This is a genomic window from Alcaligenes sp. SJTW-7, assembly GCF_047716895.1.
In the GTDB taxonomy this organism is placed as follows: Bacteria; Pseudomonadota; Gammaproteobacteria; order Burkholderiales; family Burkholderiaceae_B; genus Alcaligenes; species Alcaligenes ammonioxydans.
In genome coordinates, this window is sequence record NZ_CP136682.1 from 1,599,577 (window position 1) to 1,657,247 (window position 57,671).

Annotated in this window: 51 protein-coding genes and 7 pseudogenes (2 of these 58 only partly in view); 36 read left to right on the plus strand and 22 right to left on the minus strand. The window is 57.2% G+C overall.

The window, feature by feature from the left end; genetic code table 11:
• The 7 genes from RSQ48_RS07120 to guaB all read left to right on the plus strand — a co-directional run.
• Positions 1–572: the 3' portion of a TatD family hydrolase gene (locus tag RSQ48_RS07120; protein WP_240208789.1), read on the plus strand. Its footprint begins 262 nt before the window's first position; 572 of the gene's 834 nt are visible here — the last part of the coding sequence; its start codon lies off the left edge, out of view; the stop codon is at positions 570–572.
• 224 nt (positions 573–796) lie between these two features.
• Complete coding sequence (locus RSQ48_RS07125; protein WP_240208788.1) at positions 797–3,262, plus strand: DNA internalization-related competence protein ComEC/Rec2; 2,466 nt, start codon at positions 797–799, stop codon at positions 3,260–3,262.
• A 120-nt stretch (positions 3,263–3,382) separates the two neighbouring features.
• Positions 3,383–4,279, plus strand: coding sequence for an alpha/beta fold hydrolase (locus tag RSQ48_RS07130; protein ID WP_003801346.1), 897 nt, complete (start codon positions 3,383–3,385; stop codon positions 4,277–4,279).
• Between the two features lie 6 nt (positions 4,280–4,285).
• The gene (locus RSQ48_RS07135) at positions 4,286–5,134 is read left to right on the plus strand and encodes a PHP domain-containing protein (protein ID WP_240208787.1); all 849 of its coding nucleotides are present in this window, start codon (positions 4,286–4,288) and stop codon (positions 5,132–5,134) included.
• 17 nt (positions 5,135–5,151) lie between these two features.
• Positions 5,152–5,745 carry a transcription elongation factor GreB gene (gene greB / locus RSQ48_RS07140; RefSeq protein ID WP_003801341.1) on the plus strand — a complete coding sequence of 198 codons (594 nt, stop codon included), beginning with the start codon at positions 5,152–5,154 and terminating at the stop codon, positions 5,743–5,745.
• Positions 5,746–5,975: 230 nt separating this feature from the next.
• On the plus strand, positions 5,976–10,037 hold the full coding sequence (gene purL / locus RSQ48_RS07145) for a phosphoribosylformylglycinamidine synthase (RefSeq protein WP_240208786.1): 4,062 nt from the start codon (positions 5,976–5,978) through the stop codon (positions 10,035–10,037).
• 42 nt (positions 10,038–10,079) lie between these two features.
• Positions 10,080–11,540: an IMP dehydrogenase gene (guaB, locus tag RSQ48_RS07150; protein WP_131071577.1), complete on the plus strand. Its 1,461-nt coding sequence runs from the start codon at positions 10,080–10,082 to the stop codon at positions 11,538–11,540.
• A gap of 229 nt (positions 11,541–11,769) precedes the next feature.
• Here the strand turns inward: guaB and RSQ48_RS07155 are convergent, their stop codons facing one another.
• Positions 11,770–12,660: an alpha/beta fold hydrolase gene (locus RSQ48_RS07155; RefSeq protein WP_240208785.1), complete on the minus strand. Its 891-nt coding sequence runs from the start codon at positions 12,658–12,660 to the stop codon at positions 11,770–11,772.
• Between the two features lie 161 nt (positions 12,661–12,821).
• On the opposite strand from RSQ48_RS07155, the gene guaA reads away from it, so the two are divergent.
• From guaA to RSQ48_RS07210, 11 genes are all read left to right on the plus strand, one after another.
• Positions 12,822–14,408: a glutamine-hydrolyzing GMP synthase gene (gene guaA, locus RSQ48_RS07160; RefSeq protein ID WP_003801334.1), complete on the plus strand. Its 1,587-nt coding sequence runs from the start codon at positions 12,822–12,824 to the stop codon at positions 14,406–14,408.
• Between the two features lie 304 nt (positions 14,409–14,712).
• Positions 14,713–15,915 (plus strand): tyrosine-type recombinase/integrase, encoded by a 1,203-nt coding sequence (locus RSQ48_RS07165; RefSeq protein WP_000954590.1) that lies wholly within the window; start codon positions 14,713–14,715, stop codon positions 15,913–15,915.
• Positions 15,916–16,062: 147 nt separating this feature from the next.
• Positions 16,063–16,284 carry a helix-turn-helix transcriptional regulator gene (locus RSQ48_RS07170; RefSeq protein WP_001179606.1) on the plus strand — a complete coding sequence of 74 codons (222 nt, stop codon included), beginning with the start codon at positions 16,063–16,065 and terminating at the stop codon, positions 16,282–16,284.
• A gap of 4 nt (positions 16,285–16,288) precedes the next feature.
• Positions 16,289–17,116, plus strand: a complete 828-nt coding sequence (locus RSQ48_RS07175) for a helicase RepA family protein (protein ID WP_001162384.1) — start codon at positions 16,289–16,291, stop codon at positions 17,114–17,116.
• A complete protein-coding gene (gene repC / locus RSQ48_RS07180) occupies positions 17,103–17,984 on the plus strand; it encodes a replication protein C, IncQ-type (protein ID WP_000743064.1) in 882 nt (293 codons plus the stop codon). Before RSQ48_RS07175 ends, repC begins: the two co-directional genes overlap by 14 nt.
• A gap of 1,032 nt (positions 17,985–19,016) precedes the next feature.
• Entirely contained in the window at positions 19,017–19,205 is a 189-nt protein-coding gene (locus RSQ48_RS07185) for a FitA-like ribbon-helix-helix domain-containing protein (protein ID WP_000024442.1), read from the plus strand.
• A gap of 140 nt (positions 19,206–19,345) precedes the next feature.
• Entirely contained in the window at positions 19,346–20,125 is a 780-nt protein-coding gene (gene trbJ / locus RSQ48_RS07190; protein ID WP_000836966.1) for a P-type conjugative transfer protein TrbJ, read from the plus strand.
• A gap of 12 nt (positions 20,126–20,137) precedes the next feature.
• Positions 20,138–20,374, plus strand: a complete 237-nt coding sequence (gene trbK / locus RSQ48_RS07195) for an entry exclusion lipoprotein TrbK (protein ID WP_000718002.1) — start codon at positions 20,138–20,140, stop codon at positions 20,372–20,374.
• A gap of 10 nt (positions 20,375–20,384) precedes the next feature.
• Complete coding sequence (gene trbL, locus RSQ48_RS07200; RefSeq protein WP_001405816.1) at positions 20,385–21,812, plus strand: P-type conjugative transfer protein TrbL; 1,428 nt, start codon at positions 20,385–20,387, stop codon at positions 21,810–21,812.
• A gap of 4 nt (positions 21,813–21,816) precedes the next feature.
• A complete protein-coding gene (locus RSQ48_RS07205; RefSeq protein WP_000213809.1) occupies positions 21,817–22,065 on the plus strand; it encodes a hypothetical protein in 249 nt (82 codons plus the stop codon).
• Positions 22,066–22,128: 63 nt separating this feature from the next.
• A complete protein-coding gene (locus RSQ48_RS07210) occupies positions 22,129–22,353 on the plus strand; it encodes a type I toxin-antitoxin system ptaRNA1 family toxin (protein ID WP_000211355.1) in 225 nt (74 codons plus the stop codon).
• A gap of 36 nt (positions 22,354–22,389) precedes the next feature.
• Here the strand turns inward: RSQ48_RS07210 and RSQ48_RS07215 are convergent, their stop codons facing one another.
• From RSQ48_RS07215 to dfrA17, 12 genes and pseudogenes are all read right to left on the minus strand, one after another.
• Positions 22,390–22,593 carry a hypothetical protein gene (locus RSQ48_RS07215; RefSeq protein ID WP_000131871.1) on the minus strand — a complete coding sequence of 68 codons (204 nt, stop codon included), beginning with the start codon at positions 22,591–22,593 and terminating at the stop codon, positions 22,390–22,392.
• A 114-nt stretch (positions 22,594–22,707) separates the two neighbouring features.
• On the minus strand, positions 22,708–23,775 hold the full coding sequence (gene arsB, locus RSQ48_RS07220) for an ACR3 family arsenite efflux transporter (protein ID WP_001272375.1): 1,068 nt from the start codon (positions 23,773–23,775) through the stop codon (positions 22,708–22,710).
• Positions 23,772–24,278 carry an arsenate reductase ArsC gene (locus RSQ48_RS07225; RefSeq protein ID WP_000140066.1) on the minus strand — a complete coding sequence of 169 codons (507 nt, stop codon included), beginning with the start codon at positions 24,276–24,278 and terminating at the stop codon, positions 23,772–23,774. The genes arsB and RSQ48_RS07225 overlap by 4 nt, the downstream gene beginning before the upstream one ends.
• Positions 24,275–25,042: an arsenical resistance protein ArsH gene (arsH, locus tag RSQ48_RS07230; protein ID WP_001239389.1), complete on the minus strand. Its 768-nt coding sequence runs from the start codon at positions 25,040–25,042 to the stop codon at positions 24,275–24,277. Before arsH ends, RSQ48_RS07225 begins: the two co-directional genes overlap by 4 nt.
• On the minus strand, positions 25,039–25,371 hold the full coding sequence (locus tag RSQ48_RS07235) for an ArsR/SmtB family transcription factor (RefSeq protein ID WP_000447876.1): 333 nt from the start codon (positions 25,369–25,371) through the stop codon (positions 25,039–25,041). The genes arsH and RSQ48_RS07235 overlap by 4 nt, the downstream gene beginning before the upstream one ends.
• Positions 25,372–25,666: 295 nt before the next feature.
• Positions 25,667–25,933, minus strand: a pseudogene (locus tag RSQ48_RS07240) (DDE-type integrase/transposase/recombinase); the annotation flags it as partial.
• A gap of 54 nt (positions 25,934–25,987) precedes the next feature.
• The gene (locus RSQ48_RS07245) at positions 25,988–26,752 is read right to left on the minus strand and encodes an IS6-like element IS6100 family transposase (protein ID WP_001389365.1); all 765 of its coding nucleotides are present in this window, start codon (positions 26,750–26,752) and stop codon (positions 25,988–25,990) included.
• A gap of 506 nt (positions 26,753–27,258) precedes the next feature.
• Positions 27,259–27,759, minus strand: a complete 501-nt coding sequence (locus RSQ48_RS07250; protein ID WP_000376623.1) for a GNAT family N-acetyltransferase — start codon at positions 27,757–27,759, stop codon at positions 27,259–27,261.
• Between the two features lie 127 nt (positions 27,760–27,886).
• Positions 27,887–28,726 carry a sulfonamide-resistant dihydropteroate synthase Sul1 gene (gene sul1 / locus RSQ48_RS07255; RefSeq protein ID WP_000259031.1) on the minus strand — a complete coding sequence of 280 codons (840 nt, stop codon included), beginning with the start codon at positions 28,724–28,726 and terminating at the stop codon, positions 27,887–27,889.
• Positions 28,720–29,067 carry a quaternary ammonium compound efflux SMR transporter QacE delta 1 gene (locus RSQ48_RS07260; RefSeq protein WP_000679427.1) on the minus strand — a complete coding sequence of 116 codons (348 nt, stop codon included), beginning with the start codon at positions 29,065–29,067 and terminating at the stop codon, positions 28,720–28,722. The genes sul1 and RSQ48_RS07260 overlap by 7 nt, the downstream gene beginning before the upstream one ends.
• Before the next feature lie 205 nt (positions 29,068–29,272).
• On the minus strand, positions 29,273–30,061 hold the full coding sequence (locus tag RSQ48_RS07265) for an ANT(3'')-Ia family aminoglycoside nucleotidyltransferase AadA5 (RefSeq protein ID WP_000503573.1): 789 nt from the start codon (positions 30,059–30,061) through the stop codon (positions 29,273–29,275).
• Between the two features lie 130 nt (positions 30,062–30,191).
• Positions 30,192–30,665 carry a trimethoprim-resistant dihydrofolate reductase DfrA17 gene (dfrA17, locus tag RSQ48_RS07270; protein WP_001389366.1) on the minus strand — a complete coding sequence of 158 codons (474 nt, stop codon included), beginning with the start codon at positions 30,663–30,665 and terminating at the stop codon, positions 30,192–30,194.
• Positions 30,666–30,822: 157 nt separating this feature from the next.
• Between dfrA17 and intI1 (RSQ48_RS07275) the strand changes: the two are divergent.
• The 3 genes and pseudogenes from intI1 (RSQ48_RS07275) to RSQ48_RS07285 form a co-directional block, all read left to right on the plus strand.
• Positions 30,823–31,122: pseudogene (gene intI1, locus RSQ48_RS07275) on the plus strand (class 1 integron integrase IntI1); the annotation flags it as partial.
• Between the two features lie 3 nt (positions 31,123–31,125).
• Positions 31,126–31,476, plus strand: a pseudogene (locus RSQ48_RS07280) (TCP-1/cpn60 chaperonin family protein); the annotation flags it as partial.
• 274 nt (positions 31,477–31,750) lie between these two features.
• Positions 31,751–33,235: an IS91 family transposase gene (locus RSQ48_RS07285; RefSeq protein ID WP_022742855.1), complete on the plus strand. Its 1,485-nt coding sequence runs from the start codon at positions 31,751–31,753 to the stop codon at positions 33,233–33,235.
• Positions 33,236–33,326: 91 nt separating this feature from the next.
• Here RSQ48_RS07285 and RSQ48_RS07290 read toward each other — a convergent pair whose 3' ends face one another.
• Positions 33,327–34,049 (minus strand): LysR family transcriptional regulator, encoded by a 723-nt coding sequence (locus tag RSQ48_RS07290; protein ID WP_223151157.1) that lies wholly within the window; start codon positions 34,047–34,049, stop codon positions 33,327–33,329.
• Between the two features lie 89 nt (positions 34,050–34,138).
• A complete protein-coding gene (gene tet(G), locus RSQ48_RS07295) occupies positions 34,139–35,314 on the minus strand; it encodes a tetracycline efflux MFS transporter Tet(G) (protein ID WP_001257840.1) in 1,176 nt (391 codons plus the stop codon).
• A 103-nt stretch (positions 35,315–35,417) separates the two neighbouring features.
• On the opposite strand from tet(G), the gene tetR(G) reads away from it, so the two are divergent.
• Positions 35,418–36,044 carry a tetracycline resistance transcriptional repressor TetR(G) gene (gene tetR(G), locus RSQ48_RS07300; RefSeq protein WP_000163574.1) on the plus strand — a complete coding sequence of 209 codons (627 nt, stop codon included), beginning with the start codon at positions 35,418–35,420 and terminating at the stop codon, positions 36,042–36,044.
• Here tetR(G) and RSQ48_RS07305 read toward each other — a convergent pair.
• From RSQ48_RS07305 to aac(6')-Ib, 4 genes and pseudogenes are all read right to left on the minus strand, one after another.
• Positions 36,041–36,157 (minus strand): annotated as a pseudogene (locus tag RSQ48_RS07305) (DUF3363 domain-containing protein); the annotation flags it as partial. The gene tetR(G) and the pseudogene RSQ48_RS07305 sit on opposite strands and share 4 nt — an antisense overlap.
• 93 nt (positions 36,158–36,250) lie before the next feature.
• Positions 36,251–37,465: a chloramphenicol/florfenicol efflux MFS transporter FloR2 gene (locus RSQ48_RS07310; protein WP_000214125.1), complete on the minus strand. Its 1,215-nt coding sequence runs from the start codon at positions 37,463–37,465 to the stop codon at positions 36,251–36,253.
• Between the two features lie 221 nt (positions 37,466–37,686).
• Positions 37,687–38,525 (minus strand): annotated as a pseudogene (locus RSQ48_RS07315) (AadA family aminoglycoside 3''-O-nucleotidyltransferase).
• 69 nt (positions 38,526–38,594) lie between these two features.
• Complete coding sequence (gene aac(6')-Ib / locus RSQ48_RS07320) at positions 38,595–39,149, minus strand: AAC(6')-Ib family aminoglycoside 6'-N-acetyltransferase (protein WP_012695458.1); 555 nt, start codon at positions 39,147–39,149, stop codon at positions 38,595–38,597.
• Positions 39,150–39,309: 160 nt separating this feature from the next.
• On the opposite strand from aac(6')-Ib, the gene intI1 (RSQ48_RS07325) reads away from it, so the two are divergent.
• The 10 genes and pseudogenes from intI1 (RSQ48_RS07325) to RSQ48_RS07370 form a co-directional block, all read left to right on the plus strand.
• Positions 39,310–40,323 carry a class 1 integron integrase IntI1 gene (intI1, locus tag RSQ48_RS07325; protein ID WP_000845054.1) on the plus strand — a complete coding sequence of 338 codons (1,014 nt, stop codon included), beginning with the start codon at positions 39,310–39,312 and terminating at the stop codon, positions 40,321–40,323.
• Positions 40,324–40,588: 265 nt separating this feature from the next.
• Positions 40,589–41,326, plus strand: coding sequence for a recombinase family protein (locus RSQ48_RS07330; RefSeq protein ID WP_001366550.1), 738 nt, complete (start codon positions 40,589–40,591; stop codon positions 41,324–41,326).
• Complete coding sequence (locus RSQ48_RS07335) at positions 41,323–41,547, plus strand: hypothetical protein (protein WP_000743213.1); 225 nt, start codon at positions 41,323–41,325, stop codon at positions 41,545–41,547. The genes RSQ48_RS07330 and RSQ48_RS07335 overlap by 4 nt, the downstream gene beginning before the upstream one ends.
• A 210-nt stretch (positions 41,548–41,757) precedes the next feature.
• Entirely contained in the window at positions 41,758–43,251 is a 1,494-nt protein-coding gene (locus RSQ48_RS07340) for an IS91-like element ISVsa3 family transposase (RefSeq protein WP_001120888.1), read from the plus strand.
• Between the two features lie 30 nt (positions 43,252–43,281).
• Positions 43,282–44,166, plus strand: coding sequence for a DUF3363 domain-containing protein (locus tag RSQ48_RS07345; protein ID WP_001447541.1), 885 nt, complete (start codon positions 43,282–43,284; stop codon positions 44,164–44,166).
• Positions 44,167–44,382: 216 nt separating this feature from the next.
• On the plus strand, positions 44,383–45,597 hold the full coding sequence (gene floR / locus RSQ48_RS07350) for a chloramphenicol/florfenicol efflux MFS transporter FloR (protein ID WP_000214122.1): 1,215 nt from the start codon (positions 44,383–44,385) through the stop codon (positions 45,595–45,597).
• Positions 45,598–45,624: 27 nt separating this feature from the next.
• The gene (locus tag RSQ48_RS07355) at positions 45,625–45,930 is read left to right on the plus strand and encodes a LysR family transcriptional regulator (RefSeq protein WP_001255015.1); all 306 of its coding nucleotides are present in this window, start codon (positions 45,625–45,627) and stop codon (positions 45,928–45,930) included.
• A 111-nt stretch (positions 45,931–46,041) separates the two neighbouring features.
• On the plus strand, positions 46,042–47,535 hold the full coding sequence (locus tag RSQ48_RS07360; RefSeq protein WP_001120888.1) for an IS91-like element ISVsa3 family transposase: 1,494 nt from the start codon (positions 46,042–46,044) through the stop codon (positions 47,533–47,535).
• 419 nt (positions 47,536–47,954) lie between these two features.
• The gene (gene erm(42) / locus RSQ48_RS07365; RefSeq protein ID WP_014325825.1) at positions 47,955–48,860 is read left to right on the plus strand and encodes a 23S rRNA (adenine(2058)-N(6))-methyltransferase Erm(42); all 906 of its coding nucleotides are present in this window, start codon (positions 47,955–47,957) and stop codon (positions 48,858–48,860) included.
• A 26-nt stretch (positions 48,861–48,886) separates the two neighbouring features.
• Positions 48,887–48,991, plus strand: a pseudogene (locus RSQ48_RS07370) (hypothetical protein); the annotation flags it as partial.
• Between the two features lie 39 nt (positions 48,992–49,030).
• Here RSQ48_RS07370 and glmM read toward each other — a convergent pair.
• From glmM to RSQ48_RS07385, 3 genes and pseudogenes are all read right to left on the minus strand, one after another.
• A pseudogene (glmM, locus tag RSQ48_RS07375) lies at positions 49,031–49,273 on the minus strand (phosphoglucosamine mutase); the annotation flags it as partial.
• 86 nt (positions 49,274–49,359) lie between these two features.
• Positions 49,360–50,175: a sulfonamide-resistant dihydropteroate synthase Sul2 gene (sul2, locus tag RSQ48_RS07380; protein ID WP_001043260.1), complete on the minus strand. Its 816-nt coding sequence runs from the start codon at positions 50,173–50,175 to the stop codon at positions 49,360–49,362.
• Between the two features lie 725 nt (positions 50,176–50,900).
• Positions 50,901–51,812, minus strand: coding sequence for a LysR family transcriptional regulator (locus RSQ48_RS07385; RefSeq protein ID WP_003801333.1), 912 nt, complete (start codon positions 51,810–51,812; stop codon positions 50,901–50,903).
• A gap of 111 nt (positions 51,813–51,923) precedes the next feature.
• Here RSQ48_RS07385 and metE point away from each other — a divergent pair, with 111 nt between their 5' ends.
• The 4 genes from metE to RSQ48_RS07405 form a co-directional block, all read left to right on the plus strand.
• Positions 51,924–54,215 (plus strand): 5-methyltetrahydropteroyltriglutamate--homocysteine S-methyltransferase, encoded by a 2,292-nt coding sequence (metE, locus tag RSQ48_RS07390; RefSeq protein ID WP_415302281.1) that lies wholly within the window; start codon positions 51,924–51,926, stop codon positions 54,213–54,215.
• Positions 54,216–54,467: 252 nt separating this feature from the next.
• A complete protein-coding gene (locus tag RSQ48_RS07395; protein ID WP_415302282.1) occupies positions 54,468–55,445 on the plus strand; it encodes a DUF1852 domain-containing protein in 978 nt (325 codons plus the stop codon).
• A 29-nt stretch (positions 55,446–55,474) separates the two neighbouring features.
• Entirely contained in the window at positions 55,475–56,503 is a 1,029-nt protein-coding gene (locus tag RSQ48_RS07400) for a methionine synthase (RefSeq protein WP_415302283.1), read from the plus strand.
• 532 nt (positions 56,504–57,035) lie between these two features.
• Positions 57,036–57,671, plus strand: the 5' portion of a protein-coding gene (locus RSQ48_RS07405; RefSeq protein WP_059317735.1) for a TetR/AcrR family transcriptional regulator. 12 nt of this gene lie beyond the right edge of the window; the window shows 636 of its 648 coding nt (coding positions 1–636); the start codon lies at positions 57,036–57,038; its stop codon lies beyond the right edge, outside the window.

Genomic DNA, 57,671 nt, shown 5'->3' on the forward strand with positions numbered 1-57,671 from the left:
ATCCTCGTCTAGTCGCTTTGGGCGAGATCGGTCTGGATTACTTTGTACCCGAATTGAAAACCGACGAGGCCAGCCGTCATCAGGAATTTCTGTTTGACGCCCAGTTGGGCCTGGCGCAACGCTATGGTTTGCCTGTCCTTCTACATGTTCGCCGCTCCCAGGATCGCGTGCTGAAATATCTGCGCCAATATCCCGCAGTCGGCGGGATTGCCCATGCTTTTAATGGTAGCGAACAGCAAGCGCAGATGTTTGTGCGCCAGGGCTATGCCTTGGGTTTCGGTGGGGCCATGACATTTGGCCGCGCCAAACAGATTCGCCGTTTGGCGCAGGCGTTGAGTCTGGCTGATATGGTGCTGGAGACCGATGCTCCAGATCTGGCCCCGTCCTGGCTGGTGGAGCCCGGGACTGCCTTGGCGTCGGTTCGTAACGAACCGGCACAGGTGTATGGGGTGGCCGAAAGTCTGGCGCAGTTGCGGGGGCTTAATGTGGCAGATGTGATTGCGCAGACTGGAGCCACGGCCCGCCGAGTTTTGCCTCGCCTGGATGCATTTCTGTCGAGCCAGGGACAGTGAATGCGCTTGAGCGATCAGGGTGCGACTGTCTTTTCCCATAACGGTTTTCGCCCTGTCATGTCGCGCCTCTTCTTGACTCGGTTTTGACGGGTTGATGGACGGTTGCGGGAAAGATTCGTAGGTACAAGCCGAGGTGAGCAAAGTTGTTTGCCGTAACGGTCTGATGGTGCCCGGACTCCTAAGCTACAGATTTGGCTTGGGGGCGATATGGCAGGACAGAACGCATGATAGGGCGGGCATGTCTGGCTGCCTTTGTGGCTGCTGCAACATTTACCCATTTTCTGGCACCGTCTTATTTAGGGTATTCAGTCTGGTGCTGGCTGGGTGCAGCGCTGCTGTGCCTGGTGCTAGTCCCACGGTTTCCCGTGAGCTATGTCCTGGTGTTTGCCTTCTTGGGGGCCGGCTACAGCGTTTGGCACATACAGGATCGACTCAGCCAGTCTGTCCTTGCGGAAGATACCAATAAAGTCAGTCGTGTCGAGTTGGAAATCCTTTCTTTAGTGCAGGCAGGACCCAGCCACAGGCAGTTTCAAGCACGGGTTTTGCGCTCCCAGCCGCCGGGTTTGCCAGAGCATATCCTGGTGCGCTGGAATGCAGCCCAACGGTACTCTTTGTATCGAGAGCCCCCTGACCATCACTTCCCGGAACTGATGCCTGGCCAGCGTTGGCGGATGTCTCTCTTAGTTCGACCCCCGCAAGGAGCACGTAACCCCCACGGTTTCGATGCAGAGCGTCATGCCATCACTCAAGGCTGGCGGGCTGTTGGCAGTGTGCGGGGTCAGCCGCAACCCCTGGCTTTTGATCCGGCTGATTCCTGGCATACGTGGACTGAGCGCGTGCGTCATCATCTTCGCAAGCTCATGCTGCCTTATGTGCAGGAGCGGCGCTGGGGCGGGGTGATGTTGGCGTTGTCCTTGGGGGATCAAGCCAGCATCGCTGCGCCGGACTGGCTGATTTTCAATCGCAGCGGGCTGACTCATTTAGTGTCCATCAGTGGCACGCACGTTACCTTTCTGGCTGTGCTTCTAGCCGGTCTGGTGTCCTGGTGCTGGCGACGTGTCCGCTGGGGACGCTGGGTACTGGCTGAGCAGATTCCGGCTCAGCTCGCTGCTACCTGGGTAGGGATTGCGGGGGCGGGGGTGTATTGCCTTATAGCAGGCTGGGGGGTGCCAGCCCAACGTACGTTCTTGATGTTGCTGGTGGTGGGCCTGTGTCGTGTCCGGGGTTTGCATTTGGGCGCGGGCCGAACCTTGCTGCTTGCGGCATGGGTCGTGGTGTTGCACGACCCCTGGGCGGGGCTGACGACCGGGTTTTATTTGTCCTTTGGGGCTGTATCGGTTCTGTTCGCTTTTGCTCAGCTCATGGGACGGGTGCCGCCAACTGGGGCGTGGTGGCAGCGTTGGGGACGCAGAATGGGGTTTGCCGCCTGGCTGCAGATTCTGATTACCCTGGCCTTGTTGCCCGCCGTGGCTCCCTTGTTCCACGAGGTATCTCTGGCTTCCTTGCCCGCCAATGCGTACGCCATCACCTTGATCGGTTCGATTGTCACGCCCTTGGTGCTGCTGTTATTGATCCTGGTCGCACTCCAGGCACCGTCGGCCTGGTGTGAGTCCCTCGCTTATCTCGCTCATGCCGCGCTGGACTTCACGATGCAGCCCACGGTATGGCTGGCTGAGCGCCACCTGGCGAGCGTTCCGGTGCCTGCGCAACACTGGGCCTGGACTGTGCTGGCTTTGCTGGGGGTCTTGCTTCTGCTCTTGCCCCGAGGGTTTGTGTCCCGCTTGAGCGGCTTGTCGCTGTTGATCCCCGCTCTGGCGATTCGCCCCTCTTTACTTCAGGAAGGGGACTGGGATTTATTTGCGCTGGATGTCGGCCAGGGCAGTGCCGTAGTCTTGCGTACCCGCAGTCAGGTATTGGTATTTGACGTGGGAAACCGTTATGGCCCTGATTCGGACGAGGGCAAACGCAGCATCGCCCCTTGGCTCAAAGCAGCAGGGATAGGGCAGATAGATACCTTGGTGCTGTCCCATGCCGATATGGATCATGTGGGCGGGACGCGCAGCGTCTTGCAGGCCGCCCCGGTCAGTCGGTCATACAGTAGCTTTGATCTGGACCTGCATGTGAGTCGGGAGGAGCGCCTGTTGGGCGTTGCGACGGGCTCCACTCCGCGCCCAGAGCAGATCCTGCGCTGCGAACAGGATGTCAGTTGGGAAGTGGATGGCGTGCGTTTTCGCTTCTGGTGGCCGCCGGCTGAGCAGAGCAGTGACAAGGCAGTTTCCGGTCGCGAGGAGGACAAGAATGCCGTCAGCTGCGTGCTGGAGGTTCAAGGTGCCCGACACAGCGCCTTGCTGTTAGGCGATGCCGGTGTCGCGCAGGAGCAAGCCATTGTGGCGGCTGGCGTGGGGCCCATTGATGTGGTTGTGGTCGGCCACCATGGGTCCCGGACCTCCTCGGGGGCTCATTTTGTCAAACAGATGCAGGCGGGGCTGGCGATTGCCCAACTGGGGTGGTGGAATCGTTTCGGCCACCCCCATGCCCTGGTGCAGGCTCGTTGGGAGCGATCAGGAGCTTTGTTTCTGCGTACCGATCAATGGGGGGCTTTGACGGTGGAGTCACGTCCGTCAGCCTTGTATTACTTTGGCGAGCGTGACCGCTACGCCCGCTACTGGCAATCGTCCCCACCGCCCTGAGCGGGGACATAAACGGCAGGGTAAAGCCGTCAGCCTGGGCTACAATAGCCCTTTATCTGTCAAATTCTTGTCCGAGCGTTCATGACAACTGATCTACAGGAGCCGCGCCTCAATTGGGTTATGTGTGCCAGTGCCGCAGGCACGCATCGCATGGCGTACTGGGAGTGGGGCGATCCCGATAACGATCAGGTCCTGATGTGCGTACACGGGTTGACGCGTACAGGCCGGGATTTTGACCTGCTGGCTCAGCGGCTGTCCAGCCGCTATCGCGTCATTGCTCCTGACGTGGTGGGACGAGGTCGCTCGGACTGGCTGATTGACCCCGCCGCCTATGCCATCCCGCAATACGTGGCTGACATGCTCGTGTTGATCGCCCGCGTGAAGCCGGCACGGCTGGATTGGGTCGGTACCTCCATGGGGGGCTTGATTGCGCTGGGCTTGCAAGGCGCGCAAGCCATGTCGGCCTTGCTGCGACCCACACGCCCCGGCCCAGGCTTGGCATCAGCGCCTTTGCAACTGCCTTTAGGGCGGGTGGTGCTCAACGATGTAGGGCCGGCGCTGAATCTGACAGGTCTGCAACGCATCAGCGAATACGTGGGCCAAGCCGTTCAGTTTGAGACTTTCGAGCAGGCGGTGGACTATGTGCGGTCTGTCTCGGCCTCGTTTGGGGAACACTCCGCCGAAGAATGGGCACAGATGTCCCGTTACGTGTTTGTGGAGCATGAAGGAAAGTGGCGTCGTCATTATGACTTGCGCTTGTCACAAGCCTTTGCCCAGCAGGCGGATGTGGACTTGGAAGCAGCGCAGGCTTTGCTCTGGGGGGCTTATGAGGGTTTGCCAGACAAGGTTCTGATTATGCGCGGCCAGGAGTCTGATCTGCTGAAACCAGAGGTGGCGCAGGAAATGTTGCAGCGCAATCCGAATTCCCAACTGGTGACCATCCCCAAGGTGGGGCATGCGCCCATGCTGCGCAATGCTGAGCAGATCAACCACATCGATTACTTTCTTGCTGGATAGCCCCTTATGAGTGTTCAGGCCTGCCTGCCCGTTGATCTGCATTGCCATTCCATTTATTCAGATGGGGTGCTCAGCCCCGCAGAACTTGCTGAGCGTGCGCATGCTAACGGTGTGAAGCTGTGGGCCCTGACAGATCATGACGAAATCGGTGGCCTCAAGCAGGCCCGGCACCATGCCGAGCGGTTGGGAATGGGGTTTGTTGACGGGGTGGAAATCTCCGTTACCTGGGCGAACAAAACCATCCATATTGTGGGTTTGGGTGTGAACCCGGACCACGAGCCGCTGCACCAGGCCTTGCAGGACGTGCGTGCTGGTCGTGGACAGCGCGCCCGGCAAATGGGCGAGCGTCTGGCGCAGCTGGGGTTTCCTGACGCGTACGAAGGCGCAGTGCCCTTTGCAGCCAACCCGGAGTTGATCAGCCGAACGCACTTTGCGCGCTTTTTGGTGCAGCAAGGATATTGTGCCGATATGAACGAAGCCTTTCGTCGTTACCTGGCTGATGGTAAACCTGCTGCGGTTGAAACCGTGTGGGCCAGTCTGGAGGAAGCGGTAGGCTGGATACGCGAGTCGGGTGGTAAAGCCATTATTGCTCACCCGGGACGTTATGAGCTGGACGACACCCGCAGTCATGCTTTGTATAGCCAGTTTCTGGAATTGGGGGGCGTCGGGATTGAAGTGTTGACGGGCAGTCACTCTGCTCAGGAATACAGTGTGTATACCCAGGTGGCGCGCAGTTATGGTTTTGAAGTGTCTTGCGGGTCGGATTTTCATGGCCCCCGTGAAGGGCGGATTGATTTGGGCGGTTTGCCGCCTTTGCCTTCGGGGTTGAAGCCTGTCTGGCATGAGTGGCTGTAGCAGGAGCAATCAAAACGATGAATAAAGCCTTTGTAAAAGAGTCCGATCAGGACGATGACGACGATCTGGACACGCCGGCTAGCGCGCTGCCTAGCGGCACCAAAAACTATATGACGGTTCTGGGCTATCGCCGTTTGCGCAGCGAATTGAGCCATCTAATGAACAAAGAACGCCCCGAAGTCGTACAGATCGTCTCCTGGGCCGCCTCCAATGGCGATCGTTCAGAAAACGGCGATTACCTGTACGGTAAGAAACGCCTGCGTGAAATTGACCGTCGCATCCGTTTTTTGACTAAACGTCTGGAAATTGCGGAAGTGGTCGACCCCGGCTTGCAGCCGAACCCGGATCAGGTGTTTTTTGGTGCAACTGTGGTGTACAGCGACAGCCAAGGTGAAGAGTTCACCATCACGATTGTGGGAGTGGACGAGGCCGAGCCTTTGCAAGGGCGTATCAGCTGGATTTCACCGGTTGCCCGTGCTCTGATTAAAGCGCGTGAAGGCGATACGGTTGTGTTGCGTACCCCGGCCGGCAAGGAAGAGCTGGATATTCTGAGCGTGTCCTACCCTGAACCTGCCCCCGCCCCGGATCTGGATGGAGACAGCCCGATTTGAATCCCGTGCCTGGCCCGTACTGGAGATTGCGGGGCGCCAATCGCTCCGGTCCCTCAAGACGTCCTGTCGCGCTTGCCGGGGTGATCGTGTCTGCAACCCTGGTCGCGAGCCCGTTGTTGGATCTGAATTTTCCTTTTTGTGCACGCCATTTAGTGATGTGACCTCTTGTGTCGCTTCCGGTTAAAATGGCGTGTTTTCTATTTCTCCCACTTTTTTGCCCCTCCCGTATCGTGAGCCAAATCCTGTACTTTCCCGGTTCGTCCGTGCTCTCCGCATTTCGTCGTGAGCGTTTGCTAGAGCGTATCGAGCAGCGTCAACTGCCAGTTGCCGACATTCTTGCCTTGCATGAATACTACGTCTGGACTGAAGAGTCCGGTCTGGATGCCAGTGCCCGTCAGCACCTGAGCGATCTGCTGGACGATGGTCTGCCTGCGCTGGACCCGCAGCCGCCCAAGGGCGCTTTGGTGCTGCGCGTTGTGCCTCGACTGGGCACCGTGTCGCCCTGGGCCAGTAAAGCGACTGATATCGCCCACAACTGTGGTTTGCAGGCCGTCCGTCGTATTGAACGCGGTGTGCGCTACATCATTACTCCCAAGCGTGGATTGTTAGGCGCTAAAGAGCTGGATCAGGCGCAGCTGGAGCAACTGGCTGACTTGCTGCATGATCGCATGACCGAGACGGTAGTGGGTCTGGATTTTGACGGACAGGCCTTGTTTACCCAACTGGAGGGCAAGCCGATCCAGACCGTGGATATTCTGGGCGGTGGCGTGGCAACCTTGAAACAGGCCAACGAGCAAATGGGCCTGGCGCTGTCCGAAGATGAAATTGAATACCTGATGGAGGCCTTTACACGTCTGGGTCGTAACCCGCACGATGTGGAGCTGATGATGTTCGCCCAAGCCAATAGCGAACACTGCCGTCACAAGATTTTTAACGCACAGTGGGTAATTGACGGTCAAAGCCAGGGTAAGACCTTGTTTGGCATGATTCGTGAAACCCATGCTGCTCAGCCTGAAAACACCGTGGTGGCTTATGCCGATAATGCCGCCATCATGACGGGCGGTCCAGCCACTCTGTTTCACGCTGGTATCAACGATCAGGCCAACGAGCCCGTGTATCAGCGTCACGAAGCGCTGGTTCACACGTTGATGAAGGTGGAAACGCACAACCATCCCACCGCGATTGCTCCATTTCCTGGCGCATCGACGGGTGCCGGTGGCGAGATTCGTGACGAAGGCGCAACCGGCCGTGGCTCCAAGCCCAAAGCGGGTTTGACCGGCTTTACCGTGTCCAATCTGTGCTTTCCTGAACAAATGGAACCTTGGGAAAAAGACTCCCACGGTATTCCTGACCGTATCGCCAGCCCGCTGGACATCATGATTGAAGGCCCGATTGGTGGTGCTGCCTTCAATAACGAATTTGGTCGTCCCAATCTGCTGGGTTACTTCCGTACCTTTGAACAAACGGCTGGCGATCAGCGCTGGGGCTATCACAAGCCCATCATGATTGCCGGTGGTCTGGGCTCGATTGACGATCGCCTGACTCACAAAGATCCTCTGCCAGTGGGCGCCTTGCTGATTCAGCTGGGTGGTCCCGGCATGCGTATTGGTATGGGTGGTGGCGCTGCGTCCAGTATGGGCGTGGGCGCCAACCGTGCTGAGCTGGATTTTGACTCCGTGCAGCGTGGCAACCCGGAAATGGAGCGTCGTGCCCAGGAAGTGATTGACCGCTGCTGGCAACAGGGCGAGAACAATCCCATTATTGCTATCCACGACGTGGGGGCGGGTGGTTTGTCCAATGCCTTCCCAGAGCTGGTCAACGATGCCGAGCGTGGCGCCATTTTTGAACTGACGCGCGTTCCTTTGGAAGAATCGGGTCTGTCGCCCGCCGAAATCTGGTCCAACGAATCGCAGGAGCGGTACGTCCTGGCTATTTTGCCCAAGGACTTGCCGCGTTTCGAGCGCATCGCTCAGCGCGAGCGTTGCCCCTTTGCCGTCGTGGGTGTGGCTACCGAAGAGCGCCAGTTGCGTGTGACGTTCGGTGAGGGTCTGCCTGGTGTGGACGACGTGCATACCCCCAAGAGCATCGAGGAGCGTCCTGTAGACGTGCCTATGGACGTGATTCTGGGCAAGGCGCCACGTATGGAGCGTGACGTCAAACGTCTGCAAGGGGTGGCTGAGCCGCTGGACCTGACGGAAATCCCCTTGGTCGATGCCATGCATCGGGTGCTGCGTCATCCCACCGTGGCCAACAAGACTTTCCTGATCAGCATTGGTGACCGTAGCGTGGGTGGCTTGTGCAGTCGCGATCAGATGGTTGGCCCATGGCAAGTGCCCGTGGCTGACTGCGCCGTAACCTTGGCTGACTTTGAAGGTGTGCGTGGCGAAGCCATGTCCATGGGCGAGCGTAGCCCTAGCGCCATGATCGACGCTGCTGCCTCCGGCCGTATGGCCGTGGCTGAAGCCCTGACCAACCTGGTCGCCAGCGATGTGCGTGACCTGAAAGACGTCAAGCTGTCTGCCAACTGGATGGCGGCGTGCGGTGTAGACGGCCAGGATGCTGCCTTGTTTGACACGGTTCAGGCCGTCAGCCAGTGGTGCCAAAGCCTGGGTCTGTCCATCCCGGTGGGCAAGGACTCGCTGTCCATGCGCACCAGCTGGGAGCAGGACGGCGAATCCCGTCAGGTGATTTCTCCGGTTTCTCTGGTTGTGACTGCGTTTGCCCAAGTGGCCGATGTGCGTCGCACGCTCACCCCTCAATTGCAAACCAAAGCGGGTGATACTGCCTTGATCCTGATTGACCTGGGGCAGGGCAAGCAGCGCATGGGCGCCTCCGTTCTGGCTCATGCCTTCAATCAGGTCGGACAGTCCGTCCCCGATATGCAGGATGCCCAGGCCATGCTGTCGTTTGTGAAGGTGATCCGTCAGTTGGCCGATCAGGATCTGATCCTGGCCTACCACGATCGATCCGATGGCGGTCTGGCTGCCACCGTGGCTGAAATGGCGTTTGCCGGGCATACCGGCGTGTCCGTGAATCTGGACATGTTGACTATTGACCCACACGCCGCGGACTGGGGGGATTACAAGATCCGCGCCGAGCAAGTTGCCGTACAGCGGGATGAACTTACCTTGCGCGCTCTGTTCAATGAAGAGGCCGGTGCTGTGATTCAAGTACCGCTGACCCAGCGCGACCGGGTTATGCAAACTCTGCGTGAGGCAGGCTTGTCGGCTCACTCCCACGTCATTGGGGGTCTGAATAAAAACGATCAGATCGAGTTCTACCGTGATGGCGCCTGCATTTATCAGGCACCTCTGGTTGAGCTGGCCCAACAGTGGAGCGAAGTCAGCCGCCGTATCATGGAGCGGCGTGACAATCCCGCTTGCGCCCAGGCTGAATTCGAACGCTGGCAGGATGTGGAAGATCCCGGTATCAGCCCGCGTGTTCTGTTCAATCCGCAGGAAGACATTGCCGCTCCTTTCATCGCTACCGGTAAGCGCCCCCGCGTTGCCATCTTGCGCGAACAGGGTTGCAACAGCCAGGTCGAAATGGCCTGGGCCTTTGACACAGCCGGTTTCGAGGCCGTGGACGTACACATGACCGACTTGCTGTCGGGCCGCGCATCGCTCGAAGGCATGCAGGGCATGGTGGCTGTAGGTGGCTTCAGTTATGGGGACGTGCTGGGCGCCGGTGAAGGCTGGGCCAAAACCATTCGTTTCAACAGTCAGTTGTCCGATCAGTTCGCGGCGTTCTTTGGACGTAGCGATACCTTTGGTTTGGGTATTTGTAATGGTTGTCAGATGATGGCCGCCTTGGCTCCCATGATCCCAGGCGCAGAATTCTGGCCGCGCTTTACCCGTAACCAGTCGGAAAAATACGAAGCGCGTTTCTCCAGTGTGGAAATTGCTGCGTCGCCGTCCCTGTTTTTCAAGGGCATGGAAGGCACCCGCTTGCCGGTTGCCGTGGCTCATGGTGAAGGCTTTGCCAACTTCCAGCGTCAGGGCGATGCGTCCAAGGTCGCCGCTGCGGTTCACTTCGTGGATCATCGTGGTCAGCGTACCGAGCAGTACCCGCTGAATCCCAACGGCAGCCCCGACGGCTTGACGGGTGTGACCACGGCAGATGGCCGCTTTACCATCATGATGCCGCACCCGGAACGCGTGACCCGCAACGTCATGATGTCCTGGACGCCAGCGCAGTGGGGCGCAGCTGATCAGGGGGCTGATCAAATGGCAAATGGTGGATTTACTCCCTGGATGCGGATGTTTCGCAACGCTCGGGTCTGGATTGCGTAATTGCTTACGCGTATAATCGATTTTTGGACGGAGTTATAAAGCATGCGTCTCATCAAGAAAGCACTGACCTTCGACGATGTGTTGTTGGTTCCCGCTTACTCCGAGGTTCTGCCTCGCGATACATCCTTGCTCACCCGCTTTACGCGGGACATCACCCTGAATATTCCGCTGGTTTCGGCTGCCATGGACACGGTTACCGAAGCGCGTCTGGCTATTGCCATGGCACAGGAAGGCGGTATCGGGATCATCCACAAAAACCTGACAGCCGATGCCCAGGCGCGTGAAGTCGCACGTGTGAAGCGTCACGAGTTCGGTATTGTGATTGACCCGGTCACGGTCACGCCCACCATGAAGGTGCGCGATGCCATCAATCTGCAGCGCCAGCACGGTATTTCCGGTCTGCCTGTGGTGGAAGCCGGTAAATTGGTGGGTATTGTCACCAACCGCGATCTGCGCTTTGAAGACCGCCTGGATCTGCCTTTGCGCGATGTCATGACGCCCCAGGAGCGTCTGATCACCATGCACGAAGGTGCCACGCTGGATGAGGCCCAGGCCTTGATGCACCGTCACCGCCTGGAGCGCGTGCTGATTGTGAACGATCAGTTCCAGTTGCGTGGTCTTGCCACTGTCAAAGATATTGTCAAGAACACCGAGCATCCACTGGCCAGCAAAGACAGCCACGGTCAGTTGCGTGTCGGCGCTGCGGTCGGTGTGGGTGATGGTACGGAAGAACGAGTCGAAAAACTGGCCGCAGCCGGTGTGGACGTAGTGGTGGTGGATACGGCCCATGGTCACTCTCGTGGCGTTATCGAGCGTGTTCGCTGGGTCAAGAAGAATTTCCCGCGCATTCAGGTCATTGGCGGCAATATTGCCACGGCGGAAGCGGCCCGTGCGCTGGTCGAAGCGGGTGCAGATTGCGTCAAGGTCGGGATCGGCCCAGGCTCTATTTGCACGACGCGTATCGTGGCCGGTGTGGGTGTGCCGCAAATCACCGCGATTGCGGATGTCGCCAAGGCCTTGGAAGGTACGGGCGTGCCGCTGATTGCTGACGGTGGTATCCGCTTCTCGGGCGATGTGTCCAAGGCCCTGGCTGCGGGTGCGTCTGCCTGCATGATGGGTGGCATGTTTGCCGGTACCGAGGAGTCTCCTGGTGAAGTAGTGCTGTTCCAGGGCCGTTCGTACAAGTCCTACCGTGGTATGGGTAGCTTGGGCGCCATGGTTGATGGTTCAGCGGACCGCTATTTCCAGGACCCTTCCAATAACGCAGACAAGCTGGTCCCAGAAGGTATTGAAGGCCGTGTGCCCTACAAGGGCAGTGTCATCGCCATTATTTACCAATTGGTGGGCGGCATTCGTGCTTCCATGGGCTACTGCGGTTGCAAATCCATCGAGGAATTGCATGCCAAGGCCGAGTTCGTGGAAATTACGGCTGCGGGTGTACGTGAGTCTCATGTGCACGATGTGCAGATCACCAAAGAGGCGCCAAACTACCGCGCCGACTGATCGTAGTCAGTCTCTTGCATGCCAAAAAACGCCAACCTGTGGGTTGGCGTTTTTTTTTGCCATGCCGCTTTCCTGTCTGACCGTAGTGGGCGGCCGCCTGTATGGATCAGGATGGGAACGTGGCGGGCGAGGTTTTTCGCTGCATGGAGGCCTTCCTCTGCGGATGGCACGGGCAAATGCGTCTTTGCGAACTTTATCGACCTGATGTCCCGGCGTTCCCGCAGGCTGACTAGTCGGCGATTTCCACGAGCAAGCGACTTAGCAAATCGGGATGGGTGATAGCCGCACTATGCCCGGTTTCCAACTCCCTAAATTCCCAGTCCTTTTGCTGGCGGGCCCACTCGCGCGAGGTGTCTACTGCTCGAAACACCGGCTGCGTGCAGGAAATATAAGTGCAGGGGCGGGAGTTACCGATGACCGGGTTTTGCAATACTAAAGCTGATCTGTAAACGCTCAGGGGTTGTGGAGTCAGGCGATTGCCGACAAAGCGCAGATCCTCTGTGGCATGCAGTCCCAATGCATGCAGGGGAGGAGGGGGGACAGCGGGAATCGTGCTTTGGCCGGCCGAGGCGATCATGCTCCCCACCATTTTTTCAGGCAGGGTATCAAACGTGCTGGTGCCGCTAGGCAGAATAAAGGCATCCAGATAAATCAGATGACGTATGCAACGTGGCATGACGTCGGCCACGCCGCTGATCACCAGGCCTGCAAAGCTGTGGCCAACCAGCACGACATTGGACAGATCTTCCCAGCGTATCAAATTGGCGACATCATCCACAAAGGTATTCAGGGTGATGTCCGGACCCAGTAAATGACTGCGCTCGCCCAGGCCCGTCAAGGTGGGGGTGTAGACTTTGTGTCCTTTGGCCTGGAGCCGCTCAGCCAGCCGGGACCAGCACCAGCCACCGTGCCAGGCGCCGTGAACCAGTACAAATGTCAGGCTGCCCGATACCTCGTCGGTATCTTGCTGGCATTCGTAGGCAAAGCCACGCGAACGTTCGTCAGCAGCACCAGAGGCGGGAATATAGCTGCCCCCGCTTTGCTGTGGACCGGCCTGTGCAGGTCGGGATTCATGGTGTTCATTGAGCTCGTTTGAATGAGGGGTACGACTCGAAGACATGCTGAAACTCCCAAAATGGCTGCATGTACTGTAGCTGCCTTGCCGCATGAATGCCAGTGATGCAGGACAATTTCGGCCTGGAGTATTTCTACGGCTCCCTAAGCGGCGCTACACAGCGTAAAATAGACTCTTTACCGCTTTATTATTGGCTCGATACTTTCATGCACCAGCGAATTCTGATTCTTGATTACGGCTCCCAGGTCACCCAACTTATTGCGCGCCGCGTGCGCGAAGCTGGTGCTTACTGTGAAATTCATCCCGGTGATGTCAGCGATGAATTTATCCGCTCCCAAGAAGGCCTGAAAGGGATTATTTTGTCGGGCAGCCATGCGTCAGTCTACGCCGACGATGCTTTGCAAGTTCCCGCTGCGGTTTTTGAAGCAGGCGTTCCCGTTCTGGGCATTTGCTACGGCATGCAAGCCATGGCCCGCCAATTGGGCGGCGTTACCGAAGGCTCCGACAAGCGCGAATTTGGCTATGCTGAAGTGCGCGCCCACGGCCACACCAAGTTGCTCGATGGTATCCAGGACTTCGCTACGGCAGAAGGCCACGGCATGCTCAAAGTCTGGATGAGCCACGGCGATAAAGTCACCGCCTTGCCTCCCGGCTTCAAGCTGATGGCTTCCACGCCTACCTGCCCCATCGCCGGCATGGCTGATGAAGATCGTGGCTTCTACGCGGTTCAGTTCCACCCTGAGGTTACCCATACTGTGCAAGGCGCTGCCTTGTTCCAACGTTTTGTGCGCGATATCTGTGGCTGCGTGGGCGACTGGAACATGCCGGACTACGTGGAAGAGGCCATTGCCAATATTCGCGAACAAGTCGGCGACGAGGAAGTGATTCTGGCCCTGTCCGGCGGGGTGGACTCCTCGGTTGCTGCCGCTTTGATCCACCAGGCGATTGGCGACAAGCTGACCTGCGTATTCGTGGACCACGGCCTGCTGCGTCTGAACGAAGCCGAGCAAGTCATGCGCACCTTCGCCGACAATATGGGTTTGAAAATCATCCATATCGACGCGTCCGATCGCTTCCTGGGCAAACTGGCCGGTGTTACTGATCCAGAAGCCAAGCGCAAGATCATTGGCCGCGAATTCGTAGAGATCTTCCAGGAAGAAGCTGCCAAGCTCAGCAATGCTCGCTGGCTGGCACAGGGCACGATTTACCCAGACGTTATCGAATCGGCTGCGGCCAAGTCGGGCAAGGCTACGGGCATCAAGTCTCACCATAACGTAGGTGGCCTGCCAGAAACGCTGAACCTGAAGCTGCTGGAGCCTCTGCGCGAACTGTTCAAAGACGAAGTGCGCAAACTGGGCGTGGCCTTGGGCCTGCCACCTGCCATGGTCTATCGTCACCCCTTCCCAGGCCCAGGCTTGGGTGTGCGCATCCTGGGTGAAATCAAGCGTGAGTACGCAGATCTGCTGCGCCAAGCTGATGCAATCTTCATCGAAGAACTGCGTAATACGGTTGACGAAGAAACTGGCAAAAATTGGTACGACCTGACTTCTCAGGCATTTACCGTCTTCCTGCCCGTAAAGAGCGTCGGCGTGATGGGCGATGCACGCACTTACGAGTACGTGGTTGCCATGCGCGCTGTACAGACGACCGACTTCATGACGGCGGACTGGGCTGAACTGCCTTACTCGCTGCTCAAGCGTACTTCGGGTCGCATCATCAACGAAGTGCGCGGCATTAACCGTGTGACGTATGACGTCAGCAGCAAGCCGCCAGCGACGATTGAGTGGGAATGATTCCGCGTCTGGCACAGCCAGGCACCTGATGGCATGAAATGCCGCTAAGCCCGCGTAATTGCGGGCTTTTTTTTGTTTGTGTTTGGCACGATCTGGCAACGGGAGGAAGCGCCAAGCACCGTTTGAGCATGGCATTAAAGCTGGTATTATGGTTTGGCGATGCCATGATTGATGCCGATACCATGCTGCGTTCTTTTGTGTGTTCATGGTATTAATATTCTATAAGTTACTGTTTCGTAAGAAAAAATACGATAAATTCGAGATTTTTTCAGCATGGTATCGGAGACGAAGAAGGACAAGGTACATGCTGACCGATACCAAGCTGCGCAATCTCAAGCCCAGGGACAAACTCTACAAAGTGAATGACCGGGAAGGTCTCTATGTGGCAGTGACTCCAGCCGGCTCCATCTCGTTCCGTTACAACTACTCAATCAACGGTCGGCAGGAGACCATCACCTTTGGGCGTTATGGTGTCGGTGGCATCACCCTGGCCGAAGCCCGCGAGCTGTTGGGTGACGCCAAGAAGATGGTTGCGGCGGGCAAGTCGCCGGCCAAGGAGAAAGCCCGAGACAAGGCGCGGGTGAAAGATGCAGAGACGTTCGGTGCCTGGGCGGAGAAGTGGCTGCGTGGCTACCAGATGGCCGACTCCACCCGCGATATGCGCCGCTCGGTTTATGAGCGTGAGCTGAAGCCGAAATTCAGCAATCAGAAGCTGGTGGAGATCACCCACGAAGACTTGCGGGCGCTGGCTGATGCCATTGTTGAGCGAGGCGCACCGGCCACCGCCGTTCATGTGCGTGAAATCGTGTTGCAGGTATTTCGCTGGGCCATCGAGCGTGGGCAGAAGGTCGAAAACCCGGCAGAACTGGTGCGCCCAACAAGCATCGCTCGATTCGAGCCACGTGACCGAGCGTTGACGCCAGAAGAAATTGGGCTGATGTACCAGTACATGGAGCGAGTGGGCACAAGCCCAACAAACCGTGCGGCGGCCAAGCTGTTATTGCTGACGATGGTGCGCAAGAGCGAGCTGACCAATGCGACCTGGAGCGAGATCAATTTCAGCGAAGCGTTGTGGACGATTCCAAAGGAGCGGATGAAACGCCGTAACCCGCACCTGGTATTTCTGTCCCAGCAGGCTCTGGATATTTTCATTGCCATGAAAACCTTTGCCGGTGGTTCCGACTTCGTTTTGCCATCACGGTACGACTCGGATGCGCCGATGAGCGCTGCCACACTTAACCAGGTGCTGACGCTGACTTACAAGGCGGCGCAGAAAGATGGGAAGTCACTTACCAAGTTCGGACCGCATGATTTGCGGCGCACAGCCAGCACGCTGTTGCATGAGGCCGGCTACAACACCGACTGGATCGAGAAGTGCCTGGCGCACGAGCAGAAGGGCGTGAGGGCTGTCTACAACAAGGCTGAGTACCGCGAGCAGCGGGCGGCGATGTTGCAGGATTGGGCCGATATGATTGATGAGTGGACTTCGGGAGGCAGTAAGGGTTGATGTTTTTGCTATCTTTGATAGCATTGAAGTTGATGCCGTGAATTTATAAATAAGGCCGCCATTGGCATCGGGCAGGTCAATTACCGATTAGCTGCTTCGCGCAGCTACTCGATGAATAGCAACTATTCATTTGAGAGGTATTGACCCATGCAAAATATAAAGACCCTCATCAACAGGAAGAAGCTCCTGGAGATGATCCCGCTTTCGACACGAACAATTTATAACCTGGAGCAGCGAGGGGATTTTCCACGCCGTATCGCGTTAACCAGTAGAAATGTCGCCTGGGATTTGTCAGAGGTCGAAGAGTGGATTGAGGCACGTAAATCATCGGGTGATCAAGCTGCGCGACCTGGCCCTATAGAGGGCTAGTTATATGGCTCTTGATCTTATGGCGGCTTTCACGGAATTGCCGCCACCCATTGATTATGTTCTGCCTAATATGGTTGCTGGCACTGTTGGTGCTCTTGTGTCGCCTGGTGGGGCTGGTAAATCCATGTTGGCCCTTCAATTGGCTGCACAGATTGCAGGCGGGCCTGATTTACTTGAAATAGGCGAGTTTCCCACCGGGCAAGTGGTCTATCTGCCTGCTGAAGATCCACCGGCCGCTATTCACCATCGTCTGCACGCCCTTGGGGCACACCTCAGCGCAGCGGAACGGCAAGCCGTGGCTGATGGTTTGCTCATTGAACCCTTGATCGGTAAATGCCCAAACATCATGGCTGCTAGCTGGTTCGATGCTCTCAAACGAGCCGCTGAAGGTCGTCGCTTGATGATCTTGGACACTTTGCGGCGCTTCCACATTGAGGAGGAGAACGCTAGCGGGCCGATGGCGCAGGTTGTTGGGCACATGGAGGCCATAGCCGCTGATACAGGCTGCTCCATTGTGTTTCTGCACCACGCGAGTAAAAGCGCAGCCATGATGGGGTCGGGCGATCAACAGCAGGCCAGTCGTGGATCGTCCGTACTGGTTGATAACATCCGTTGGCAATCGTACCTATCCGGCATGACGCAAGGCGAGGCCGAGATACTGGGGGTCGATGATTGTCAGCGTGGGTATTTTGTCCGCTTTGGCGTCAGCAAGGCCAACTATGGCGCACCTTTTCAAGAACTCTGGTTTAGACGGCACGACGGCGGCGTGTTGAAGCCTGCTGTACTGGAGCGGCAGTGCAAGGTGAAAAGGAGACAGCGTGAAGAAGCCTAAGCATGACCTGACCCACGTCCGACATGATCCCGCGCACTGTTTGGCACCTGGCCTGTTCCGCAGCCTCAAGCGTGGCGATCGCAAACGCTGCAAGCTGGACGTGACCTACACCTTTGGCGAGGACGAATCCATGCGTTTCGTCGGATTCGAACCTCTCGGGGCCGATGATATGCGTCTTTTGCAAGGCATCGTGGCCCTTGGCGGCCCGAACGGCATCTTGCTAACCCCGGAACCGACCAGTGAGACGGGGCGACAGCTACGGCTATTCCTTGAACCCCGTTTCGAAGCCATTGAGCAAGACGGCTTGGTGGTTCGTGAGAGCCTGACCAAACTGCTCTCAGAAACGGGCATGACGGATAGCGGCGACAACATCAAGGCGCTCAAAGCCAGCCTGCTGCGCATGTCGAACGTCACCATCCTTGTGACGAAGGGACGGCGGCAAGCCGCGTTCCACCTGATGAGTCATGCTTTTGACGAGACGGACGGCAGGCTATGGGTTGCCCTGAATCCGCGTATTGCCGAAGCGATCCTGGGGCATCGTCCATATGCCCGTATCGACATGGCGGAAGTGCGGGTGCTACAGACTGATCCGGCACGGCTGATGCACCAACGGCTATGCGGCTGGATCGACCCCGGCAAATCCGGGCGCGTGGAACTGGACACGCTTTGCGGCTATGTCTGGCCAGATGAAGCCAATGCCGAAGCTATGAAAAAACGCCGTCAGACTGCCCGGAAGGCACTGGCCGAACTTGCCGCCGTGGGTTGGGTAGTGAACGAATACGCCAAGGGAAAATGGGAGATCAAGAGGCCTGGCCCCACGGCAACTGCACCCGTTTACCGTCGTAACGTTCCCTTGTTACCGTCGTAACGCTCCCCTTCTGCCGTCGTAACGTTCCCCGTCCCAATTTGGAAAACCCAGACGGTGCGCTGCTTTGCGGGCAGTTTGGGAAATCCATCCAAGATTATCTAAAGATAATCCATCATGCGCGGTGCAGCTCGCGCCTTGAGGGCGCGTTCTGACCTTGCCAATAAAGCCCTGGCGGGCTTTATCAATCGGCCATAGGCCGATGGTTTAACGCCAAGAAGAGAAGGCGGCTTCAGTGGCCGCTGAAACGCCTTGTGAGAGGGGAAAACAACCCGGAGTCCCTTATTCCATGAGCTGAAGCAGAATCTGCGTCTAACGGTGCTGGAGGGCCGCTGTGTGCACTTGTAGTTATCTGTACTGAAACCTTGGCTCGAAACGTGAAATGGCTAAGCAGTGCCCATTCGTTCGGTAAGAATAATAAGAAGATTATTATTCTTATTATTACCAAGCAGGAATGAGCCGTGTGTGTTGGACGCCCATAACCAGTAACCTGCGTGAAGGTGTCAACATCAGGAAAGGTTGCCCCTCAAGTATCAATACGTCGCCTTAGTGGTATGACGGGAGGGGAGGCAAATTTCTTGTGTTCATTGACACTTGAGGGGCGGGTTATGCCCTTCTTTTTTGGCGTCCAACTCGCCCCATCGGGGCGAATGGTTTGTGTCGATTGTTGGCATTTTAGGTTCCGATTTAAAGCCGATTGAGCAGCGATTTTGAAGCGACTATGTCGATTGCAGGCCGATTTGGTGACGATTACGGTTATGTTGCCAAGAATCGGTGTTTGTTTGACGATAAAACGCTTTACGTTCGATATGCGCTAGATTTTCAATAGTGGGTGAAATGCGGGCAGGATGGGTGAAGTTAGCTAACCGGCAAGCCGGTTATCTATCTTCACTGTCCCTTATTCGCGCCGGGGGCACTCAACGGGAATCCTGCCCTGCGGGGCTGATCGGCTACCGCCGGTTGCAAGAGTATAGGTCTTGCTATTTTTAATATCTTTGATAGCATGGTTGTCGGGTACACCAAAAGGGTATTGATATGGCAAATGTGCTTATCAGGAATTTACCCGCCGAGGTGCACCGTGCGTTGAAAGTTCGAGCAGCGCTCAACGATAGGAGCACCGACGCGGAAATACGCGAAATACTGACGGCGGCAGTACAGCCGCTAGAGCTTGAAGAGATTGGCCGGGAAGTTGGCTTGTCCGAAAGCGATAAAAAAACAGAGTAGTTTTACGTTTGTAAGTCCGGGCCTCAGCGCCAAGGGCAATACCGATCAGCTAGTGGCGTAGCTCTTCGATGAAACGTTGCCGAGAACAAGCACAACGCTTGGTCAAGGCAATGCCTTCTTTTCATCGACGGAGTACGACCATGAAGTCCAAAATTTTAGCGGCTAAAAAAACCGCTCTAGCCGTTGCACTCGCAACCGGCTTTATCACCACTACCACCGCCCCTGTGCAAGCTGGTATCCCCGTCATCGACGGCGGCAACCTGGCCCAGAACATCATGACGGCCATCGAGTCGGTGGCGCAGACGCTCAAGCAGATTGAGCAGTACCAGACCCAGTTGCAGCAGTACGAAAATCAGCTCCAGAACACGATGGCCCCAGCCGCGTATATCTGGGATCAGGCGCAGACTACGATCAACCGGCTGATTGCCGCGCAAAACACGCTGGCCTATTACGAGAACCAGCTAGGCAGCCTGGATCGTTACCTGGCCAAGTTTCAGGACGTGGCCTATTACCGCAGCTCGCCATGCTTCAACGGCAGCGGCGGATGCACGCCGGCCGAAAAGGCAGCGATGGAAGAGAACCGCCGCCTGGCGTCAGAGTCGCAAAAGAAGGCCAACGATGCCCTGTTCCAGACCGTTGCCGACCAGCAAAAGGCTTTGAAGGATGACGCCCGTACCCTGGAGCGGCTGCAAGGCGCGGCCCAGGGTGCAACTGGCCAGCTACAGGCCATCGGCTACGCCAACCAGCTCGCCAGCCAGCAGGCCAATCAGCTCTTGCAGATTCGCACCATGTTGACCGCCCAACACAACGCGGAGGCAGCCCGGATTGCAGCAGAACTCGATGCCGAGGCGCGAGGTGATGCCAGGGCCGAGCAAATGCGTACCTGGACGTTTCGCCCGAGTCCGGCAGACAACTACTAGGGAGGCGGTGAGATGAAAAAAATCTTTTTTACTACCGCGGCTACGTTGCTGTTGTTGGCTGGATGTGAACAGGAAAGGATGCCCGAACCAAATGCGGCGACGTGTGCCCCCGATGCGTTCCAGGCAGCACTGAATGAAATGCGCAGCGAAGCGAACCGAGAGGCCTTTACCGAGGAATGCAGAGCATTCCAGAAGGCCAAGCAGATGCGTCAGTGGGAGTTCAAGCCCAGCCCTAAAGATGATTATTGAGGTGGTCGCCATGAGAAAGAAAATTGCTCTAGGTGGCTTGATGATGGTCGCCACAATGGTGCTGGCTGAACCTGCAATGGCGCAGGAGCTAAGTAGCAGCGGTGTTATGAATGATGTGCTCAAGCGTTTTCATGATGCTGCCGCAACATGGGGGCCAGCTATTGAGTCCGCTGCATCGCGTTTGTTCTGGACGCTGGTTGTGATTTCGATGGTCTGGACATTCGGCATGATGGCTTTGCGCAAGGCCGACATTGGCGAGTTCTTCGCGGAGTTCGTTCGCTTCACGATCTTCACCGGCTTTTTCTGGTGGTTGCTGACGAATGCGAACCAGGGCATGAATATCGCCGGTACGATTGTTCAGTCATTGCAAACTCTGGGCGCGCAGGCGGGGGGACTTTCCAATAGCAATCTTGGGCCCTCCAGCATCCTTGATCTTGGTTTCGAGTTATACAACCGCACAGTACAGGCCACCTCGGAGCTGGGATGGCGGCAGATGGCAACTGCTCTGGTCATGGAGCTAATGGCCCTGGCTGTTTTGTTTGTCCTGGCGTTGATTGCGGTCAACCTGTTGCTGTTGCTCGCATCAGCCTGGATTCTGTTGTATGCCGGTGTGTTCTTCCTTGGCTTTGGTGGAAGTCGTTGGACTTCCGACATGGCGATCAATTACTACAAGACCGTGCTGGGCCTGGCCGCACAGCTTATGGCAATGGTGCTTCTGGTTGCGATTGGCAAAGAGTTCATCAATCACTACTACACGCAAATCAGCGAGAACATGGCATCCCAGGAACTGGCCGTGATGTTGGTTATATCGGTCATCTTGCTTTTCTTGGTCAACAAAGTTCCGCCGATGATTTCTGGTCTTGTGTCTGGTGGTGGTATTGGCGCAGCCGGTGGAATTGGAAACTTCGGTGCGGGTGCGGCAGTTGGGGCGGCGGTGACGGCGGCCAGTATGGCAACTGGCGGCGCTGCCCTGGCAGGTAAAGCGGTTATGGGTGCCGCAGCCGGTGCAGCCGGAGGTGCAAGTGCACTCCAAGCGGCTTTTCAGAAAGCATCAGCGAGTATGGAAACCGGCGGTGACATGTCCAGCATGGGGTCAGTTGTCAGCAGTGGCGGAAACGGTGGTGGTGAAGCGGGTACTGCTGGCAGTAGCCCATTCGCCCAAGCGGCTGGCTTTGGTGACAGCGGCAGTAGCTCAAGCGGTGGCGGCTTTGCCAAGGCCGCGAAGCTGGCCACAGGCACGGCCTCCGAGTTAGCCAAGGGTGTCGGCTCTCAAGTGAAGCAGGGATTCCAGGAGCGAGTGAGCGAAACCACAGGCGGAAAACTGGCTGCTTCGATACGCGAAAGCATGGAGCCGAAAGAAGCAAGCCAATCTGGCCAGTTCGAGGGCAATAGCTTGGGCGCCGATTCTGGCCCAGATAGTAACGAAGTCAGGAGTTAGCACGATGACGACATCAACATACATGGCCGCATTGGCGGCCCTGGATGAAGCGCCAAGGGAAGAAGTCAGCCAGGTATTTATTTCGCCGCTGGGTGATCAATCGACCGAGGTCGATGCAGAGACAGAAACAGCCGCTTTTGTATCACGGCCAGACCCTATGAGAGAGAGCGAAACTAAGCCGATAAGTATTGAGGTTAATGGCGGCAGGAATGAGCGGTCAGCATTCGCGGAGGCGGCGGGGCTGTACCTGTAGGCGCACCGGGCTGGCCACAACCAGCCCGGCACTTTCAATCAACACCTACTGGAGAGGTGAATTATGACAACACAACATATTATCGAACCAGGGCAAGCAGTGCATCAAGCAGCGGCTATTCTTTCTTCTTTGGAGTACATCAACCAAGCGGAAGCGCGGAGCCTTGGGCCATTGGCCGAAGCCGTCGCTAATGCTTTTATGGTGGTGTACTACCAAGCTGAAACGGGCCGGGCGACACAGGCTGATTTTCAAGAAGCAATGAACGCCTTGCGCCAAGCGTGCAGCTAATGACGAAAGGGCGGCCACTCGAACTGGCCGCCTTTTTCAATCTTCACTGTTTGGCCATTCCCGACCCACAGACGGCGCATCCATCCATTCGCGTTCCTCCGGCGGCAGCGGGTAAGCCCCGGATGCTTCCGCGTCGGCCAGTAGTTCGGCCAGTGTGTAGCGCACCCGACCAGTGGAAACGGCGCGGGCCGGGTCGGCCTTCTCATGCAGCCTGTTCTCTAGGTTCTTTGGGTCTGTCATCGGGCGACCTCAGCAAGCATGGATACTAGGTGTTCCAGGTCAGTGATCGAATGCGCCAGGAAGCGGCCGGCGCGGCAATCTGCAATCATTTCCTCAGTTTTTTCCTACTCATGTTCAACCTCGTTCGTACCAGCTCTTCGAGCGATTCACCACGCGCACGACCAGCAGCATCACCGGCACTTCGACCAGGACGCCGACCACGGTTGCCAATGCAGCGCCGGAGTGCAGACCGAACAAGCTGATGGCGGCCGCCACGGCCAGCTCGAAGAAGTTGCTGGCACCGATCAGGGCCGAAGGACAGGCGACAGAGTGCTTTTCCCCCGCCCGCTTGTTCAGCCAGTAGGCTAACCCGGAATTGAAGAACACTTGAATCAAGATCGGCACGGCTAGCATGGCGATCACTAACGGCTGCCGGATGATGGCCTCGCCCTGGAAGGCGAACAGTAGAACCAACGTCAGCAGCAGCGCGGCCATCGACCACGGCCCGATCTTCTGCATGGCCCGTTCAAAGGCGGCCTGTCCTTGCTTGAGCAGATGCCGCCGCAAGAGCTGCGCCAGGATCACCGGCACGATGATGTAGAGCACGACCGAAATCAGCAGCGTGTCCCAAGGCACCGAGATCGAGGACATGCCCAGCAGCAGGCCGACGATGGGCGCGAAGGCCACGATCATGATGGCGTCGTTCAGAGCCACTTGCGAGAGCGTGAAAAGCGGGTCGCCGTTGGTAAGGCGGCTCCACACGAACACCATTGCCGTGCAGGGCGCGGCGGCCAGCAAGATCAAGCCCGCGATGTAGCTGTCCAGTTGATCGGCCGGCAGGAACGGAGCGAACACTTGTCGGATGAACAGCCACCCCAGCAGGGCCATCGAGAATGGCTTGACGGCCCAATTCACGAACAGCGTGACGCCGATGCCGCGCCAATGCTCTTTGACCTGGTGCAGCGCCCCGAAGTCGATCTTGACCAGCATCGGGACGATCATTACCCAAATCAGCAGGCCCACCGGCAAATTGACCTGGGCCACTTCCATGCGGCCTATGGCCTGGAACACGTCAGGAAGGCCCTGGCCGAGCGCAACACCGGCGACGATGCACAGGGCCACCCACAGCGTCAGGTAACGCTCGAAGCCGCTCATCGGGGCCTGGCGCGGCTTCGCGGCGATGGCCTGTGCGCCGGCGCTCATGCTTCCTGCTCGGTCTTGCCGATGTTCGCCAGCTCGCGCTTGATGGCCGTCTGGTCAAGCATTTTGAGAGGCAGATTCACGAACAGGCGGACGCGGTTCATCATGTGCCGGAAGGTTTGTTCGAAGGCCCGGCGCTTCTCGGCGTCAGTGCCTTCGACGGCGGCCGGGTCTTCAAATCCCCAATGCGCCGAGATCGGCTGACCAGGCCACACCGGACACATTTCGCCGGCGGCGTTGTCGCAGACGGTGATGATGAAGTCCATCTTCGGTGCGTCGGGCGTGGCGTACTCGTCCCAGCTCTTGCTGCGCAGATTCTCGGTCGGGTAATTCACCGACTCCACCTTTTCGACGGCGAAGGGATTGACCTTGCCGGTTGGGTGACTGCCGGCGCTGTAGGCGCGGAAGCGCCCTTGCCCCATCGTGTTGATGAGAGCTTCGGCCATGATGCTGCGCGCCGAATTGCCGGTGCAGAGGATGAGGACGTTATAGATTCTTTCGGTCATGATGTTTCGCTTTCTGGTAGTGGCTGGGGAGCAATGGCGATGGATGAAAGATCGGTGGCCTCGTCGATGACGTGGCCGGCCGCTTTCCGTTCGGAATAGCGGTCTGTCAGTGCTTCACGGTGCGGCCGTACCAGCGCCGTGAAGCGCACCAGTTCTTCCATCACATCGGCTATTCGGTCGTAGTACGGCGAGGGCTTCATGCGGCCCGCCGCGTCGAACTCTTGGAACGCTTTGGCGATACTCGACTGGTTCGGAATGGTGAACATTCGCATCCAGCGGCCGAGCAGACGCAAGGTGTTCACGGCGTTGAAGCTCTGCGAGCCGCCGGATACCTGCATCACGGCCAGGGTGCGGCCTTGGGTCGGCCGGATGCCGGCCATTTCAAGCGGCAGATGGTCAATCTGCGCCTTCATGACACTGGTAATCTGACCGTGGCGTTCCGGGCTGCACCAGACTTGTCCCTCTGACCACTCGGACAGGGCGCGCAGCTCCTTGACGGCCGGGTGATCGTCGCTTTGCACTTGATCGGGCAACGGCAAATCGGACGGGTCGAAGATGCGTGTTTCTGCGCCAAAGAATTGCAGCAGCCGGGCCGCTTCCTCGACGGCCAGCCGTGAGAACGAGCGGGCGCGCAGCGAGCCATACAGCAGCAGGATACGCACCGGCGGGGCGTCGGGTGCCAGCCCGAGCGCCGGGCGCTCGATGGCAAAGGATTTGTCCAAAGCGGGCAAAGAATCGGGGTCGGAAAGATGGCGAAGTCTCATGCCAACACCTTCCCGGCTTCCGTGGTGCAAGACAGGTTGCACACCTGGCCGCCGCAGCAGTTTTCCGTGAGAAAGGCCACCAGGTTAGTGGCCGTCGAAAAGTTCGCCTCGTAGATCACAAATCGGCCTTCTTGCCGCGACGTGACCATGCCGGCGTGTGCCAGCTCTTTCAGGTGGAAGGATAGCGAAGACGGCGGGATGCCGGCCGCTTCGCTGATTTTTCCGGCGGCCATGCCGGCGGGGCCGGCCTGGACGAGAAGCCGGAACACCGCGAGGCGCGATTCTTGAGCGATGGCCGCCAGGGCGGCTACAGCATTTATCGTTTCCATGTTTCAATAATAGTCGAAATATGGAGTGTGCTCAATAGCTCATTTAAGCTGTAAAAATGAGCTAGGCGCATTTAGATCGATATGTGATATGTCATTTTCAGAAGACGACTGCACCAGTTGATTGGGCGTAATGGCTGTTGTGCAGCCAGCTCCTGACAGTTCAATATCAGAAGTGATCTGCACCAATCTCGACTATGCTCAATACTCGTGTGCACCAAAGCGAGGTGAGCATGGCGACGGAGGCTCTGTTGCAAAGATTGGCGGCAGTCAGAGGTAGGCTGTCGCTCTGCGCCGATCAGGCGGCTGCTGCGAAATGGTGGTTGAGCATGCCCATGGCCTCCGTCAGCGCCGAGGGCCCAATGCCAAAAGCTCTCTCCACAAGGCGCACCTCGCCCCTGATGCCGGGCTGCAGGCACCAGGGGCGAGCCTGTCCTTTGCGCAGGGCTCGCATGACTTCGAATCCCTTGATCGTGGCATAGGCCGTGGGGATCGATTTGAAACCGCGCACCGGCTTGATCAGTATCTTGAGCTTTCCGTGATCGGCCTCGATCACGTTATTGAGGGCTCTGTTGCAAAGATTGGCGGCAGTCAGAGGTAGGCTGTCGCTCTGCGCCGATCAGGCGGCTGCTGCGAAATGGTGGTTGAGCATGCCCATGGCCTCCGTCAGCGCCGAGGGCCCAATGCCAAAAGCTCTCTCCACAAGGCGCACCTCGCCCCTGATGCCGGGCTGCAGGCACCAGGGGCGAGCCTGTCCTTTGCGCAGGGCTCGCATGACTTCGAATCCCTTGATCGTGGCATAGGCCGTGGGGATCGATTTGAAACCGCGCACCGGCTTGATCAGTATCTTGAGCTTTCCGTGATCGGCCTCGATCACGTTATTGAGATACTTCACCTGCCGGTGGGCCGTCTCCCGGTCCAGCTTTCCTTCGCGCTTCAATTCGGTGATCGCTGCACCATAGCTCGGCGCTTTGTCGGTATTGAGCGTGGCAGGCTTTTCCCAGTGCTTCAGGCCTCGCAGGGCCTTGCCCAGGAACCGCTTCGCTGCCTTGGCGCTGCGGGTCGGCGACAGGTAGAAATCGATCGTGTCGCCCCGCTTGTCGACTGCCCGGTACAGGTAGGTCCACTTGCCCCGCACCTTGACGTAGGTTTCATCCAGGCGCCAGCTCGGATCAAAGCCACGCCGCCAGAACCAGCGCAGCCGCTTCTCCATCTCCGGGGCGTAGCACTGGACCCAGCGATAGATCGTCGTATGGTCGACCGAAATGCCGCGTTCCGCCAGCATTTCCTCAAGGTCGCGATAGCTGATCGGATAGCGACAATACCAGCGCACCGCCCACAGGATCACATCACCCTGGAAATGGCGCCACTTGAAATCCGTCATCGTTCCGTCCGTCCAATCTCCGCCAAGCATGCTCAAGCTTCACGATTTTTGCAACAGAGCCCACACGAGTATTGAGCATAGTCGAGATTGGTGCAGATCACTTCTGATATTGAACTGTCAGGAGCTGGCTGCACAACAGCCATTACGCCCAATCAACTGGTGCAGTCGTCTTCTGAAAATGACATTTGGTATCTCTCATAAACGGATGTTTTTGAGAGAACTATCTTCGGCCTTCACACGCACGAAAGGCGGCGAAGCTCCGCCGTTAATCCGTCCGCCGGAGATCTCGCCCAGGCAGGCTGAAGGCCGAGCAAGCCTGACAGGCCCGAAAAGCCCGGCACGGGCGTCGGCGGCGATGACGGCGGCGGCATTATCCAGGGTTGATGATGGAAGTGGAGGATATCGACAACCTCTCGCGCAACCAAGACATCGCGGTCGGACTGCAAGTGATCTTGAAGCCACGGGCCCGTCCCACCCCGACATGGACCTCGATGCCCGAACGGACGTTAGATTTCGAGTTCTAGGCGTTCTGCGATGAAGGTTGGATCCCAGCCGGGATTGAAAGTGTCGACGTGGGTGAATCCGAGCCGCTCGTATAGGCCACGCAGGTTCGGGTGGCAGTCGAGCCGCAGCTTGGCGCACCCCTGCGTTCGCGCGGCATGGCGGCAAGCCTCGATCAGCGCGGAGCTGACACCCCGGCCCGCATGTGTCCGTCGCACCGCGAGCTTGTGCAGATATGCGGCCTCCCCCTTGAGGGCGTCGGGCCAGAACTCGGGATCCTCGGCCGACAAGGTGCAACAGCCGACGATGCCGTCGCTGCAACTCGCGACTAGGAGCTCGGATCTCAGGACGAAGGTCTCCGCGAATGTCCGGTCGATCCGCGCGACGTCCCAGGCGGGCGTTCCCTTGGCGGACATCCACGCCGCAGCGTCGTGCATCAGCCGCACAACCTCGTCGATATCACCCGAGCAGGCGACCCGAACGTTCGGAGGCTCCTCGCTGTCCATTCGCTCCCCTGGCGCGGTATGAACCGCCGCCTCATAGTGCAGTTTGATCCTGACGAGCCCAGCATGTCTGCGCCCACCTTCGCGGAACCTGACCAGGGTCCGCTAGCGGGCGGCCGGAAGGTGAATGCTAGGCATGATCTAACCCTCGGTCTCTGGCGTCGCGACTGCGAAATTTCGCGAGGGTTTCCGAGAAGGTGATTGCGCTTCGCAGATCTCCAGGCGCGTGGGTGCGGACGTAGTCAGCGCCATTGCCGATCGCGTGAAGTTCCGCCGCAAGGCTCGCTGGACCCAGATCCTTTACAGGAAGGCCAACGGTGGCGCCCAAGAAGGATTTCCGCGACACCGAGACCAATAGCGGAAGCCCCAACGCCGACTTCAGCTTTTGAAGGTTCGACAGCACGTGCAGCGATGTTTCCGGTGCGGGGCTCAAGAAAAATCCCATCCCCGGATCGAGGATGAGCCGGTCGGCAGCGACCCCGCTCCGTCGCAAGGCGGAAACCCGCGCCTCGAAGAACCGCACAATCTCGTCGAGCGCGTCTTCGGGTCGAAGGTGACCGGTGCGGGTGGCGATGCCATCCCGCTGCGCTGAGTGCATAACCACCAGCCTGCAGTCCGCCTCAGCAATATCGGGATAGAGCGCAGGGTCAGGAAATCCTTGGATATCGTTCAGGTAGCCCACGCCGCGCTTGAGCGCATAGCGCTGGGTTTCCGGTTGGAAGCTGTCGATTGAAACACGGTGCATCTGATCGGACAGGGCGTCTAAGAGCGGCGCAATACGTCTGATCTCATCGGCCGGCGATACAGGCCTCGCGTCCGGATGGCTGGCGGCCGGTCCGACATCCACGACGTCTGATCCGACTCGCAGCATTTCGATCGCCGCGGTGACAGCGCCGGCGGGGTCTAGCCGCCGGCTCTCATCGAAGAAGGAGTCCTCGGTGAGATTCAGAATGCCGAACACCGTCACCATGGCGTCGGCCTCCGCAGCGACTTCCACGATGGGGATCGGGCGAGCAAAAAGGCAGCAATTATGAGCCCCATACCTACAAAGCCCCACGCATCAAGCTTTTGCCCATGAAGCAACCAGGCAATGGCTGTAATTATGACGACGCCGAGTCCCGACCAGACTGCATAAGCAACACCGACAGGGATGGATTTCAGAACCAGAGAAAGAAAATAAAATGCGATGCCATAACCGATTATGACAACGGCGGAAGGGGCAAGCTTAGTAAAGCCCTCGCTAGATTTTAATGCGGATGTTGCGATTACTTCGCCAACTATTGCGATAACAAGAAAAAGCCAGCCTTTCATGATATATCTCCCAATTTGTGTAGGGCTTATTATGCACGCTTAAAAATAATAAAAGCAGACTTGACCTGATAGTTTGGCTGTGAGCAATTATGTGCTTAGTGCATCTAACGCATAGTTGAGCGGCGGGCGCAGCCCGTCCGCTTGAACGCCGAGTTAGGCATCAGATGCCCTCGGCGCGGGTCGATGCACTTTTCGCACATGCCGCTCAACGCAAGATTCTCTCAATCGTTGCTTTGGCATATCGAACGAACGCGGCCGTCTCTTCGACGCGCATTGCTAGGTCGTCGTCCTCGCTACCCAGGTACGCCGCGCGTGCCTTGCAGATGAGGGGCCGATGCTCGGCAGGCAAACGCTCCGATACCCATGCGGCAGCAACGTCCTTAGGAGCAATGAGACCAGTTGAAGCGCTGTACCAAATGCGAGCAAGAGCAAGAACGACGTTCCGCTCGTCACCCTTCCAATCCGACTCTGCATTCCACTGGGCAATAGTGTCGAAAAGCGCCTTGGAGAAATGCTCCTTCGGCACCGGCTCGAAAAACGTGGCTGCGGATGGGCCTAGAAGCGCAAGGCTGTGTTGCCTCGCCTTGGTCAGCAAAATCGCAAGATCGTGATCCAGAACGGCAGGCTCGAACGTTCCGGAAAGGATGTCGTGGCGGAGCCACTCACCGAACTGAAGCTCACGCCGCGCCGGATAGCGCCAAGGCACTACTTCGCTTCGAGCGACAACAGTTAGCTCCAGCGGTCGCCATGTTCCGCCATCGCCTGGCGGTGATGAGACTTTCAGCAAATCGAGCATTAGCGCCTGCCGGAGCGAATCGTTAGGTGCGGCGCTGACGGTCACGAGCAAGTCTATGTCGCTGTCCGGCTTCAGCCCTCCATCGATCGCAGATCCGAACAGGTGGATTGTGTCCAGTGTCGCAGCCAGATGGCGCTCGATCACCGCGCGAGCGTGGGACAGCTGCTTGAAAACTTGTGCAGGGAAAAATTCACCCATGATGCCTAACGTTAAGTTCAGCGGCAGCTTTTAAGTTGCGGCTTTGTGGAATACTTTTGCGCAGCAAAACCACAAAGACGCGACTTAAAAGCTGTCCAAGGAGCGAAGCGACTGGTGCTGCAACGCATTGTTAGCCTTTTTTCCAAATCTGGTATGTATAATTTATATTAGACATAAAAAACTGTTCAAAAACCAAATTGAAATTCTCAGGCATTATAGGGAATTTGATATCACCTTCGACTTCAACGTGAACAGTAGACAAATGAATTATATCTGCTTTTTCAATAAGGCTATTATAGATTTGACCCCCGCCAGAGACATATACATGATCTGTAACTTTTGATAGCTCTTTCAAAGCATTTTCTATTGAAGGAAAAACTAGGACGTTTTCATTTGAGCTTGAAATTCCGTTCTTTGACACTACTGCATATTTGCGATTTGGAAGAACACCCATAGAGTCAAATGTTTTTCTTCCGACAAGGAGCCATTGATTATATGTGAGCGCTTTAAAGAGTAGTTGCTCACCTTTTACTGACCACGGGATATCAGGACCACTACCGATTACGCCATTTTCTGACACTGCAGAAATCAATGATATTTTCAATTTAACTCCCTTAATGGCTAACTTTGTTTTAGGGCGACTGCCCTGCTGCGTAACATCGTTGCTGCTCCATAACATCAAACATCGACCCACGGCGTAACGCGCTTGCTGCTTGGATGCCCGAGGCATAGACTGTACAAAAAAACAGTCATAACAAGCCATGAAAACCGCCACTGCGCCGTTACCACCGCTGCGTTCGGTCAAGGTTCTGGACCAGTTGCGTGAGCGCATACGCTACTTGCATTACAGTTTACGAACCGAACAGGCTTATGTCCACTGGGTTCGTGCCTTCATCCGTTTCCACGGTGTGCGTCACCCGGCAACCTTGGGCAGCAGCGAAGTCGAGGCATTTCTGTCCTGGCTGGCGAACGAGCGCAAGGTTTCGGTCTCCACGCATCGTCAGGCATTGGCGGCCTTGCTGTTCTTCTACGGCAAGGTGCTGTGCACGGATCTGCCCTGGCAGGGCATCAACGAAGACCAGAACCTGGGCATCGCCATCACCCGCCGTGCGCTGGAAGCCCCGCTGCGCGCCATCGTGGCCAACGCCGGTGAAGAACCGAGCGTGATCGTGGCCAACGTCAAGGCCGGCGAAGGCAGCTACGGCTACAACGCCGCCACCGGCGAGTTCGGCGACATGATCGCCATGGGCATCCTGGACCCGACCAAGGTGACCCGCTCGGCCCTGCAGCACGCCGCTTCCGTCGCCGGCCTTGCGATCACGACCGAAGTGGTCGTGGCCGAAGTGCCGAAGAAGGAAGAGCCGGCCATGCCGGGTGCTGGCGGTATGGGCGGCATGGGCGGCATGGATTTCTGATCCGGTTGGCCCGGTCGTCAGGGAACCGGACCGCGCCAGCGCGGTCCGATCCCGGCAACGACCCGACATCAAGGCCCCAAGGACGGGGCCGGAGCCCGGCAGCGATGCCGGGCTTTTTGTTGTGCCCGCGCCGCGGCAATGTCTGACGCGAAGATCAGAACGCACCGATACGAACGTGCGAACACAGGCGCAACACTGAGCAGCCGTCCCCGCACCGGAGCGCTGCGTGCCGCGCCTCGCCACATCCCGGCGGCAAGCCGCGGGATGCGCGCCACTGCCGTCCGCCCACACCGGTTCGCGGTACGCGCGCCACGCGCCCGAGCGCACGCTGCTGTACGCGTTGGTAGAGGCGCACTACCCGGACTTCATTGCACGGATCGAAGCGGAGGGCCGCTCGCTGCCCGGGTATGTCCGCGAGGCGTTCGATGCCTACCTGCGTTGCGGCGTACTCGAGCACGGCTTCCTGCGGGTGGTGTGCGAGCACTGCCGTGCAGAGAGGCTGGTGGCCTTCTCCTGCAAGAAGCGCGGGTTCTGCCCGAGTTGCGGCGCGCGACGCATGGCCGAGAGTGCGCGGCACCTGGTCGAGGAGGTGTTCGGCCCGCGGCCTGTGCGGCAATGGGTGCTGAGCTTTCCGTACCCCTTGCGTTTCCTGTTCGCCAGCAAGCCAGAAGCCATTGGCCCGGTGCTGGGCATCGTGCAGCGCGTGATCGCCGGCTGGTTGGCCGATCAAGCCGGCATCGACCGCGCCAGCGCCCAGTGCGGCGCGGTGACGCTGATCCAGCGTTTCGGCAGCGCGCTGAACCTGAACATCCACTTCCACATGCTGTGGCTCGACGGCGTGTACGTGGAAGCCACCGAGCTGCCGCGGCGCGAACTGCGCCTGCACCGCGCCCGTGCGCCCACCACCGCGCAGTTGACCCAGCTGGCAGCTACCATCGCGCACCGGGTGTGTCGGCACCTGACGCGCAAAGGCTGGCTCGAAGGGGAGGGCGAATCGGCCTTCCTGGCAGACAGCGCTGCAGGCGACGACAGCATGGATGGGCTGCGGATGAGTTCGATCACCTACCGCATCGCCACCGGCCGCGACGCTGGCTGCAAGGTCGTCACGCTGCAAACGCTGCCCGGTGACGCCGGTTCGCTGGAGGGCGAAGCCGGCAAGGTCGGCGGCTTCTCACTGCATGCCGGCGTGGCGGCCGAAGCACACGAAAGCCACAAGCTGGAAAAGCTGTGCCGCTACATCACGCGCCCGGCGATCAGCGAGAAGCGGCTGTCGATAGCGCTCCAGGGCAGGGTGCGTTACCAGCTCAAGACCCCGTGGCGCAATGGCACCACGCATGTGGAATGGGATCCGGTGGATTTCATCGCCAAGCTGGCGGCGCTGGTCCCGCCACCTCGCGCGCATCTCACCCGCTTCCACGGCGTATTCGCCCCGAATGCAAACCTGCGTGCGCAGCTGACGCCCTCGGGGCGCGGCAAGCGGCCTGCGGGCGATGCGGCGCCAGTGGACGTCAGCGCCCACGACGCGCCGCGCAGCCCCGAGGAGAAGCGCCGTGCGATGAGCTGGGCGCAACGGCTCAAGCGGGTCTTTTCCATCGACGTCACCGCCTGCGTCCACTGCGGTGGCACCGTGCGGATCGTCGCCAGCATCGAGGAACCCACCGCCATCCGCGCCATCCTCGCCCACTTCGAGAAGCACGGCGCGCGGGAAGAAGCGCACTACAGGCCCGCAGCGCGCGCGCCGCCAGTGCAAGCCGCGTGACGATCTGCCGGCTGCACAGCCGACGGCGAAACCGGAATCCGAGCCGATGCGGCCACGATCCGCAGGGCGGCGCTCGGCCCGCTGTCGGGAATCAGCGAAGCATGGCTGCTGACAACGCCGCTGCGTGGCCCCGCGATGCCGAAATCCCACTCACAGACGTCCGATCCGTGCCCAAAACGGGGCTTGCGCGACCGCCGCCTACCCAGCAGACTGCCCGAAAAGGGCGTTTGAACTTCCTATACGCAAGGAACGTCTCGCCTGCCAAATCGGGCCATGTGACGGCTGACCGCTTGGCGAGCGGATGCCGTTCCGGTAGCACCGCCAAGAGCGGTTCGGTCCATGTGCGACGGGAATGGCAGTCGGGTGGTTGGGGCGTGCCCGCGACGAACGCCACGTCCAACCTGCCGGCGCGAAGCTGCACCACCGCTTCACGGGCCGGGCCTTCGGCGATCTCGACTTCAACATCGGGGTAATCCTTGCGGTATTGGCCGATCAGCTTTGCGAGGAAGCTATGCGGAATCAGGGCATGGATACCGATACGAAGCCGGCCGCTTTCTCCGGCTGCCGCCATGCCGGCGGTTTTCACCGCATGGTCGAGTTGGTCAATACCTACGGCTATCCGCTCGACGAAATGGCGTCCGGCCTCGGTCAGCCGAACGCCGCGCGCATGACGCTCGAACAAGAGGATGCCGAGGTCTTCTTCCAGTGCCTTCACGCGGGCGCTGACGCTGGACTGTGCAACGCCGAGCGCGTTGGCGGCGTGACGGAAGTTGAGATATTCGGCGACAGCGAGAGTGTGAACTAAGGTCATCATTGGCACTCGCCCCGAAAGGAGATGATTGCTCAACAGATTTAATCCGTCATTTCTCCTAAGTCTACGCATGCCAAATCGCCATGACTAAATCACAATGAAGTTGCGAATGGTCTGCGTAGTATTGGCAGACATATTAAATAGAGGATCGCGCCGACAATCCAAACCCAACCGTTCCATGCCCCGGCGGTGGCAGAATAGAGTGCTGTGAAGCCAAGCGGTCCTGCGATAGAGCTTAGATTGGTGAGGCTCGTTAGCGTTCCTTGCAAAGCCCCTTGCTTGTTACTGCTGACATTGTTTGAGAGCATTGCCTGCAAGGCCGGCATGCCAACACCCCCGGCGGCAAGCAGCAACAGAATCGGGAACACCATCCATCCCTGCGTGGCAAAAGCCAGAAGAACGAAGCCAGTCGCATCCGCAGCCATGCCAAACAGCAGCGTGCGCCGCTCTCCAAGCCGGCTTGAAAGCGGGCCGGTAACAAACGCTTGGAAGATCGCATGTGTTGCCCCAAACGCCGCGAGCGACAAACCAACGGTCGCGGTGTTCCACTGAAAACGGTCCTCGCCATATATGACCCATAGGGCTGCAGGCACTTGGCCGATCAGTTGAATAATGAAGAAAACTGCGAAAAGCGCACCTAGCCCGCGCAATGCATCATCCAGCCGTAACAGAACGAATGGTTTGATGCGAACCGGCTTTCCGGTCCCGCCATGGCTGTGATGAGTCTCCTTGAGGAAAATGCAGGCAAGCAGGAACGCGAACCCGTTGAGAAGGGCGGCGGCGATAAACGGGGCATGAGCAGAGATACCACCGAGCATGCCACCAAGTGCTGGCCCGGCAATCATGCCCGCCCCATAACAGGCCCCCATGTAGCCGAACCAGCGTGCGCGAGAACCTTCCCCCGTCGAATCGGCAATGGTTGAGGCTGCTACAGCTCCGGTTGCGCCCGTGACGCCGGACACGAGTCGGCCGATATAGAGCACCCATAAGACCGGCGCTGATGCCATAATCGTGTAATCGACTGCGGCTCCTGCAAGAGAAGCCAGAAGTACCGGACGCCGACCGTAAGAATCCGAAAGCTGTCCAAGCATGGGCGCGAAGACGACCTGCATCAATGCATAGAGCGACAGCAAGGCACCATAGTGTCCAGCGACCTGCTCTGCTGGCACAAGCTCACGCAGAAGCGTCGGAAGGACGGGCATGATGAGGCCGAGACCCATGGCGTCAAGACCCACGATCAGCAGGGCAATGATGGCAGAGCTGCGCACCTGAAACTCCAGCGCCGCTCAATGGAGCGACTTTATCAACGATAAGGAGATGGACATATAACTTATCGGTGATAAATTGTCAAGCACTGGCGAAGGAACGTGAATGACCAAACTGGACAAGGGCACCGTGATCGCGGCGGCGCTAGAGCTGTTGAACGAGGTTGGCATGGACAGCCTGACGACGCGGAAGCTCGCTGAACGCCTCAAGGTTCAGCAGCCTGCGCTTTACTGGCATTTCCAGAACAAGCGAGCGCTGCTTGATGCGCTCGCCGAGGCGATGCTGGCGGAACGCCATACCCGCTCGCTACCCGAAGAGAATGAGGACTGGCGGGTGTTCCTGAAAGAGAATGCCCTGAGCTTCAGAACGGCGTTGCTCTCTTATCGGGACGGCGCGCGTATCCATGCCGGCACTCGACCGACAGAACCGAATTTTGGCACCGCCGAGACGCAAATACGCTTTCTCTGCGCGGAGGGCTTTTGTCCGAAGCGCGCCGTTTGGGCGCTCCGGGCGGTCAGTCACTATGTGGTCGGTTCCGTTCTCGAGCAGCAGGCATCTGATGCCGATGAGAGAGTTCCGGACAGGCCAGATGTGTCCGAGCAAGCACCGTCGTCCTTCCTGCACGATCTGTTTCACGAGTTGGAAACAGACGGCATGGATGCTGCGTTCAACTTCGGACTCGACAGCCTCATCGCTGGTTTCGAGCGGCTGCGTTCATCTACAACAGATTAGAGGCTTATGCCCCTTTGCCGCCCCAACTGCCACGACACCGATCCGCTTTGCACGATGCCCATGACCTCACGGCCGAGCTGGCGGTCGATGACCGGCCGCCACGGGACAAGGGAAATGAGCGGTATCTTGCCAGACAGGATACCGCCATTCACGAGGTTTCGAAGATTATTGCGCCGCATCGGAGCGGGCTTGCTTCCAGTCGTCGGCTAGACGACTGGCGACTTCTCGGTGGCAGCATCACGGGATCGAAGGAGCGCCAGCCCCAACGACACCAGCACTGCCATTGCCGTGGCGTAACAAATCACGGGCCACGCTGTATCGCCGTTTAACAGCGTCACCGCCAATGTCCCGACGATACTGACTATCAGGCTTTGGATGCAGAAGTAGAACGCAACCGCTGATCCAGCGATGTCGTCGAACTGCGCAAGTGCGCCGTTGGCGGTAACGGACACCGTGAAGACAATGCCGACCGCGACAACCCACATCGGCAGGATGAAGCTGAAAAATGACGGCGATCCGAAAAGTTGGCCGATCCCCAACAGGATCGCGCCGGAAACGAGCAACGCCATCCCGCGCGCTACGCATCCCGCGATACCCCATTTGGCAACGAAGGACTTTGCGAAGCGGGTTGTCGTGACCATGACCAGCGCGACAGTCGCGAAGGCCAAGCTAAATCCGATCTCGGAATAGCCGGCTTGGCCTATGAGAACACGGGGGGCTGTCGAGAAGAAAACGAAGAATGTGCCCATGCCGGCACTAAATCCGACCGTGTAAACCCAAAAGGCCGGACTCGCGAAGATCGGCAAAACAGATCGTTGCGTTCTGGCCTGATCCAACGGTCGGGTTTCATGCCACCTGAAACTGGCGTTTAAGAGTGCGAGCGAAGCCAGTGCAGCCAGTGTGATGAAGATCGCCTGCCATCCCCAAAACTCGCCGATCAGCGCACCGGCTATAGGGCCGAGCGCAGGCACGAACGCCAGCATCGAACTGAAAAGGCCGTAGATGACGGCACCTTCGGGACGATTGGCATATACGTCGCGCACGGTCGCGAAGGTGGCCACCAGCATGGCCGATGCTCCAACAGCCTGAACCAGACGAAACGCAACAAAGGCTAATGCAGTTGAAGAACAAGCCGCTCCCAGAGACGCAGCAACGAAAGCCGTTGCGCCTACAAGCAGGATCGGCCGTCGCCCGACGCGATCGGAGAGTGGCCCAAAGATCACTTGGCCCACACCGAGCATCACCATGTAGAGGCTCAACGTGAGTTGGATTATGGATGGAGTCGTGTTCAGGACGCCCGGCATCGCCGGAACGACTGGAAGATAAATATCCATCGCCAGCGAGGCGAGGATGTCGAAGGGAGCCATAAGCAGCAAGGCTGCCGGCAGCGTATAGGCCCACGCGGGGCGTGTGGTGGTCATGACGAATCAACCGCTCGATTAAGGATACCGGGCAGCGTCTGCTCGTCAGCAATCAGATGGGATTGGTCTTACAGAGCGCCGCAACAACAATTCTGATGTTGCGGCTTACTTGTCTGCGTTCTTGGAAGTGCTCATCTGCTGACTATCTCATGATTAAATTTGAATCGTAACAACTTTCAAGCAACTCTGCAAGGAGCCTTATTGTGCGCCCAACGCCGGAGTTAAGCCGCCGCGCGTAGCGCGGTCGGCTTGAACGAATTGTTAGACATCATTTACCAACTGACTTGATGATCTCGCCTTTCACAAAGCGAATAAATTCTTCCAAGTGATCTGCGCGTGAGGCCAAGTGATCTTCTTTTTGTCCCAGATAAGCTTGCTTAGCTTCAAGTAAGACGGGCTGATACTGGGCAGGTAGGCGTTTTATTGCCCAGTCGGCAGCGACATCCTTCGGCGCGATTTTGCCGGTTATTGCGCTGTACCAAATGCGGGACAACGTAAGCACTACATTTCGCTCATCGCCGGCCCAGTCGGGCTGCGAGTTCCATAGCTTCAAGGTTTCCCTCAGCGCCTCGAATAGATCCTGTTCAGGAACCGGGTCAAAGAATTCCTCCGCTGCCGGACCTACCAAGGCAACGCTATGTTCTCTTGCTTTTGTAAGCAGGATAGCTAGATCAATGTCGATCATGGCTGGCTCGAAGATACCCGCAAGAATGTCATTGCGCTGCCATTCTCCAAATTGCAGCTCGCGCTTAGCCGGATAACGCCACGGGATGATGTCGTCATGCACGACAAGGGTGACTTCTATAGCGCGGAGCGTCTCGCTCTCGCCAGGGAAAGCCGAAGCCTCCATAAGGTCATTGAGCAATGCTCGCCGCGTCGTTTCATCAAGCTTTACGGCCACAGTAACCAACAAATCAATATCGCTGTATGGCTTCAGGCCGCCATCCACTGCGGAGCCGTACAAATGCACGGCCAGCAACGTTGATTCCAGATGGCGCTCAATGACGCTTAGCACCTCTGATAGTTGGTTCGAAATTTCGATGGTCACCGCTACCCTCATGATGTCTAACGTTTGACATGAGGGGCGGCCAAGGGCGCCAGCCCTTGGACGTCCCCCTCGATGGAAGGGTTAGGCATCACTGCGTGTTCGCTCGAATGCCTGGCGTGTTTGAACCATGTACACGGCTGGACCATCTGGGGTGGTTACGGTACCTTGCCTCTCAAACCCCGCTTTCTCGTAGCATCGGATCGCTCGCAAGTTGCTCGGCGACGGGTCCGTTTGGATCTTGGTGACCTCGGGATCATTGAACAGCAACTCAACCAGAGCTCGAACCAGCTTGGTTCCCAAGCCTTTGCCCAGTTGTGATGCATTCGCCAGTGACTGGTCTATTCCGCGTACTCCTGGATCGGTTTCTTCTTCCCACCATCCGTCCCCGCTTCCAAGAGCAACGTACGACTGGGCATACCCAATCGGCTCTCCATTCAGCATTGCAATGTATGGAGTGACGGACTCTTGCGCTAAAACGCTTGGCAAGTACTGTTCCTGTACGTCAGCAAGTGTCGGGCGTGCTTCTTCTCCGCCCCACCACTCGACGATATGAGATCGATTTAGCCACTCATAGAGCATCGCAAGGTCATGCTCAGTCATGAGGCGCAGTGTGACGGAATCGGTGCTGTTGGTCACGATGCTGTACTTTGTGATGCCTAACTTTGTTTTAGGGCGACTGCCCTGCTGCGTAACATCGTTGCTGCTCCATAACATCAAACATCGACCCACGGCGTAACGCGCTTGCTGCTTGGATGCCCGAGGCATAGACTGTACAAAAAAACAGTCATAACAAGCCATGAAAACCGCCACTGCGCCGTTACCACCGCTGCGTTCGGTCAAGGTTCTGGACCAGTTGCGTGAGCGCATACGCTACTTGCATTACAGTTTACGAACCGAACAGGCTTATGTCAACTGGGTTCGTGCCTTCATCCGTTTCCACGGTGTGCGTCACCCGGCAACCTTGGGCAGCAGCGAAGTCGAGGCATTTCTGTCCTGGCTGGCGAACGAGCGCAAGGTTTCGGTCTCCACGCATCGTCAGGCATTGGCGGCCTTGCTGTTCTTCTACGGCAAGGTGCTGTGCACGGATCTGCCCTGGCTTCAGGAGATCGGAAGACCTCGGCCGTCGCGGCGCTTGCCGGTGGTGCTGACCCCGGATGAAGTGGTTCGCATCCTCGGTTTTCTGGAAGGCGAGCATCGTTTGTTCGCCCAGCTTCTGTATGGAACGGGCATGCGGATCAGTGAGGGTTTGCAACTGCGGGTCAAGGATCTGGATTTCGATCACGGCACGATCATCGTGCGGGAGGGCAAGGGCTCCAAGGATCGGGCCTTGATGTTACCCGAGAGCTTGGCACCCAGCCTGCGCGAGCAGCTGTCGCGTGCACGGGCATGGTGGCTGAAGGACCAGGCCGAGGGCCGCAGCGGCGTTGCGCTTCCCGACGCCCTTGAGCGGAAGTATCCGCGCGCCGGGCATTCCTGGCCGTGGTTCTGGGTTTTTGCGCAGCACACGCATTCGACCGATCCACGGAGCGGTGTCGTGCGTCGCCATCACATGTATGACCAGACCTTTCAGCGCGCCTTCAAACGTGCCGTAGAACAAGCAGGCATCACGAAGCCCGCCACACCGCACACCCTCCGCCACTCGTTCGCGACGGCCTTGCTCCGCAGCGGTTACGACATTCGAACCGTGCAGGATCTGCTCGGCCATTCCGACGTCTCTACGACGATGATTTACACGCATGTGCTGAAAGTTGGCGGTGCCGGAGTGCGCTCACCGCTTGATGCGCTGCCGCCCCTCACTAGTGAGAGGTAGGGCAGCGCAAGTCAATCCTGGCGGATTCACTACCCCTGCGCGAAGGCCATCGGTGCCGCATCGAACGGCCGGTTGCGGAAAGTCCTCCCTGCGTCCGCTGATGGCCGGCAGCAGCCCGTCGTTGCCTGATGGATCCAACCCCTCCGCTGCTATAGTGCAGTCGGCTTCTGACGTTCAGTGCAGCCGTCTTCTGAAAACGACATGATAAATTGGCCTGCCAGTTTAAGATGGGTGCATTTGAGTATGCCCAAAGGAGCCCGCAAGTATGCGCAGGACGAAGCCAGTAGCCGCGCCGATGGTGGCGCGGGTCTATCTGCGCGTCAGCACCGACGCGCAGGACTTGGAACGCCAAGAGGCGATCACTACGGCCGCGAAGGCCGCCGGCTACTACGTCGCCGGCATCTACCGTGAGAAGGCATCCGGCGCACGCGCCGACCGGCCTGAGCTGCTGCGCATGATCGGCGACCTACAGCCCGGCGAGGTGGTCATTGCCGAGAAGATCGACCGCATCAGCCGCCTACCTTTGCCCGAGGCCGAGCGCCTGGTGGCCTCGATACAGGCCAAAGGCGCACGCCTGGCCGTCCCTGGCGTGGTCGATCTATCCGACCTGGCGGCCGAGGCCCAGGGCGTCGCCAAGATCGTGCTGGAAGCCGTGCAGATCATGCTTTTTCGCCTGGCCTTGCAGATGGCCCGCGACGACTACGAGGACAGGCGCGAACGCCAGCGCCAAGGCATTGAGTTGGCCCGCCAGGCCGGGCGGTACAAGGGCCGCCGTGCTGATCCGAAGCGCCGCGCCCAAGTTGTCGCGCTGCGCAAGTCCGGCTACAGCATCAACAAGACCGCCGAGCTGGCCGGGTACAGTGCGGCCCAGGTGAAACGGATATGGGCCGAGGTCAGCCAGGCCGAAGCGAAGCAGCACGGCGCGTTCGTGGAGGACGCATTGACGGAAGCCGATGCCCTGGCCGCTGTCGGCCAGGATGAGCGCCAGGAGGAAAGGGCATGAAGAAGCCGAACCAAGACGACGAGCCGTTTTTCATCACCGAGGAGATTGCGGCCGAAATGATCGCCGGCGGCTATGAGTTCGAGCTGCCGCCCATTCCTTGCACCATCCGCCTACGCGACGTGCTGGAGCGCATGACCGATGCTGAGCTAGCATTGCAGCCGGGCGAGATCGCCGACCAGGAGCGTGAACGCTGCCGGCGCAAGCCGTGTTCAACCTCATGATCTGGTCATGGTATTTTTCATGGCACTGAGCCTGATAGTTCTTGCAAATTGTTGTCACTAAAGGGTTTTGTGTGCTTGTTTACAATCGAGTGGGAGTGACGGGCACTGGCTGGCAATGTCTAGCAACGGCAGGCATTTCGGCTGAGGGTAAAAGAACTTTCCGCTAAGCGATAGACTGTATGTAAACACAGTATTGCAAGGACGCGGAACATGCCTCATGTGGCGGCCAGGACGGCCAGCCGGGATCGGGATACTGGTCGTTACCAGAGCCACCGACCCGAGCAAACCCTTCTCTATCAGATCGTTGACGAGTATTACCCGGCATTCGCTGCGCTTATGGCAGAGCAGGGAAAGGAATTGCCGGGCTATGTGCAACGGGAATTTGAAGAATTTCTCCAATGCGGGCGGCTGGAGCATGGCTTTCTACGGGTTCGCTGCGAGTCTTGCCACGCCGAGCACCTGGTCGCTTTCAGCTGTAAGCGTCGCGGTTTCTGCCCGAGCTGTGGGGCGCGGCGGATGGCCGAAAGTGCCGCCTTGCTGGTTGATGAAGTACTGCCTGAACAACCCATGCGTCAGTGGGTGTTGAGCTTCCCGTTTCAGCTGCGTTTCCTGTTTGCCAGCCGGCCCGAGATCATGGGGTGGGTGCTGGGCATCGTTTACCGCGTCATTGCCACGCACCTGGTCAAGAAAGCGGGCCATACCCACCAAGTGGCCAAGACGGGCGCGGTCACCCTGATCCAGCGTTTTGGATCGGCGCTCAATCTGAATGTTCACTTCCACATGCTGTTTCTCGACGGTGTGTATGTCGAGCAATCCCACGGCTCAGCGCGTTTCCGCTGGGTCAAGGCGCCGACCAGCCCAGAGCTCACCCAGCTGACGCACACCATCGCCCACCGGGTGGGTCGCTATCTGGAACGGCAAGGCCTGCTGGAACGGGATGTCGAAAACAGCTATCTGGCCTCGGATGCGGTGGATGACGACCCGATGACACCCCTGCTGGGGCACTCGATCACTTACCGTATCGCTGTCGGTTCACAGGCGGGGCGAAAGGTGTTCACTTTGCAAACTCTGCCGACCAGTGGTGATCCGTTCGGTGACGGGATTGGCAAGGTAGCCGGGTCCAGCCTGCACGCCGGCGTGGCGGCCAGGGCCGATGAACGCAAGAAGCTCGAACGGCTGTGCCGGTACATCAGCCGCCCGGCGGTATCCGAGAAGCGGCTGTCGTTAACACGAGGCGGCAACGTGCGCTACCAGCTCAAGACGCCGTACCGGGACGGCACCACGCACGTCATTTTCGAACCATTGGATTTCATTGCAAGGCTGGCCGCCCTGGTACCGAAGCCCAGAGTCAACCTAACCCGCTTCCACGGGGTGTTCGCACCCAACAGTCGGCACCGGGCGTTGGTCACGCCGGCAAAACGGGGCAGGGGCAACAAGGTCAGGGTGGCTGATGAACCGGCAACACCAGCACAACGGCGAGCGTCGATGACATGGGCGCAACGGCTCAAGCGTGTTTTCAATATCGACATCGAGACCTGCAGCGGCTGCGGCGGCGCCATGAAAGTCATCGCCTGCATTGAAGACCCTATAGTGATCAAGCAGATCCTTGATCACCTGAAGCACAAAGCCGAAACCAGCGGGACCAGGGCGTTACCCGAAAGCCGGGCGCCACCGGCTGAGCTGCTCCTGGGTCTGTTTGACTGACGAGCCTGAAGGCCAACGATACCAATCAAAATGCTGCGTTCACAGCGCCGCGGCAGGGATCCGCCGTGCTGGTTGTCGGAAAAGGAGCCGCTAGTGGGAAAGAGGAGGGTAAATTTTCAGCGTTGCTGGCTCCCCGTCAGCCGGATTGGGTTGCATCGCAGGGGTGTCGAAAGAGTCAACTGCGGTCCAAAGCTGTTGGACTTGGGTGAAAAGGGCGTTTATTCTTCCTATACGTGCCGCGTTCCAGGCGGCGACTATGAGGGCTATGTCGATGCCCATGTGCGCCGGCTGGAGGCGCTACGCCGGGCCGGTATCGTCGAGCGGATCGACGCCGACCAATGGCGCATCCCCGATGATCTGGTCAGCCGTGCCGCCGCCCATGACGCCGGCCGAGACAGTCAGGCCAGCGTTCGCGTCCTTTCCCCGGTCGATCTGAACAAACAGATCGGATCGGACGGCGCGACCTGGCTGGACCGGCGGCTGATCCACGGCGAGACGGCCGACCTTGCGCCAACCGGCTTCGGGCAACAAGTCCGCGAAGCCATGGACCAGCGCCGCGAGCACCATATCGAACAGGGCGACGCCACCCGCAGCCGGGACAGCCGCGTCTTCTACCGGCGCAACCTTCTCGCCATCCTGCGGGAGCGCGAGGTAGCCGGCGTCGGATCGGATATGGCTTTGAGTAAGGGCCTGCCGTTCCGCGCCGCCACGGACGGCGAGAGCGTCAGCGGCAAGTTTACCGGAACCGTGCATCTATCGAGCGGCAAGTTCGCCGTGGTCGAGAAATCCCATGAGTTCACCCTTGTCCCGTGGCGGCCGATCATCGACCGCCAACTCGGCCGCGAGGTTATGGGCATCGTGCAGGGCGGGTCGGTGTCGTGGCAGTTAGGGCGGCAGAGGGGGCTGGAACGCTGAGTGCGCCCATGCCGCATTGCGAAGCAAAAGATAATCGGATAAAATGTAGCAATTCATATTCGTAAGCGTGGAGTAATCAGATGGGAAATTCCAAGTCAGCAGACAAGTAAGCCGCAACAACCAGTATTGTTGTTGCGGCGCTCTGTAAGGCTAGTCTCATCTGATTGCTGACGAGCAGACGTCGCCCGGTATTCCTTAATCGAGGGTTGATTCGTCATGACCACCACACGCCCCGCGTGGGCCTATACGCTGCCGGCAGCACTGCTGCTGATGGCTCCTTTCGACATCCTCGCTTCACTGGCGATGGATATTTATCTCCCTGTCGTTCCAGCGATGCCCGGCATCCTGAACACGACGCCCGCTATGATCCAACTCACGTTGAGCCTCTATATGGTGATGCTCGGCGTGGGCCAGGTGATTTTTGGTCCGCTCTCAGACAGAATCGGGCGACGGCCAATTCTACTTGCGGGCGCAACGGCTTTCGTCATTGCGTCTCTGGGAGCAGCTTGGTCTTCAACTGCACCGGCCTTTGTCGCTTTCCGTCTACTTCAAGCAGTGGGCGCGTCGGCCATGCTGGTGGCGACGTTCGCGACGGTTCGCGACGTTTATGCCAACCGTCCTGAGGGTGTCGTCATCTACGGCCTTTTCAGTTCGATGCTGGCGTTCGTGCCTGCGCTCGGCCCTATCGCCGGAGTATTGATCGGCGAGTTCTTGGGATGGCAGGCGATATTCATTACTTTGGCTATACTGGCGATGCTCGCACTCCTAAATGCGGGTTTCAGGTGGCACGAAACCCGCCCTCTGGATCAAGTCAAGACGCGCCGATCTGTCTTGCCGATCTTCGCGAGTCCGGCTTTTTGGGTTTACACTGTCGGCTTTAGCGCCGGTATGGGCACCTACTTCGTCTTCTTCTCGACGGCTCCCCGTGTGCTCATAGGCCAAGCGGAATATTCCGAGATCGGATTCAGCTTTGCCTTCGCCACTGTCGCGCTTGTAATGATCGTGACAACCCGTTTCGCGAAGTCCTTTGTCGCCAGATGGGGCATCGCAGGATGCGTGGCGCGTGGGATGGCGTTGCTTGTTTGCGGAGCGGTCCTGTTGGGGATCGGCGAACTTTACGGCTCGCCGTCATTCCTCACCTTCATCCTACCGATGTGGGTTGTCGCGGTCGGTATTGTCTTCACGGTGTCCGTTACCGCGAACGGCGCTTTGGCAGAGTTCGACGACATCGCGGGATCAGCGGTCGCGTTCTACTTCTGCGTTCAAAGCCTGATAGTCAGCATTGTCGGGACATTGGCGGTGGCACTTTTAAACGGTGACACAGCGTGGCCCGTGATCTGTTACGCCACGGCGATGGCGGTACTGGTTTCGTTGGGGCTGGTGCTCCTTCGGCTCCGTGGGGCTGCCACCGAGAAGTCGCCAGTCGTCTAACCGACGACTGGTAGCAGGCCCGCTCCGATGCGGCGCACTAACCATCGAAACCTCGTGAATGTCGGTATCCTGTCTGGCAGGATACCGCTCATTTCCCTTGTTCAGTTCATCGCCGTCGCCGAGCATCTGAATTTTCGGCATGCGGCCAAGGCACTTGGTATCAGCCAGTCGAGCGTCAGCGCGCGTGTGAAAGCGCTGGAGGATAACCTTGGTGTCCTGCTATTTGAGCGCCATGCGCGGGGCGTTCGGCTAACAGACGCAGGCAGGCACTTCATGGAGCGTGTCACGGCGGGTGTCGATCAACTCGATCACGCAGTGAAGACCGCGGAGTGACGGGCACTGGCTGGCAATGTCTAGCAACGGCAGGCATTTCGGCTGAGGGTAAAAGAACTTTCCGCTAAGCGATAGACTGTATGTAAACACAGTATTGCAAGGACGCGGAACATGCCTCATGTGGCGGCCAGGACGGCCAGCCGGGATCGGGATACTGGTCGTTACCAGAGCCACCGACCCGAGCAAACCCTTCTCTATCAGATCGTTGACGAGTATTACCCGGCATTCGCTGCGCTTATGGCAGAGCAGGGAAAGGAATTGCCGGGCTATGTGCAACGGGAATTTGAAGAATTTCTCCAATGCGGGCGGCTGGAGCATGGCTTTCTACGGGTTCGCTGCGAGTCTTGCCACGCCGAGCACCTGGTCGCTTTCAGCTGTAAGCGTCGCGGTTTCTGCCCGAGCTGTGGGGCGCGGCGGATGGCCGAAAGTGCCGCCTTGCTGGTTGATGAAGTACTGCCTGAACAACCCATGCGTCAGTGGGTGTTGAGCTTCCCGTTTCAGCTGCGTTTCCTGTTTGCCAGCCGGCCCGAGATCATGGGGTGGGTGCTGGGCATCGTTTACCGCGTCATTGCCACGCACCTGGTCAAGAAAGCGGGCCATACCCACCAAGTGGCCAAGACGGGCGCGGTCACCCTGATCCAGCGTTTTGGATCGGCGCTCAATCTGAATGTTCACTTCCACATGCTGTTTCTCGACGGTGTGTATGTCGAGCAATCCCACGGCTCAGCGCGTTTCCGCTGGGTCAAGGCGCCGACCAGCCCAGAGCTCACCCAGCTGACGCACACCATCGCCCACCGGGTGGGTCGCTATCTGGAACGGCAAGGCCTGCTGGAACGGGATGTCGAAAACAGCTATCTGGCTTCGGATGCGGTGGATGACGACCCGATGACACCCCTGCTGGGGCACTCGATCACTTACCGTATCGCTGTCGGTTCACAGGCGGGGCGAAAGGTGTTCACTTTGCAAACTCTGCCGACCAGTGGTGATCCGTTCGGTGACGGGATTGGCAAGGTAGCCGGGTCCAGCCTGCACGCCGGCGTGGCGGCCAGGGCCGATGAACGCAAGAAGCTCGAACGGCTGTGCCGGTACATCAGCCGCCCGGCGGTATCCGAGAAGCGGCTGTCGTTAACACGAGGCGGCAACGTGCGCTACCAGCTCAAGACGCCGTACCGGGACGGCACCACGCACGTCATTTTCGAACCATTGGATTTCATTGCAAGGCTGGCCGCCCTGGTACCGAAGCCCAGAGTCAACCTAACCCGCTTCCACGGGGTGTTCGCACCCAACAGTCGGCACCGGGCGTTGGTCACGCCGGCAAAACGGGGCAGGGGCAACAAGGTCAGGGTGGCTGATGAACCGGCAACACCAGCACAACGGCGAGCGTCGATGACATGGGCGCAACGGCTCAAGCGTGTTTTCAATATCGACATCGAGACCTGCAGCGGCTGCGGCGGCGCCATGAAAGTCATCGCCTGCATTGAAGACCCTATAGTGATCAAGCAGATCCTTGATCACCTGAAGCACAAAGCCGAAACCAGCGGGACCAGGGCGTTACCCGAAAGCCGGGCGCCACCGGCTGAGCTGCTCCTGGGTCTGTTTGACTGACGAGCCTGAAGGCCAACGATACCAATCAAAATGCTGCGTTCACAGCGCCGCGGCAGGGATCCGCCGTGCTGGTTGTCGGAAAAGGAGCCGCTAGTGGGAAAGAGGAGGGTAAATTTTCAGCGTTGCTGGCTCCCCGTCAGCCGGATTGGGTTGCATCGCAGGGGTGTCGAAAGAGTCAACTGCGGTCCAAAGCTGTTGGACTTGGGTGAAAAGGGCGTTTATTCTTCCTATACGTTGGTTTTTCTCATGTCAGTAGAGAATATTCTAACAGTGTAAATATAATCTTAAAAATCTTACAAGCTTGAAGCCTGATAATTTCAGGCTTCTTTCATTTTTAAATTTCCGAACTTGTAGGAATTATACATAAATCAAAACAATTCTTACTTGACAAAATCAGTCTATAATTGTAATACATGGATATGAATAAAAACACTAAAATAAAAAACAAAAATTTCAACATTAAAGACTCACAGAATTTTTTGCATAATACTAAATTAGTCGAAGATTTGCTTTTTAAAAGCAATATAACTAAGGAGGATTTTGTTGTTGAGATTGGGCCTGGAAAAGGCATAATAACCAAGGCATTAAGCAAAATCTGCAAAGCCGTTAATGCTATTGAGTTCGATAGTGTATTGGCTGATAAGTTGAGCCATGAATTTAAAAGTTCAAATGTGTCTATTATTGAAGCCGATTTTTTAAAATACAATTTACCAGACCATAATTATAAAGTTTTTTCAAACATTCCATTTAACATAACGGCAAGTATTTTAAATAAATTGTTAGATAGTGAGAACCCACCCTTAGATACTTTTTTAATTATGCAATATGAACCTTTTTTAAAGTATGCGGGTGCACCATCTTACAAGGAGTCTTATAAATCTTTATTATATAAACCATTTTTCAAAACTAACATATTGCATAGCTTTAGCAAATTTGATTTTAAGCCAGCTCCAAACGCAAACATTATTTTGGGCCAATTTTCTTATAAAGACTTTACAGATATAAACCTTGAAGACAGGCATGCTTGGAAAGATTTTTTAGCCTTTGTCTTTTTAGAAAAGGGAGTTACATTTAAAGAAAAAACAAAACGAATTTTTAGTTATAAGCAACAAAAAATAATTTTAAAAGAAAGCCGAATTAATGATGATTCAAATATAAGTAATTGGAGTTATGAATTTTGGCTAAAAATGTTTAAACTCTATAATTCGAACATGGTAAGCAAGGATAAAAAAGTTTTAGTTAACAATTCGTATAAAAGAATGTTAGAACATGAGTCTAGTTTAGAAAAGATTCATAGAAATAGAAAGCAAAATAACAGAAAATAGATAAACGGCAGATAAGGAAAAGCTAAATGTTAAAATTAAAGCTAGAAAACATAAACAAAACTTTCGATGGGAAAAACTTTGTTGTTAAAAATTTTAATTTGGAAGTTAATAATGAGGATTTTGTTGTTTTAGTTGGCCCATCTGGGTGCGGGAAAACAACTGTTCTACGTTGTCGGCAGCGGGCCAAAAAGGAATACGTCCATGCCCATCGAGGTGAAACCGGCTGTGAGCGCGGGTTCAAGCATATAGCCCGACAGGCGCGTATCCTTGCCGATCACGACACGATGGCGGTGGTCACCGCGACGAAAGACACGGCCAGCCGCCATGCCGACGCGCAAGGCGGTTTCCGCCGTCATCGCGCCTTCGTTGGCTTTGCCACGAATACCGTCTGTGCCGAAATATTTGCGCACCATAAGGTCGATTATCCTGTCGTCGGGTCGCCCTCAAAGGGGACATGCCTGCTGAACCGCGAATATAGAGAAATATCCCGAATGTGCAGTTAACGAATTCTTGCGGTTTCTTTCAGCGCCGCCAATACCGCCAGCCCGTCGCGCAAGGGGCGCGGCTCGTGTGTGCGGATGAAGTCAGCTCCACCTGCGGCGGCGGCAAGCTCTGCAGCGAGTGTCGCGGCCCCGACATCCCCCGGACCACGGCCTGTGAGCGCGCGCAGAAAGGATTTGCGCGAAACAGACAGAAGCACCGGCAAATCGAAGCGCAGCCGCAATTCATCGAACCGCGCCAGCACCGAGAGCGAGGTTTCGGGAGCAGCCCCCAGAAAAAACCCCATGCCGGGATCAAGGACAAGGCGGTTGCGTTTGATACCGGCACCCGTCAGCGCCGCGATGCGCGCGTCAAAGAACGCCGCAATGTGATCCATGATGTCGCCAGCGGGTGCCTCGCGCCGATCTGCCTGCCCGTCTTGCACCGAATGCATAACGACGAGTTTGGCAGATGATTTCGCCAATTGCGGATAGAACGCAGCGTCTGGAAAACCGCGAATATCATTGAGATAGGCCACACCACGCGACAAGGCATAGGCTTGCGTCGCGGGTTGATAACTGTCGAGCGAGACGGGAATGCCATCTGCCTTGAGCGCGTCCAGCACCGGCGCGATACGCGCGATTTCTGTGTCGGACGAAACAGGCGCGGCGTCGGGATTGCTGGATGCCGGACCGAGGTCGATCACATCTGCCCCCTCGGCCATCAGCTTACGCGCCTGCGCAATGGCTGCGTCTGGCGCCAGATACCGGCCTCCATCGGAGAAACTGTCCGAGGTTATGTTGACGATGCCGAAAATGATGAGCGATTTATTCATGGGGGCTTCTATAATAATAATCGAGCATGAGTCTCATACGGATGCTCGGGTCGAAAGGGAATCCCCAGGCGAGTAACCTGTTTGCGGTGATCCATTAGCTGCAGGAGCAGAAGAGCATACATCTGGAAGCAAAGCCAGGAAAGCGGCCTATGGAGCTGTGCGGCAGCGCTCAGTAGGCAATTTTTCAAAATATTGTTAAGCCTTTTCTGAGCATGGTATTTTTCATGGTATTACCAATTAGCAGGAAAATAAGCCATTGAATATAAAAGATAAAAATTTCTTGTTTACAATAGAGTGGGAATGATCCCGCGTCTGGCAGTACCGTGCTCCTGATGGCATAAAACCTGATAAGCCCGCATTACTGCGGGCTTATTTACATTCATCCGCTTTTGCAAATGGAACCCGACTCTTTCCGTTGCATAGTAAGCCTATGTACGTTGATGGCTCTCGCCGACGAGTTCAGGCTTGCCACCACGTCCTTGTTAGTGATGTAGTTGTTTTCTGGCCTTGCTTGGGCCAATCCCGGCGCGCATCGTCGGTGTCCCACGGTGGGGCAGCCTCAGTAGGCATGGCCTGTGGATTGGGCGCAAAGGGTGCAGTGAAACGCGCTTGATGGCATTTTCAGTCTATGGGGCGCGATGGTATACGCGTATCTTCCTTACTTCGTCAGCATCATGGCTTCATGATTCAGACAAGGGGATATTAAAGCGTCTGTAAGTGGCGCTTTACTTCTTGTTCTGCTCTTGTCCTCCGGGCCCAAACCCCCGCGCCAGCTCCATAAAGGCCTGCAGGTAGTCAATTACGGCCTCCGTCTCCCGCATCCCCAGGTAAATTTGTTTGGCGATGCCTTGTTTGCCCAACCTGACCGGTACCACGTCCAGCTTTTCGGCATACTCCTCCACCAGCCATCGCGGTAGCGCCGCCACTCCACGGCCGCTGGCTACCATCTGCATCATGATGTCGGTTGTTTCAATCGTTTTGTGCCGTCTGGGGGCGATGCCGGCGGGCAGCAGAAACTGGTTGTAGATGTCCAGCCGGTCTATGTCCACCGGGTAGGAAATCAGCACTTCCCGGTCTATGTCCTGAGGTTTGGCATAGTCTGCGGTAGCCAGGCGATGTTCGGTATTAACCACCAGCACCTGCTCGTAATCGAACACGGGCTCGAACTTCAAACCTGGCTTGTAGAGCGGGTCCGGTGTGACCAACAGATCAATCTCATAGCCAAACAAGGCACCGATTCCGCCGAACTGGAATTTCTGCTTCACATCGACGTCCACGTCTGGCCAGGCGTTCAGATAGGGGGAGACGATCTTCAGCAGCCACTGATAGCAGGGGTGGCATTCCATACCGATACGCAGCGATCCGCGCTCTCCCTGAGCAAACTGACCCAGGCGCTCTTCGGCCAGGTCCAACTGAGGCAGCACGCGATTGGCGACCGCCAGCAGGTACTGGCCTGCCTGCGTCAACTGCAGGCTGCGGCCCTCGCGGCGCCAGATTTCAGTGCCTAATTGTTGTTCCAGTTTTCTCATGGTGTGGCTGAGGGCCGACTGAGTGACGTGCAGTACATTGGCAGCGGCGGTCAGGGAGCCTTGCTTGTCGACTTGCTGTACGACGGACAGGTGGATGCGCTCTAACATGTTACGTGAAGTATTTTCATGAATCGGTGAGATAAGACCATTTTACTTCATTGAACCGGCTTCCTACAATGCAAGTCATTCTTTGTTCCATCCGTCCTTTGAGAGCAGCACATGACGACGATTCATAATCTTGGCTTTCCGCGCATTGGCGCCAAACGTGAACTGAAGTTCGCTTTGGAATCCTATTGGAAGGGTGAGTCTTCGCGTGAGGATCTTCAGGCCCTGGGCGCGCAGTTGCGTCAGCGTCACTGGGAGAATCAGGCGGGGCTGGATCTGGTGCCTGTAGGGGATTTTTCTTTTTACGATCAGGTGCTCGATACCAGCTTTCTGCTGGGCAATCTGCCCGAACGTGTGCAAGGTTTTCAGGGTGATGAGCTGGATAATTATTTTCGTGTCGCGCGAGGCCGGTCCGCTCAAGGGGCGGAGGAGCATAGCGCCTGCTGCGGCGGAGTGGCAGCTGGTGAGATGACCAAGTGGTTTGATACGAACTACCACTACATCGTTCCCGAATTCAAGGCCGACACCCAATTTACGCTGCACGCTTCGCGTTTACTGGAGCAGTTGGCACAAGCCCAGGAGCAGGGCGTTCACGCCAAGCCGGTGATTATTGGGCCCCTTACTTATTTAGCATTGGGTAAAGCCAAGGATGAGTCCAACAAGCTGGCATTACTGGATCGGCTCTTGCCGGTGTATGTGCAGTTGTTGGAAGCCCTGGCTGAGGCGGGTGCGGACTGGGTTCAGATTGACGAGCCTATTCTGGTCACCGAGCTGGATGACGAGTGGCAGCAAGCCTTCAAAAAGGCGTATGAGCAATTCAAACCTGTTGGCGTCAAGCTGCTGGTCGCAACGTATTTTGGACAACTGCTGGAAAACACTGCCTTGGCAGCCGGTCTGCCGGTGGCGGGTTTGCATGTGGATGCGATCAACGATCGGGATGGTGTGGATGCGTTGCTCACACTCCTTGCTAAGGACAAGGTACTGTCTTTGGGCGTGATCAATGGCCGCAATATCTGGAAAACGGATTTGACGGCCACGCTGGACTGGGTGGAGCCTATCGCACGCCAACGAGGAGATCGTGTGTGGTTGGCCCCTTCCTGCTCATTGCTGCATGTGCCAGTGGATCTGGAAAGCGAGCAGAACCTGGATGCGGATGTGAAATCCTGGTTGGCCTTCGCTCTGCAAAAGTTGGACGAGTTGCGCATTCTGGGCCAAGCCCTGGCTCATGGGCGTGAGGCTGTCAAGGCAGAGTTGGCCGAGAATCTGGCGCCTCTGACAGCGCGTCGTCAGTCTCCCCGTGTCCATAATCCAGCGGTGAAGGCGGCTGTTGCTGGGCTTAGCGCCGAGCAGGGCAAGCGCAAGAGCGAGTATGCGCAACGGGCCGCCAAACAGGCGCAGTTTCTGAATCTGCCGGCGTTTCCCACGACGACGATCGGCTCCTTCCCCCAAACGACAGACATTCGCCGTGCCCGTAGTGAGTTCAAAGCCGGCCGTCTGGATGAAAACAGCTATCAGGCCGCCATGCGTGCCGAGATTGAGCGCAGCGTGCGTGAGCAGGAGAAGCTGGGTCTGGACGTTCTGGTGCATGGCGAGGCCGAGCGCAACGACATGGTTGAGTATTTTGGGGAACAGTTGGAGGGCTACGCATTCAGCCAGTTCGGCTGGGTGCAGTCCTACGGATCGCGCTGCGTGAAGCCTCCCATCTTGTTTGGGGATATCAGCCGTCCCCATGCCATGACGGTGGAGTGGATTACGTACGCTCAGTCGCTCACTCAAAAGCCGATGAAGGGCATGTTGACAGGGCCGGTGACGATTTTGAACTGGTCTTTTGTGCGGGACGATCAGCCCCGCGCGGAGTCTTGCCGGCAGTTGGCGTTGGCCATACGCGAAGAAGTGCTGGACCTGGAGAAGGCCGGCGTGCGTGTAATCCAGATTGATGAGGCTGCCTTGCGCGAGGGTTTGCCCTTGCGTCAATCGCAATGGCAGCGCTATCTGGACTGGGCCGTCGAGTGCTTCCGTATCGCTGCCAATGGGGTGAGTGATGCGACGCAGATCCACACTCACATGTGTTATTCCGAGTTCAACGACATTATTTCCTCGATCGCGCACATGGATGCCGATGTAATCACGATTGAAACCAGCCGCTCGGACATGGAATTGCTCGATGCCTTTGAGCACTTCCAGTACCCCAATCAGATCGGACCCGGTGTGTACGACATTCATTCGCCCAACATCCCCAGCGAGCAGCACATCGTGAATTTGATGAAGAAAGCCGCTGAGCGTGTGCCCGCAGACCGTCTGTGGGTGAACCCGGATTGTGGGCTTAAAACCCGTCAGTGGGCAGAGGTGATTCCGGCCTTGAGCAATATGGTGGCCGCCGCGAAAACCTTGCGGGCAAGTGTCTGATCGGTTCAAGGATCGAGTTTGGCAAACAGTCCCGGCCAGATGCTGGGACTTTCTATATAAGCCAGAGCGCAGACTACTTGCCTGGCAGCGACGCCAGGCAGAGAACTTCTCCCGGTTTGGCGCGCTAGGGCTTTGCGTTGAGCCTTTGCCTGTCAATCCGTGCAGCAACAAAATAAAAAGCCTGCTCTGCTCAATTCCATTTTGTTGGCAAGCAGATCAGCTTCCATATCAGAAATTAGGGTCCAAAAGAAAATGAACCAAGAATTTGCGTTTAGCATCCGTAGTATTCGTTTCGATGAAAACTATCGTCCGGCAGACAGCACACGTCTGACGACTAACTTTGCCAATTTGGCGCGAGGTGAGAGTCGCCAGCAGAATCTGCGTAATACGCTGGCCATGATTAACAATCGCTTCAATAATTTGGCTCATTGGGATAATCCGGCGGGCGATCGTTATGCTCTTGAGTTGGATATTGTCTCTGTAGATATTGATATTGAGGGAAATGGTTCCACCTTCCCAACAATTGAAATTCTGAAAACGACCATCGTTGACCATAAAGAGAACAAACGTATTGATGGTATCGTTGGCAATAATTTTTCCTCTTATGTGCGCGATTATGATTTCAGCGTGGTTCTGATGGAGCACAACAAGAACAAAAATGGCTTTAGTGCCCCGGAGGGGTTTGGGGATCTGCATGGCAAGTTGTTCCAGTCTTTTGTCAATTCAAGGCTGTACCAGGAAAACTTCAACAAATCGCCCGTGATTTGTTTGAGCGTGTCCAGCAGCAAGGTGTACCACCGCACCGGCAATCAGCATCCTGTATTGGGATTTGAGTATCAACAAAACGAGTTTTCGCCTACGGATGCGTATTTTGCAAAAATGGGTCTGAAGGTTCGTTACTTTATGCCTCCCAATAGCCTTGCTCCGTTTGCTTTTTATTTTCGGGGCGATTTGCTGAATGATTATACGAGTCTGGAATTGATCAGTACGATCAGCACGATGGAAACATTCCAGAAAATCTATCGCCCTGAGATTTATAATTCCAACTCGGCGGCGGGAATGCGTTACCAACCTAGTTTGAAAAATCCCGATCACTCGGTAACGCAAATTGTGTACGACCGCGAGGAGCGCAGCCGATTGGCGGTTGAGCAAGGTCGGTTTACAGAAGAGAGCTTTATCAAGCCCTATAAAGCCATTCTTGATCAATGGGCGGCGAATTACGCGCGTTGATTCATCAAAAACAACAAGGTTATTTATTTATGAAAAAGTTGCTACCCACCTCCACCGCAGGCAGTCTGCCTAAACCTTCCTGGCTGGCCGAACCTGAAAAGCTGTGGTCGCCTTGGCGACTGGAGGGCGAGGATTTGATCGAAGGCAAGAAAGACGCCCTGCGATTGTCTTTGCAAGAGCAGTTGCACGCTGGCATTGATTTGATTAGCGATGGCGAGCAGACGCGACAGCATTTTGTGACCACGTTCATTGAGCACCTGAACGGGGTCGATTTTGAGAAACGCGAGACCGTGCGTATTCGCGACCGGTACGATGCCAGCGTTCCTACGGTGGTGGGGGCAGTGACCCGTCCCAAGTCCGTGTTTGTGGAGGATGCGAAATTCTTGCGTCAGCAAACCTCGCAGCCGATCAAATGGGCCCTGCCAGGTCCTATGACCATGATCGATACGTTATACGACAACCATTACAAAAGCCGTGAAAAGCTGGCCTGGGAATTTGCCAAAATCCTGAACCAGGAAGCCAAAGAGCTGGAAGCCGCAGGCGTGGATATCATCCAGTTTGACGAGCCCGCTTTCAACGTGTTCTTTGACGAAGTCAACGATTGGGGTATTGCTACTCTGGAACGTGCCATCGAAGGTCTGAAGTGCGAAACCGCCGTGCATATTTGCTACGGCTACGGCATCAAGGCCAACACGGACTGGAAGAAAACCCTGGGCTCGGAATGGCGTCAGTACGAAGAGTCATTCCCAAAGCTGCAGCAATCCAAGATCGATATCATTTCCCTGGAATGCCAGAACTCCCGTGTGCCTATGGATTTGATTGAACTGATCCGTGGCAAGAAAGTGATGGTTGGCGCCATTGACGTGGCCACCAACGTGATTGAAACCGCTGACGAAGTGGCCAACACACTGCGCAAAGCACTGAAGTTTGTGGACGCTGACAAGCTGTATCCCTCCACCAACTGCGGTATGGCACCTTTGCCACGCGCAGTGGCACGCGGCAAGCTGCACGCCCTGAGCGCCGGCGCTGAGATCGTTCGTAAGGAACTGTCGGCCTGATGGCTTTGATGCCTGAACGCTAGCCTGTTCAGGCTGCCCTCAGCAAACGATCAAGATGGTGTTGCCATCGCTGTTGCTGGGGGCATTTTTTTGTTTGGGTGTGCAGGAGTGCTGCAGATCTTTGCCGGGCGGAGCCTGGGCCTTGTTTCGTAAAAGCCCCAGGTTTTAAAGCCTGGGGGCATGAAAAAGGAGAGGTGTGGAAAGGGGCTGAACCCTGAATAAGCTCAATCCCCAAACGCCAAACACCAAACACCAAACACCAAACGCCACGAGCCAAACGGCCCACCTGCGTCCACACTCATCCTCGAACTTCCATAGCGCAAGCCCCAACAGTCAACTTCAAGACTTCGCTCTTGGGTCCCAGTTCCCCGATCTCAGGTTCCCCATCCCAGACCTCAAGTCATCAATGCGCCTACCTAGCCTACCATGCTTGTAGGCGAGTTTTTTGCGACCACTGTATAAAGAAATTCTTGTTCACCACAAAGAAATGAATTAGGATTCACTCATGTTATGAATCAGGATTCACTTCTTTATGGCGTACCGACAAACTCCCGCTGTTCAAGCCCGCTTGCATGACAATCGGAGCCGTATCCTGGAAGCGGCCCGCAGTCTGGTCAGTGAGGGTGGCTGGCAGGAAGCCCAGGTGGCCAGTGTGGCGGCCGCGGCGGGCATGGCGACCGGGACGGTCTACCGTTACTTCCCCTCCAAGGCAGAGCTGTTTGCAGAGGTCCTGTCGCAGGTGTCCCAGCGTGAGGTGGACGTACTCACGGATATCGCCCAGGCGGACGGCTCTTGCATGCTGCGCCTGCAAGCCGCAGTCGCCACGTTTGTGAAACGTGCCATGCGCAATCCTCGCCTGGCCTATGCCTTGATTGCCGAGCCTTGCGACAAGGAAATTGACGCGGCTCGTCTGGTGTATCGCGCCGCAATCAGTCAGGTTGTTCACGCCCTGGTCTCCCAAGGTCAGGACGCGGGGGAAATGCGTCAGGATGTGCAGCCCGATATTGCGGCGACCGTCATTGTGGGCGGTTTCATGGAAGGTCTGATTGGCCCGCTTTCTCCCTTAAGCCGTCAACAGCACGATGGCACGGACAGTTACCAGCGCCAAGTGGCCGCGCTGGCTGACCAGATTGCCCAGATGGCGTGTGCCAGCGTGGCAGTCCTTTCT

Coding starts and splice junctions, on each gene's coding strand:
- guaB (WP_131071577.1), top strand. CDS start 10,080: ATGCGTCTCATCAAGAAAGCACTGACCTTCGACGATGTGTTGTTGGTT.
- RSQ48_RS07265 (WP_000503573.1), bottom strand. CDS start 30,061: ATGGGTGAATTTTTCCCTGCACAAGTTTTCAAGCAGCTGTCCCACGCT.
- RSQ48_RS07245 (WP_001389365.1), bottom strand. CDS start 26,752: ATGACGGATTTCAAGTGGCGCCATTTCCAGGGTGATGTGATCCTGTGG.
- guaA (WP_003801334.1), top strand. CDS start 12,822: ATGCACCAGCGAATTCTGATTCTTGATTACGGCTCCCAGGTCACCCAA.
- RSQ48_RS07210 (WP_000211355.1), top strand. CDS start 22,129: ATGACAACACAACATATTATCGAACCAGGGCAAGCAGTGCATCAAGCA.
- arsH (WP_001239389.1), bottom strand. CDS start 25,042: ATGAGACTTCGCCATCTTTCCGACCCCGATTCTTTGCCCGCTTTGGAC.
- RSQ48_RS07345 (WP_001447541.1), top strand. CDS start 43,282: ATGCTGCGTTCACAGCGCCGCGGCAGGGATCCGCCGTGCTGGTTGTCG.
- RSQ48_RS07335 (WP_000743213.1), top strand. CDS start 41,323: ATGAAGAAGCCGAACCAAGACGACGAGCCGTTTTTCATCACCGAGGAG.
- trbL (WP_001405816.1), top strand. CDS start 20,385: ATGAGAAAGAAAATTGCTCTAGGTGGCTTGATGATGGTCGCCACAATG.
- RSQ48_RS07260 (WP_000679427.1), bottom strand. CDS start 29,067: ATGAAAGGCTGGCTTTTTCTTGTTATCGCAATAGTTGGCGAAGTAATC.
- RSQ48_RS07330 (WP_001366550.1), top strand. CDS start 40,589: ATGCGCAGGACGAAGCCAGTAGCCGCGCCGATGGTGGCGCGGGTCTAT.
- sul1 (WP_000259031.1), bottom strand. CDS start 28,726: ATGGTGACGGTGTTCGGCATTCTGAATCTCACCGAGGACTCCTTCTTC.
- trbK (WP_000718002.1), top strand. CDS start 20,138: ATGAAAAAAATCTTTTTTACTACCGCGGCTACGTTGCTGTTGTTGGCT.
- intI1 (WP_000845054.1), top strand. CDS start 39,310: ATGAAAACCGCCACTGCGCCGTTACCACCGCTGCGTTCGGTCAAGGTT.
- RSQ48_RS07400 (WP_415302283.1), top strand. CDS start 55,475: ATGAAAAAGTTGCTACCCACCTCCACCGCAGGCAGTCTGCCTAAACCT.
- RSQ48_RS07155 (WP_240208785.1), bottom strand. CDS start 12,660: ATGTCTTCGAGTCGTACCCCTCATTCAAACGAGCTCAATGAACACCAT.
- greB (WP_003801341.1), top strand. CDS start 5,152: ATGAATAAAGCCTTTGTAAAAGAGTCCGATCAGGACGATGACGACGAT.
- RSQ48_RS07290 (WP_223151157.1), bottom strand. CDS start 34,049: ATGATGACCTTAGTTCACACTCTCGCTGTCGCCGAATATCTCAACTTC.
- RSQ48_RS07125 (WP_240208788.1), top strand. CDS start 797: ATGATAGGGCGGGCATGTCTGGCTGCCTTTGTGGCTGCTGCAACATTT.
- RSQ48_RS07310 (WP_000214125.1), bottom strand. CDS start 37,465: ATGACCACCACACGCCCCGCGTGGGCCTATACGCTGCCGGCAGCCTTG.
- RSQ48_RS07225 (WP_000140066.1), bottom strand. CDS start 24,278: ATGACCGAAAGAATCTATAACGTCCTCATCCTCTGCACCGGCAATTCG.
- RSQ48_RS07385 (WP_003801333.1), bottom strand. CDS start 51,812: ATGTTAGAGCGCATCCACCTGTCCGTCGTACAGCAAGTCGACAAGCAA.
- RSQ48_RS07130 (WP_003801346.1), top strand. CDS start 3,383: ATGTGTGCCAGTGCCGCAGGCACGCATCGCATGGCGTACTGGGAGTGG.
- floR (WP_000214122.1), top strand. CDS start 44,383: ATGACCACCACACGCCCCGCGTGGGCCTATACGCTGCCGGCAGCACTG.
- RSQ48_RS07175 (WP_001162384.1), top strand. CDS start 16,289: ATGGCTCTTGATCTTATGGCGGCTTTCACGGAATTGCCGCCACCCATT.
- RSQ48_RS07170 (WP_001179606.1), top strand. CDS start 16,063: ATGCAAAATATAAAGACCCTCATCAACAGGAAGAAGCTCCTGGAGATG.
- RSQ48_RS07215 (WP_000131871.1), bottom strand. CDS start 22,593: ATGACAGACCCAAAGAACCTAGAGAACAGGCTGCATGAGAAGGCCGAC.
- RSQ48_RS07395 (WP_415302282.1), top strand. CDS start 54,468: ATGAACCAAGAATTTGCGTTTAGCATCCGTAGTATTCGTTTCGATGAA.
- RSQ48_RS07205 (WP_000213809.1), top strand. CDS start 21,817: ATGACGACATCAACATACATGGCCGCATTGGCGGCCCTGGATGAAGCG.
- RSQ48_RS07355 (WP_001255015.1), top strand. CDS start 45,625: ATGCGGCGCACTAACCATCGAAACCTCGTGAATGTCGGTATCCTGTCT.
- RSQ48_RS07250 (WP_000376623.1), bottom strand. CDS start 27,759: ATGGACAGCGAGGAGCCTCCGAACGTTCGGGTCGCCTGCTCGGGTGAT.
- arsB (WP_001272375.1), bottom strand. CDS start 23,775: ATGAGCGCCGGCGCACAGGCCATCGCCGCGAAGCCGCGCCAGGCCCCG.
- RSQ48_RS07135 (WP_240208787.1), top strand. CDS start 4,286: ATGAGTGTTCAGGCCTGCCTGCCCGTTGATCTGCATTGCCATTCCATT.
- RSQ48_RS07360 (WP_001120888.1), top strand. CDS start 46,042: ATGCCTCATGTGGCGGCCAGGACGGCCAGCCGGGATCGGGATACTGGT.
- trbJ (WP_000836966.1), top strand. CDS start 19,346: ATGAAGTCCAAAATTTTAGCGGCTAAAAAAACCGCTCTAGCCGTTGCA.
- RSQ48_RS07235 (WP_000447876.1), bottom strand. CDS start 25,371: ATGGAAACGATAAATGCTGTAGCCGCCCTGGCGGCCATCGCTCAAGAA.
- RSQ48_RS07340 (WP_001120888.1), top strand. CDS start 41,758: ATGCCTCATGTGGCGGCCAGGACGGCCAGCCGGGATCGGGATACTGGT.
- metE (WP_415302281.1), top strand. CDS start 51,924: ATGACGACGATTCATAATCTTGGCTTTCCGCGCATTGGCGCCAAACGT.
- RSQ48_RS07165 (WP_000954590.1), top strand. CDS start 14,713: ATGCTGACCGATACCAAGCTGCGCAATCTCAAGCCCAGGGACAAACTC.
- sul2 (WP_001043260.1), bottom strand. CDS start 50,175: ATGAATAAATCGCTCATCATTTTCGGCATCGTCAACATAACCTCGGAC.
- RSQ48_RS07185 (WP_000024442.1), top strand. CDS start 19,017: ATGGCAAATGTGCTTATCAGGAATTTACCCGCCGAGGTGCACCGTGCG.